Source organism: Fictibacillus nanhaiensis (assembly GCF_036213205.1).
In the GTDB taxonomy this organism is placed as follows: domain Bacteria; phylum Bacillota; class Bacilli; order Bacillales; family Fictibacillaceae; genus Fictibacillus; species Fictibacillus nanhaiensis_E.
In genome coordinates this window covers 1-57,671 of the sequence record NZ_JARMFC010000026.1, presented here as the reverse complement: position 1 = coordinate 57,671, position 57,671 = coordinate 1, and the positions used below count along the sequence as shown (strand labels likewise).

The 57,671-nt window shown below is 38.8% G+C and carries 55 protein-coding genes and 1 pseudogene (1 of these 56 running past the window's edge); 6 read left to right on the top strand and 50 right to left on the bottom strand.

The window, feature by feature from the left end:
- The 8 genes from mnmH to yneA all read right to left on the bottom strand — a co-directional run.
- Window positions 1-391 carry the start of a tRNA 2-selenouridine(34) synthase MnmH gene (gene mnmH / locus P4V41_RS19535; protein ID WP_328086803.1) on the bottom strand. It extends 656 nt beyond the left edge of the window, so the window shows 391 of its 1,047 coding nt (coding positions 1-391); it begins with the start codon at window positions 389-391; its stop codon lies off the left edge, out of view.
- Between the two features lie 89 nt (window positions 392-480).
- A complete protein-coding gene (locus P4V41_RS19530; RefSeq protein ID WP_066241071.1) occupies window positions 481-699 on the bottom strand; it encodes a YneF family protein in 219 nt (72 codons plus the stop codon).
- 77 nt (window positions 700-776) lie between these two features.
- Window positions 777-1,217, bottom strand: coding sequence for a sporulation inhibitor of replication protein SirA (gene sirA, locus P4V41_RS19525; protein ID WP_328086802.1), 441 nt, complete (start codon window positions 1,215-1,217; stop codon window positions 777-779).
- A gap of 149 nt (window positions 1,218-1,366) precedes the next feature.
- Complete coding sequence (tkt, locus tag P4V41_RS19520; RefSeq protein ID WP_419181336.1) at window positions 1,367-3,370, bottom strand: transketolase; 2,004 nt, start codon at window positions 3,368-3,370, stop codon at window positions 1,367-1,369.
- 173 nt (window positions 3,371-3,543) lie between these two features.
- Window positions 3,544-3,828 carry a HesB/YadR/YfhF family protein gene (locus P4V41_RS19515; protein WP_328086800.1) on the bottom strand — a complete coding sequence of 95 codons (285 nt, stop codon included), beginning with the start codon at window positions 3,826-3,828 and terminating at the stop codon, window positions 3,544-3,546.
- Between the two features lie 105 nt (window positions 3,829-3,933).
- Window positions 3,934-4,173 (bottom strand): DUF896 domain-containing protein, encoded by a 240-nt coding sequence (locus tag P4V41_RS19510; protein ID WP_328086799.1) that lies wholly within the window; start codon window positions 4,171-4,173, stop codon window positions 3,934-3,936.
- A 60-nt stretch (window positions 4,174-4,233) separates the two neighbouring features.
- Entirely contained in the window at window positions 4,234-4,878 is a 645-nt protein-coding gene (locus P4V41_RS19505; RefSeq protein WP_328086798.1) for a YneB family resolvase-like protein, read from the bottom strand.
- Between the two features lie 18 nt (window positions 4,879-4,896).
- Complete coding sequence (gene yneA, locus P4V41_RS19500) at window positions 4,897-5,163, bottom strand: cell division suppressor protein YneA (protein WP_066393884.1); 267 nt, start codon at window positions 5,161-5,163, stop codon at window positions 4,897-4,899.
- 160 nt (window positions 5,164-5,323) lie between these two features.
- On the opposite strand from yneA, the gene lexA reads away from it, so the two are divergent.
- Both lexA and P4V41_RS19490 read left to right on the top strand, forming a co-directional pair.
- Entirely contained in the window at window positions 5,324-5,938 is a 615-nt protein-coding gene (gene lexA, locus P4V41_RS19495) for a transcriptional repressor LexA (protein ID WP_066289770.1), read from the top strand.
- A 446-nt stretch (window positions 5,939-6,384) separates the two neighbouring features.
- Window positions 6,385-6,894: pseudogene (locus P4V41_RS19490) on the top strand (hypothetical protein); the annotation flags it as partial.
- Between the two features lie 50 nt (window positions 6,895-6,944).
- On the opposite strand, the gene P4V41_RS19485 reads toward P4V41_RS19490, so the two are convergent.
- The 3 genes from P4V41_RS19485 to P4V41_RS19475 all read right to left on the bottom strand — a co-directional run bounded on the left by P4V41_RS19485 (window position 6,945) and on the right by P4V41_RS19475 (window position 8,552).
- Window positions 6,945-7,244, bottom strand: coding sequence for a rhodanese-like domain-containing protein (locus tag P4V41_RS19485; RefSeq protein WP_328086797.1), 300 nt, complete (start codon window positions 7,242-7,244; stop codon window positions 6,945-6,947).
- Window positions 7,245-7,256: 12 nt separating this feature from the next.
- A complete protein-coding gene (locus tag P4V41_RS19480) occupies window positions 7,257-7,616 on the bottom strand; it encodes a rhodanese-like domain-containing protein (RefSeq protein ID WP_328086796.1) in 360 nt (119 codons plus the stop codon).
- A gap of 93 nt (window positions 7,617-7,709) precedes the next feature.
- Entirely contained in the window at window positions 7,710-8,552 is an 843-nt protein-coding gene (locus P4V41_RS19475) for a sulfite exporter TauE/SafE family protein (protein WP_328086795.1), read from the bottom strand.
- Window positions 8,553-8,655: 103 nt separating this feature from the next.
- On the opposite strand from P4V41_RS19475, the gene P4V41_RS19470 reads away from it, so the two are divergent.
- Together P4V41_RS19470 and P4V41_RS19465 are read left to right on the top strand one after the other, a co-directional pair.
- Entirely contained in the window at window positions 8,656-9,495 is an 840-nt protein-coding gene (locus P4V41_RS19470; protein WP_328086794.1) for a LysR family transcriptional regulator, read from the top strand.
- A gap of 245 nt (window positions 9,496-9,740) precedes the next feature.
- A complete protein-coding gene (locus P4V41_RS19465) occupies window positions 9,741-10,268 on the top strand; it encodes a hypothetical protein (protein WP_328086793.1) in 528 nt (175 codons plus the stop codon).
- A 51-nt stretch (window positions 10,269-10,319) separates the two neighbouring features.
- On the opposite strand, the gene glnA is transcribed toward P4V41_RS19465, so the two are convergent.
- From glnA to spoVK, 5 genes are all read right to left on the bottom strand, one after another.
- Complete coding sequence (gene glnA, locus P4V41_RS19460; RefSeq protein WP_328086792.1) at window positions 10,320-11,654, bottom strand: type I glutamate--ammonia ligase; 1,335 nt, start codon at window positions 11,652-11,654, stop codon at window positions 10,320-10,322.
- Window positions 11,655-11,726: 72 nt separating this feature from the next.
- Window positions 11,727-12,128, bottom strand: coding sequence for a MerR family transcriptional regulator (locus tag P4V41_RS19455; protein WP_328086791.1), 402 nt, complete (start codon window positions 12,126-12,128; stop codon window positions 11,727-11,729).
- Between the two features lie 141 nt (window positions 12,129-12,269).
- Window positions 12,270-13,538 carry a methionine gamma-lyase family protein gene (locus tag P4V41_RS19450; protein ID WP_328086857.1) on the bottom strand — a complete coding sequence of 423 codons (1,269 nt, stop codon included), beginning with the start codon at window positions 13,536-13,538 and terminating at the stop codon, window positions 12,270-12,272.
- Window position 13,539: 1 nt separating this feature from the next.
- Window positions 13,540-14,796 carry a GTPase HflX gene (hflX, locus tag P4V41_RS19445; protein WP_328086790.1) on the bottom strand — a complete coding sequence of 419 codons (1,257 nt, stop codon included), beginning with the start codon at window positions 14,794-14,796 and terminating at the stop codon, window positions 13,540-13,542.
- Window positions 14,797-14,835: 39 nt separating this feature from the next.
- Window positions 14,836-15,789 carry a stage V sporulation protein K gene (spoVK, locus tag P4V41_RS19440; protein ID WP_328086789.1) on the bottom strand — a complete coding sequence of 318 codons (954 nt, stop codon included), beginning with the start codon at window positions 15,787-15,789 and terminating at the stop codon, window positions 14,836-14,838.
- 274 nt (window positions 15,790-16,063) lie between these two features.
- Between spoVK and P4V41_RS19435 the strand changes: the two genes are divergently transcribed.
- Complete coding sequence (locus P4V41_RS19435) at window positions 16,064-16,684, top strand: YitT family protein (RefSeq protein WP_328086788.1); 621 nt, start codon at window positions 16,064-16,066, stop codon at window positions 16,682-16,684.
- A gap of 134 nt (window positions 16,685-16,818) precedes the next feature.
- On the opposite strand, the gene P4V41_RS19430 is transcribed toward P4V41_RS19435, so the two are convergent.
- Window positions 16,819-17,397, bottom strand: a complete 579-nt coding sequence (locus P4V41_RS19430; RefSeq protein WP_328086787.1) for a YhcN/YlaJ family sporulation lipoprotein — start codon at window positions 17,395-17,397, stop codon at window positions 16,819-16,821.
- A gap of 103 nt (window positions 17,398-17,500) precedes the next feature.
- On the opposite strand from P4V41_RS19430, the gene P4V41_RS19425 reads away from it, so the two are divergent.
- On the top strand, window positions 17,501-18,481 hold the full coding sequence (locus tag P4V41_RS19425; protein ID WP_328086786.1) for a site-specific integrase: 981 nt from the start codon (window positions 17,501-17,503) through the stop codon (window positions 18,479-18,481).
- Between the two features lie 77 nt (window positions 18,482-18,558).
- Here P4V41_RS19425 and hfq read toward each other — a convergent pair whose 3' ends face one another.
- The 33 genes from hfq to P4V41_RS19260 all read right to left on the bottom strand — a co-directional run.
- A complete protein-coding gene (hfq, locus tag P4V41_RS19420; protein ID WP_066393852.1) occupies window positions 18,559-18,795 on the bottom strand; it encodes an RNA chaperone Hfq in 237 nt (78 codons plus the stop codon).
- Between the two features lie 31 nt (window positions 18,796-18,826).
- Window positions 18,827-19,774 carry a tRNA (adenosine(37)-N6)-dimethylallyltransferase MiaA gene (miaA, locus tag P4V41_RS19415; protein ID WP_328086785.1) on the bottom strand — a complete coding sequence of 316 codons (948 nt, stop codon included), beginning with the start codon at window positions 19,772-19,774 and terminating at the stop codon, window positions 18,827-18,829.
- Between the two features lie 9 nt (window positions 19,775-19,783).
- Window positions 19,784-21,676, bottom strand: coding sequence for a DNA mismatch repair endonuclease MutL (mutL, locus tag P4V41_RS19410; protein WP_328086784.1), 1,893 nt, complete (start codon window positions 21,674-21,676; stop codon window positions 19,784-19,786).
- Window positions 21,677-21,690: 14 nt separating this feature from the next.
- Window positions 21,691-24,282: a DNA mismatch repair protein MutS gene (mutS, locus tag P4V41_RS19405; RefSeq protein ID WP_328086783.1), complete on the bottom strand. Its 2,592-nt coding sequence runs from the start codon at window positions 24,280-24,282 to the stop codon at window positions 21,691-21,693.
- A gap of 104 nt (window positions 24,283-24,386) precedes the next feature.
- Complete coding sequence (gene cotE / locus P4V41_RS19400; RefSeq protein WP_144700658.1) at window positions 24,387-24,959, bottom strand: outer spore coat protein CotE; 573 nt, start codon at window positions 24,957-24,959, stop codon at window positions 24,387-24,389.
- Window positions 24,960-25,427: 468 nt separating this feature from the next.
- A complete protein-coding gene (locus P4V41_RS19395; RefSeq protein ID WP_328086782.1) occupies window positions 25,428-25,862 on the bottom strand; it encodes a RicAFT regulatory complex protein RicA family protein in 435 nt (144 codons plus the stop codon).
- Window positions 25,862-27,355, bottom strand: coding sequence for a tRNA (N6-isopentenyl adenosine(37)-C2)-methylthiotransferase MiaB (gene miaB / locus P4V41_RS19390; protein ID WP_328086856.1), 1,494 nt, complete (start codon window positions 27,353-27,355; stop codon window positions 25,862-25,864). The genes P4V41_RS19395 and miaB overlap by 1 nt, the downstream gene beginning before the upstream one ends.
- 255 nt (window positions 27,356-27,610) lie before the next feature.
- Window positions 27,611-28,786, bottom strand: a complete 1,176-nt coding sequence (locus P4V41_RS19385) for a glycine C-acetyltransferase (RefSeq protein ID WP_328086855.1) — start codon at window positions 28,784-28,786, stop codon at window positions 27,611-27,613.
- A gap of 23 nt (window positions 28,787-28,809) precedes the next feature.
- Complete coding sequence (gene tdh, locus P4V41_RS19380) at window positions 28,810-29,850, bottom strand: L-threonine 3-dehydrogenase (protein ID WP_328086781.1); 1,041 nt, start codon at window positions 29,848-29,850, stop codon at window positions 28,810-28,812.
- A gap of 180 nt (window positions 29,851-30,030) precedes the next feature.
- The gene (locus P4V41_RS19375) at window positions 30,031-30,897 is read right to left on the bottom strand and encodes a 2-oxoacid:ferredoxin oxidoreductase subunit beta (RefSeq protein ID WP_328086780.1); all 867 of its coding nucleotides are present in this window, start codon (window positions 30,895-30,897) and stop codon (window positions 30,031-30,033) included.
- A gap of 1 nt (window position 30,898) precedes the next feature.
- Entirely contained in the window at window positions 30,899-32,641 is a 1,743-nt protein-coding gene (locus tag P4V41_RS19370) for a 2-oxoacid:acceptor oxidoreductase subunit alpha (RefSeq protein WP_328086779.1), read from the bottom strand.
- Between the two features lie 355 nt (window positions 32,642-32,996).
- Window positions 32,997-33,257, bottom strand: coding sequence for a stage V sporulation protein SpoVS (gene spoVS, locus P4V41_RS19365; RefSeq protein ID WP_010193268.1), 261 nt, complete (start codon window positions 33,255-33,257; stop codon window positions 32,997-32,999).
- A 284-nt stretch (window positions 33,258-33,541) separates the two neighbouring features.
- Window positions 33,542-35,107: a ribonuclease Y gene (gene rny / locus P4V41_RS19360; RefSeq protein WP_328086778.1), complete on the bottom strand. Its 1,566-nt coding sequence runs from the start codon at window positions 35,105-35,107 to the stop codon at window positions 33,542-33,544.
- A gap of 671 nt (window positions 35,108-35,778) precedes the next feature.
- Window positions 35,779-36,825 carry a recombinase RecA gene (recA, locus tag P4V41_RS19355; RefSeq protein ID WP_328086777.1) on the bottom strand — a complete coding sequence of 349 codons (1,047 nt, stop codon included), beginning with the start codon at window positions 36,823-36,825 and terminating at the stop codon, window positions 35,779-35,781.
- Between the two features lie 126 nt (window positions 36,826-36,951).
- A complete protein-coding gene (locus tag P4V41_RS19350; RefSeq protein WP_328086776.1) occupies window positions 36,952-38,193 on the bottom strand; it encodes a competence/damage-inducible protein A in 1,242 nt (413 codons plus the stop codon).
- Window positions 38,194-38,347: 154 nt separating this feature from the next.
- Window positions 38,348-38,926: a CDP-diacylglycerol--glycerol-3-phosphate 3-phosphatidyltransferase gene (gene pgsA / locus P4V41_RS19345; protein ID WP_328086775.1), complete on the bottom strand. Its 579-nt coding sequence runs from the start codon at window positions 38,924-38,926 to the stop codon at window positions 38,348-38,350.
- Window positions 38,927-38,968: 42 nt separating this feature from the next.
- Window positions 38,969-39,835: a helix-turn-helix domain-containing protein gene (locus P4V41_RS19340; RefSeq protein ID WP_328086774.1), complete on the bottom strand. Its 867-nt coding sequence runs from the start codon at window positions 39,833-39,835 to the stop codon at window positions 38,969-38,971.
- Between the two features lie 18 nt (window positions 39,836-39,853).
- Complete coding sequence (locus tag P4V41_RS19335) at window positions 39,854-40,630, bottom strand: DUF3388 domain-containing protein (protein ID WP_066393823.1); 777 nt, start codon at window positions 40,628-40,630, stop codon at window positions 39,854-39,856.
- Window positions 40,631-40,764: 134 nt separating this feature from the next.
- The gene (locus tag P4V41_RS19330; RefSeq protein ID WP_066393818.1) at window positions 40,765-41,022 is read right to left on the bottom strand and encodes a DUF3243 domain-containing protein; all 258 of its coding nucleotides are present in this window, start codon (window positions 41,020-41,022) and stop codon (window positions 40,765-40,767) included.
- A gap of 69 nt (window positions 41,023-41,091) precedes the next feature.
- Window positions 41,092-41,817, bottom strand: coding sequence for an elongation factor P 5-aminopentanone reductase (gene ymfI, locus P4V41_RS19325; protein ID WP_328086773.1), 726 nt, complete (start codon window positions 41,815-41,817; stop codon window positions 41,092-41,094).
- 60 nt (window positions 41,818-41,877) lie between these two features.
- Window positions 41,878-43,167 carry an EF-P 5-aminopentanol modification-associated protein YfmH gene (gene yfmH, locus P4V41_RS19320; protein WP_328086772.1) on the bottom strand — a complete coding sequence of 430 codons (1,290 nt, stop codon included), beginning with the start codon at window positions 43,165-43,167 and terminating at the stop codon, window positions 41,878-41,880.
- Window positions 43,148-44,452 (bottom strand): EF-P 5-aminopentanol modification-associated protein YfmF, encoded by a 1,305-nt coding sequence (yfmF, locus tag P4V41_RS19315; protein WP_328086771.1) that lies wholly within the window; start codon window positions 44,450-44,452, stop codon window positions 43,148-43,150. The genes yfmH and yfmF overlap by 20 nt, the downstream gene beginning before the upstream one ends.
- 295 nt (window positions 44,453-44,747) lie before the next feature.
- Window positions 44,748-45,710 carry an ABC transporter permease gene (locus tag P4V41_RS19310; protein ID WP_328086770.1) on the bottom strand — a complete coding sequence of 321 codons (963 nt, stop codon included), beginning with the start codon at window positions 45,708-45,710 and terminating at the stop codon, window positions 44,748-44,750.
- Window positions 45,710-46,762 (bottom strand): ABC transporter permease, encoded by a 1,053-nt coding sequence (locus P4V41_RS19305; protein ID WP_328086769.1) that lies wholly within the window; start codon window positions 46,760-46,762, stop codon window positions 45,710-45,712. The genes P4V41_RS19310 and P4V41_RS19305 overlap by 1 nt, the downstream gene beginning before the upstream one ends.
- Entirely contained in the window at window positions 46,752-48,278 is a 1,527-nt protein-coding gene (locus tag P4V41_RS19300; RefSeq protein ID WP_328086768.1) for an ABC transporter ATP-binding protein, read from the bottom strand. The genes P4V41_RS19305 and P4V41_RS19300 overlap by 11 nt, the downstream gene beginning before the upstream one ends.
- Window positions 48,279-48,360: 82 nt before the next feature.
- The gene (locus P4V41_RS19295) at window positions 48,361-49,428 is read right to left on the bottom strand and encodes a BMP family protein (RefSeq protein ID WP_328086767.1); all 1,068 of its coding nucleotides are present in this window, start codon (window positions 49,426-49,428) and stop codon (window positions 48,361-48,363) included.
- A gap of 90 nt (window positions 49,429-49,518) precedes the next feature.
- Entirely contained in the window at window positions 49,519-50,244 is a 726-nt protein-coding gene (locus P4V41_RS19290; RefSeq protein ID WP_066393804.1) for a GntR family transcriptional regulator, read from the bottom strand.
- Window positions 50,245-50,440: 196 nt separating this feature from the next.
- Entirely contained in the window at window positions 50,441-52,801 is a 2,361-nt protein-coding gene (locus tag P4V41_RS19285) for a DNA translocase FtsK (RefSeq protein ID WP_328086766.1), read from the bottom strand.
- Window positions 52,802-52,920: 119 nt separating this feature from the next.
- Window positions 52,921-53,130: a YlzJ-like family protein gene (locus tag P4V41_RS19280; protein WP_328086765.1), complete on the bottom strand. Its 210-nt coding sequence runs from the start codon at window positions 53,128-53,130 to the stop codon at window positions 52,921-52,923.
- A complete protein-coding gene (locus tag P4V41_RS19275; RefSeq protein WP_328086764.1) occupies window positions 53,127-53,870 on the bottom strand; it encodes a ClpP family protease in 744 nt (247 codons plus the stop codon). Before P4V41_RS19275 ends, P4V41_RS19280 begins: the two co-directional genes overlap by 4 nt.
- A 92-nt stretch (window positions 53,871-53,962) precedes the next feature.
- Complete coding sequence (locus P4V41_RS19270) at window positions 53,963-55,630, bottom strand: ribonuclease J (protein WP_328086763.1); 1,668 nt, start codon at window positions 55,628-55,630, stop codon at window positions 53,963-53,965.
- A gap of 661 nt (window positions 55,631-56,291) precedes the next feature.
- The gene (gene dapA, locus P4V41_RS19265) at window positions 56,292-57,161 is read right to left on the bottom strand and encodes a 4-hydroxy-tetrahydrodipicolinate synthase (RefSeq protein ID WP_328086762.1); all 870 of its coding nucleotides are present in this window, start codon (window positions 57,159-57,161) and stop codon (window positions 56,292-56,294) included.
- A gap of 12 nt (window positions 57,162-57,173) precedes the next feature.
- Window positions 57,174-57,671: ACT domain-containing protein (locus tag P4V41_RS19260; RefSeq protein WP_328086761.1), on the bottom strand; the 498-nt coding region annotated here is incomplete at its 5' end.

Sequence of the window (57,671 nt, the reverse complement as noted above, 5' to 3'; positions counted from 1 at the left end):
TCTTTCGATACGACCGTATCCCTCCTTCGAGCTGTATGGTCTCCATCCCCATCATGTTCATCGTTTGAGCAATACTCTTCGAACGAAAACCACCACGTGCGCAATAGATAATCACTTGTTTTTTGGGATGTTCTTTACTTAGTGAATGAATCTTTTTATAGATAGACGGAAGTTTCGGTGCCACAACTTGGAGGCCGCGCTCCATCGCGGCTTCTTTACTATTCTGTTTGTATAACGTACCTATTTCAGCTCTTTCCTCATTTGAAAAAATACTCACATTATTCGCACCAGGAATATGATATTCTTCAAATTCTTTAGGTGATCTTACATCAAAAAGCAAATAATGATTTGCATCTATCTCATCTATGGAAATCGTCTTAACATTGTTCACTGCTATCATCCCTTTGTTGAAGCATATCACTTTCTTAGAGTAGAACGAAAACAAGCACCCGATTATTCATCAGGGTGCTTGTCCAACACTTACTTCATCTGTTTGTTCATAGCCTGCATCATTTGATTGATCTTTTTCTGACTTGGTTTCTGACCCATCTGCATCATCATCACACGCAACATATTTTCATTAATCGGTGGATTTTTTTGTAAATAACTCATCATATACTTGCGGGCAATAAAAAATCCGATCGCAACACCTGCAATCAGTGAGAGTGCACACACAAGGATTATCATACCAGTACCCATTGTTAAAACTTCCTCCTTCATGTTGTCTAGAACTAGTTTACTACAAGTTTGCCTTCACATACAAGATTGAAAGAGAATTAAGTGGCATAGACCATGTTCAATTTAAAGGGTGAGAGCCACCCAAATTTTCTTTCACCGTAATCCATCGCAAGAAAATAAGGTTCATATTGGCGTAACACCTCGAATATGATCGTTTCTGCTTCAAAGTTACCAATACTGTAAAGGTGGATATATTGATCAGTGAGTTCTATTCTCACGATGCTATCTTTGCAGGATAAAGAGTATGTTTCTCCTTCTGAACGCCATTCTTGTGTACCATTTAAATGGTCCCAAAAGTGTTTTTCTAGTTGAGAAACAGATAATAGAGAGGTTATGTAGCTAATTTGCTTTTGAAGGATGGTTTTTGATAAACCATTTGAGCGCTGTTCTTCAAAGAATAACTGAAACAGCTTATTTTCCTTGCCATAATAGGAATGAGCAACTTCTTTAGTTATTAGATAGATATAAAATTCTCTCATAAACAAGCTCCTCTCCAATCATTTTCTATGAGTATATACAATATACGGAAAGAAGCTTGTCTAAAAAGGTGTGCAAAATACAACTATTTTTGTCGAAACAGTAAGAAAAGGAGGTTTCTTCTCGGAAACCTCCTTTTTCTTGTAATTTTTTATTTATTTAACATATCATTTACGCGTTTTACGATGTTCTCTGGTGTGAAACCAAACTCTTTTTGGATAACTTCTCCAGGAGCAGATGCACCAAACGTGTCGATTGTTATCGTGTCTCCCTCAAGGCCGACATATTTATGCCAACCAAGTGAAGCTCCCATTTCAATCGCTAGACGCTTCGTAATATGCTTAGGAAGTACAGATTCTTTGTAGTCATTATCTTGTTTGTCAAAACTTTCCCAAGATGGCATTGAAACGACTGAAGCTGAAATTCCTTCTTTTTGAAGTAGTTCTTGTGCAGCAACTGCAATACTAACTTCGGACCCTGCAGAAAGAAGCAATACATCTGCATCCGTTTCAGCTGGTGAAACAACATAAGCTCCACGTTTAACACCTTCATAAGCCTTCTCTTTTGTATTCTTTAAGATCGGCAGGTCATGACGGCTTAATACCAATGCAGTCGGCTGGTTCTTACTTTCAAGCGCTAACTTCCAAGCTGCGTTTGACTCATATCCATCTGCTGGTCGAATCAAGTTTAGATTTGGCATCGCGCGAAGTGAAGCAAGTTGCTCAACTGGTTCATGAGTTGGACCATCTTCTCCTACCATTACACTGTCATGAGTTAATACATAAGTAACAGGAAGCCCCATTAAAGCAGATAGACGAATAGCAGGTCTTACATAATCAGAGAACACAAAAAATGTACCTCCAAACACATTCAGACCACCATGAAGAGCCATTCCGTTCAGAGCAGCTCCCATTGCAAACTCACGAACACCAAACCAGATGTTGCGTCCACTGTAATCATTGCGGCTGAAATTATTTTCGCCTTCAATGAGAGTTTTATTTGATCCTGCTAAGTCAGCAGATCCACCAAATAATGACGGCACATTCTTAGCTAGCGAATTGATTGCCTTACCTGAAGAAGAACGAGTAGCTATCGCTTTATCGTAGTCTGGAAGATCTTTATCCCAATTCTCTGGAAGATTTCCTTTGATCGCTTCTTGAAGTTCCTGAGCTAATTCTGGATAAGCCTCTGCATATGCTTTGAATTCTTTATTCCACTCTTCCTCTTTTGCTTGTCCTTCGCTTTTTAGTTGTTCAAAGTGTGAGTGTACTTCTTCAGGAACATGGAAATCTTCTTCAAATGTCCATTTGTAAGCTTCTTTTGTTAGTAAGATCTCTTCTTTACCTAATGGCGCGCCGTGAGAAGCAGACTTTCCTGATTTATTCGGTGAACCATGTCCGATCACAGTCTTCACTTCAATAAGAGTAGGCTTGTTAAGCTCTTCACGCGCTTCTGCTAGTGCTTTTTCGATCTCATCCAGATCTGTTCCATCTTCAACATAAAGCACTTGCCAGCCATATGCTTCAAATCTTTGCTTTACACTTTCAGAGAATGAGTGATGAAGATCGCCATCCAAAGAAATATCATTTGAATCGTAAAGAACGATCATTCTACCTAATGCAAGATGACCTGCAAGTGAAGCAGCTTCAGCAGAAACACCCTCCATAAGGTCCCCATCACCACAGATAGAATAAGTAAAGTGATCAATCACTTCATGCCCATCACGGTTATATTTTGCAGCTAAATGACGCTCAGCCATAGCCATACCTACTGCCATTGCAATCCCTTGACCTAGCGGGCCAGTTGTTGCTTCAACACCAACCGTATGACCGAATTCAGGGTGACCTGGAGTCTTACTTCCCCACTGTCTGAAATTCTTCAGATCATCAATTGTTAAGCCATATCCACTTAAATGAAGCAAGCTATATAACAACATCGATCCATGACCTGCTGATAATACAAAACGGTCACGGTTGAACCATTCAGGATTTGCAGGATTATGGTTCATAAATTTTGACCATAAGCTATATGCCATAGGCGCAGCACCCATTGGCATACCTGGATGCCCTGAGTTCGCTTTTTCTATGCTGTCGATAGAAAGTGTTCTTATTGTATTAATTGCTAATTCATCAATAGTTCGTGACAAAAAAATCATCCCTTCATATGTACTAAACAGTTTTGACTTTCATAATAAACGTTCAAGTGAAATTAGACAAGACAAACACATTATTAGCTATCGTTATTTTACCATCTACTCGTGAAATCATACAAAAACCGTCTGTTTTCCTACAACAATTTCGTTGTATTAGAACAGACGGTTGAAATGTATTATGCAAGCCCTGGTAAATGACATGAAAAATAGTCCGTACTTTCATCATAATCAAGTTTCATATTCTCAACCAACCACTTTTCTTCGTTTCGTACAAAAAACCGAAGACCATCTACCTCTTGAACGTAATCGTCCTCTTCAGGCACTGCAGGCGTCACACCGAGTGAAAAACCTCCCGAGTCACCACTTCCTGCATATTTAACGAATAGCCTTAAAGCCTCAGATGCTTCTAAAGTGATGTCTTTATAAAGATTAGCAGCTGCACTTGTAATTGAAAAAGTCAAAATATTCTCCCCTTTCAAAGTTGTTATATAACAGTATATACTTATATGTATAGAATGCAACAGAAAAAAATACCTATCTACTATAGAGTAAATAGGTATTGTATATTAATGTTTAAGGTTTTTTTTATTGTCTTTACTTCTTTTTAATTTTTCCGGTGTTACATCATCACCGTTAGGATCAACGAAAGTCATACCATGCAGATCTTGAACAAAAGATTTACGGAAAACCTGTAAATATTCCTCACGAAGTTTTTTTTGTTCAGCTTTTTCTGCTGATGTTAGATCGGATTGTTTGGATTTTCTAGACAGTTCATTTATACGTTTCATCTTTTCTTTAGATAACATAGTAAAAACTCCTTTTTAAAGCATTCTTCACTCTATCCTACAGCAGATTGAAAGGAATTTCTAGTTATCTGTATTTTCCACATACTCTTTGTATCTTCTATGTACGGTCGCTTTAGATACATTAAAGCCCAACCCTCTAAGCGTTAATGCGATGTCATGAAATGTAAGCTTCATATTCTTTAACCTAACGATCTCAGAGATTGGCACTTCTTTTTTGTCTCTGCCACCACCAGTTTGATTCTTCAAATTCTTTTGAGGTTTATATCCATCTTTAACCGCTTTTCTCATTCCACGCTTGATCTTCATATTATGGAGCTTTCGTTGGTATTCTTCTACAGTTGACACAATATCAAGCACCATTTCGTCTGCTTCTGTTAACGTGTATTCTCCGTTATTAGAAAGCGTATATACTTTGATGTTGTATTTAATCAACTGATGAAGAATTGCCATCTTAGCTTTTCCTCTGCCTAAACGAGTATCATCTTGTACAAGAAGGCACTGGAACTCTCCATCCCTTGCAAGATCTAATATATTTAACAATTCTTCTCTATCTAAAGAGAATCCACTTGCCTTTTCACGGTAACAATTCACAACTTCAAATTGAAATTGTATCGCTAGCCTCATTAGTTCAGCTTCTTGCCTTTCTAATGAAGATAATTGTTCATCTTTATCTGTACTAACTCTGGAGTAAATGATTGCTTTCATTGTATAAAACCCGCTTTTTTATTTATTGACTGGTATGATTACTTTCTGTCCTGGAAAAACAGCTGCCGCATTTACACTGTTTTTCTTTTCGACCCATTTTATAAATTCCCAATTAGAATAATGATGCTTTGCGTTATACTCTTCAGAAAGACTCCACAGAGAGTCTCCCTCCTGAATCGTTACTTCAATATATTGAGCTTCTTGTGAGGCAAGATTTGATAACGTAAAAAATATACCACCTAACAACCCTAAAAATACAATAACATGCATTGTCCCTTGTTTCATTGTGATATCCCCTCTCAACAAACGTTTGTTCGCATCTCTTACACCTATAATAACTGGAACGTTTGTTCGGTGTCAACTATTTTTTCGAACTTATGTTTGTATCTCTTAATTCCCCATGATATACTTTTTGTAGATAAAAAATTCGGTGAGGTGCTAAAAAATGACTAAATTATCCAGACGACAATTGGATATATTGGCTTTCATAAAAGAAGAAGTTTCACAAAAAGGGTATCCTCCTTCAGTTCGTGAAATCGGTGAGGCAGTTGGACTTGCTTCAAGCTCAACGGTACATGGGCATTTAGCAAGACTTGAAAAAAAGGGTCTTATCAGACGAGATCCAACAAAACCAAGAGCAATTGAAGTATTAGGTTTAGAAGACAACATTCCTTCTGTTCGTTCTGTTTCAATCCCTGTTATCGGTAAAGTTACGGCAGGTCTTCCAATCAGTGCGGTTGAGAACGTAGAAGAATACTTCCCACTACCTGAGCACGTTGTCGGGGACGAGAACGTATTCATGTTATCTGTTGTTGGTGATAGTATGATTGAAGCAGGAATCTTCAATAAGGACTTAGTTGTTGTAAAGCAGCAGCCTACAGCAAATAATGGAGATATCATCGTAGCGATGACCGATGAAGATGAAGCGACTGTAAAAAGATTCTTCAAAGAAAAAAATCATATTCGCTTGCAACCTGAAAATTCATCGATGGAGCCAATTATCTTACAGAGTTGTACGATATTAGGTAAAGTGATTGGCGTATACCGAAGTATTCATTAATTATTGAAGTATTTCACTTAAGAGAAGTATCTAATAACTTGATACTTCTTTTTTGTTTATCCAATTACTTATCTAATTCAAAGACTATTGAAGATTTTTAAATACTACCATAGGCACTCCGTTACTCGCCTAATGTAGGAGTCAAACTATAAATTAACCGAATATTAAGTCTTTTTATTCATTTACAAATTATACCTGGATAGTATAAATTTGCAGTGTAACAAAATTAGCTATCAGAAATAAGCTCCTATACACTTTGTTTAACTTTAATCGTAAGAGTGACAACTGTATTAGTTGATAGGAGATACTCGAAAGGAGGATAAGTGTCATTATTTTAGAATAAATAACTATGAGTAATAGGAGTGAGAATAATGCGCAAAAAACTATCTCTTTACATGATTTGTTTTGCTCTTGTAGCAGTAGTATTTTCACCTAAGACATATGCAGAAAAAGAGTATACGATTAAGTCATTTGACTACGTGAATGTGGATGGCAAAGCTGTCAATTCTAATGCTTTTAATCTCCTAAATGATCAGATCAAAGTAACTATGGTACTTCCAAAACAGAATAACAGCGGCGATTGGTTGGCCTATGGATTCACAAGCATGAAAGAATTGAATGCCTATATCGAAAAGGACAAGCTTAAAAAGCAAAAGAAAGTTGAAACGATGGGAACTGGTGCTTGTTGTACAGACTTCTATGAGAACAAAAACAAAGGTGGCGCTTACATTTATTGGAGAGATGGTTTTAAGAACCTCCCTTCAAGCTGGAATGACAGAATCTCATCTCTAAGTACTGCATCGCCTTCATCAAGCTACTCAACAACGCTTTGGCAGCACACTTCATCGCAAGGTTATGGAAAAGGAGTATTGTTTAAACACTCTGATTGGTATGGTAAGACTGCGAACATGGCATCTGACTGGAACAATATTGCATCCGCTATTGAAATTAAATAAATGAAAACCCCTGACAGCTATTTTGTCAGGGGTTTTGCTTATAAGAAGTATTACTCGGTCTTTCCTTCCCATGCTTCCATACCGCCTACCATATTGATTACGTTAAAACCATGACTTTCTAGAAATTTATATGCTTGGCTACTTCTACCTCCAGATCGACAAACCAAAACATACTCTTCCGCTTTGTCTAATTCATGCATACGAAACTCTAACAAACCTAATGGAATATTAATGGTGGTCTTAGGTATTTTCCCTTCTTTTACTTCAGAAGTTTCACGAACATCAATCGTATGAAGAGAGTGTCCTTCATTTAATTTCTTCTCAAGTTCTTTAGCCGTTATCTGCTTCATTCTCTATTCCTCCTATCTCCAACTGCTAACTCCACCTTTAACGTTCACCACATGAGTGAAACCGTTTTTAACAAGAATCTTACTGGCTTTTTGACTCCTCATTCCACTTTGGCAAATTACAAAGATTTCTTTATCTTTTGATAACCCTTTAATATTTTGGGACAACGAATGCAGAGGGATGTTTGTAAATCCAGGTATGTGATAACTCTTAAATTCTCCAACAGTTCGGACATCAATAAACTGTTTTTTCTTATCTTTCAACTCGTTCTTTAATTGAAGTGTTGAAATATTTCTTACACCTTTTACAGGAATAAACCGTTGAACGATAAATAAAGCTATTAAACTAAATAATATAATGTTTACGTATTCCACTTAGCCACCGCCTATTTTTTATCTACCCTCACTATATACCCTATGGGGTATATAGTCAAGAGTGTTCATCCCTACCAAAAATTATTATTCTAATTAAACTTTTAATAATCGAGATACTCGGTTATAAAATAGCACGATAATGAATAGTCCTACCCCTGTGAGTATGAGCCCAAGAGATAATTTCGTTAAAGATAACAGTTTTAAAACCACACTGAATGCGACCACAATATAAAAGACAGCTAGCATTTCTTTTACCTTATCTACTGAAAACACCTTCAAATTGATAATACCAAATGGGGTGCCGATAAGCGCTCCGCCTATCAGTAGCAAACCGTGGCGATAATCCATTTCAGCCCCACCATACACATAAGATCCGATTCCGGAGATTACAATAATTGAAGCAGCTGCAATACTTGTACCGACCGCTTTTTTAAGTTCAATACCAACTTTTTTTGTAAGTAAAGGTGTCATCACGAAACCACCACTTACGCCCATTAGGGACGACATGATTCCTGTAAACAAACCAATTAAAAGGATCCAGAACTTCCCTCTCTCATTTTTGACAGATTGATTATGGGTTAAATATTGGAAAGCAAACCAGCTCAAGATAATAATATACACAGCCGAAATAACAGTTGATGCTCCATTTATTTTTTCGAGCCCTTGTACGAGTGGAACAGTCGAAACAGCTCCTATTACTCCGAATAATCCGAGTAAACACGCTAAACGAATGTTTACATTCTTCATCTTCAAGTGAGATAGTGTGCCAGTAACTGTCGAGCCCAATGTCAACATTAAAGAGAGTATGATGGCTTGGCTAGGTTCATAACCAAGTACTAAAAGGACAGGAGTCAGTATAATTCCCCCACCAATCCCAAAAAAACCGGAGATCATACCAATTACAGCTCCACCGATAACAAACAAAAGCCATTCCATTTTCCAACACTTCCTTCCTCCTTTCATTGTATCTCTCGCTCTATTATAATAAAAATGAATAATCATCATTATTATCATTACGAATATTAATGGAGGTTCACTTATGCAATTAGATTGGATTAGAAGTTTTGTGACTCTTGCTCACCTTAAACATTTTACAAAAACAAGTGAATTTTTAAATCTTTCTCAACCAACTATTAGCGTTCACATAAAAAAATTAGAGGATTATTTAGGATTGAAACTTATTCGAAGGTCTGGTACGAATCAAGATTTTGAATTAACAAACCCTGGATTACAAGTTTTTGAACAAGGAAAAAAGATGTTGGAGATCTCAAGGAACATAGAATCTATAAAAGAAAGAAACGAAGAGGTACTCTTACGAATTGGAGCCACACATACAGTAAGCGATGTATTGTTACCAGACTTCGTAAAGAAGATTAAGTTACTATATCCATTTATTCAATTAAAGTTGATGATTCATAATCACGAACAAATTGTAGAAGAGCTTAGGAAGAACGAAATTGATATCGCTTTAGTTGAAGGAACAAGCGGATTAGATCCTTTTCAAGTTGAAGTAGTCAGCAGAGATGAGCTACGCTTTTACGCTCAACATCGAATGGCTATTGAAACCTCCCCACTTCTTTTAAGAGAGAAAGGTTCGGGCACTAGGGAATATGCTGATCAATTTCTCCGTTTAGAAAGAATTGAACCGGTGGAGATTATTGAAGTAAGCAGTCATTACTTAATCAAACAGTTAGCCGTTAGAGGACTCGGCATCGGATTTTTATCCTATTTGATGGTTAAAGAGGAAGTGTTAGAAGGAAAGCTTGTCCCCCTCGATCCACATGTTGTCTTTCGTCCCTTTTATGCGGTATACGCAGAAGAATATTCTGCAGGAACTATTCATTCAGAGATATTGAAGCTTCTACGAAATTTTTCATAAGTACAACAAAAAAAACCGTATATACCTCACCAAAAACAAAGCGACTTTGTGAGGATATCCACTACTTGCAAGAGCAACAAAGAGTATAAAACTGTGTTTAACAAACCATAGTATTCACCCTATCTATAAAAGCCTATTCCCTGATGATCTTGTGAGTATTTGGACCATTCCCCTCATTCACAAACCCATACAAAGAAGCATCTATGTTCATACATTATTAAAAACAAGGTAAAAGGTGGTAAACTATGGGTTGTAAAAATAATAAAAAAAAGCACCCCTCTCTTTTTGAAAACTGGCATGGAAACTGGTGTAACCACTCAATAGAGGATAGCTGCTGTAACAGAATGCTTAAAGACTGTGAGGAGAGTTCATTTTTTTGCTACAGAGAACATGATGAAGTTTTAGGGTATGTTTCTTTTAGTGCACCAACAACTAGCGGTACACAGTTTGCTGCTGGTGCAACAATACCATTAAACAATACTGTTTTTGCGCAAAATATCGGCGTTTCTCCAATTGGCGGTCTTGTAGTAAATAAATCTGGAAATTATGGCATAACCTTTAATGCTAATCTAGCTAATTTAAATATACCTTCACCGACTTTTGAGATCTATGCTAGTTCACGACTAATTGCAACAGCTACCATATTTCCTGATACTACTTTGGCAAAAGTGGCTAACATCACTCAATTAGAAAAAAACGAAGTGCTTCAAGTTAGAACTCCTACTGGTGCTTTTTTGTATGACGCCAACTTAACCGCTGCAAAACTGAACTAAACATTTTATCAAAAAACCCCTGACACAAAATGTGTCAGGGGTTACTTCATTTTAATACATGCTCATATATTGTTCGCGTTCCCAAGGGTGAACTTGTGTGCGGAACATATCCCACTCGATCTCTTTCGCTTCAATGAAGTGCTCTGTAGCATGTGCTCCAAGAGCTGTTGTAAGAACTTCGTTTTTGCTGAATAGAGTTAGGGCTTCTTTTAATGTTGCTGGAAGATCTTTGATTCCTTCTGCTTCGCGCTCTTCTTTATCCATCACATAGATGTTTCTATCGATTGGTTTTGGAGCGTTAAGCTTGTTCTTAATTCCATCAAGACCAGCTGCAAGTAATACTGCCATAGCAAGATAAGGGTTAGCTGTTGGGTCAACGCTTCTTACCTCGATACGCGTACTGATGCCGCGAGAAGCTGGAATACGAATAAGCGGGCTTCTGTTTTGCATAGACCATGCAACATAACAAGGCGCTTCGTAACCAGGTACAAGTCGCTTATAAGAGTTTACAGTTGGGTTCGTGATCGCTGTAAAATCTTGTGCATGCTTTAAGATACCTGCTAGGAAATGCATTGCTGTTTCGCTTAAACCTGTTTCGGATTTAGCATCATAGAACACGTTTTCTCCATCTTTGAATAGAGACATGTTCGCGTGCATACCAGATCCGTTCACACCGAACAATGGTTTTGCCATAAATGTTGCATGAAGACCATGTTTACGTGCGATCGTTTTAACTGCTAACTTAAACGTTTGAATGTTATCACAAGTGCTTACTGCATCGGCATATTTAAAATCGATCTCATGCTGACCAGGCGCTACTTCATGGTGAGAAGCTTCGATCTCAAAGCCCATGTCTTCAAGTTCTAAAACGATGTCTCTACGGCAGTTTTCACCAAGATCCGTTGGAGCTAGGTCAAAATATCCACCTTTATCGTTTAGTTCTAGAGTCGGCTCACCCTTCTCATCATTCTTAAATAAGAAGAATTCTGGTTCAGGTCCAATGTTGAAATCAGAGAATCCTAAGTCTTCCATCTCTTTTAGAACGCGCTTTAGGATTCCACGAGGATCTCCATCAAATGGGGTACCATCAGGCATAAAGATATCACAGATCAAACGTGCAACTTTGCCTTTTTCAGAAGTCCATGGGAAGATCATGAATGTATCTAGATCAGGATAAAGATTCATATCTGATTCTTCTATTCTAACGAATCCTTCAATTGAAGATCCGTCAAACATCATCTTGTTCTCTAAAGCTTTTTCAAGTTGACCGATTGGGATCTCAACATTCTTGATAACACCTAATAAATCAGTAAATTGCAGACGGATAAATCGTACGTTTTCTTCTTTTACCATTCTTAAGATATCTTCTTTAGTGTACTTAGACAAATCTTTCTCCTCCTTTAATATAAAGCGCCTGAATTGGCGATTGTTCACATAGTAAGTATTATTTAATAATCTTTAATGAAAAAACCTGGAAAGTTCTCCTTGAATTAATGAGGTTTTCCCATGTCTACCAGCATGAATCAATTCCCTTTTTAACCTACGATGAAGCGCAGATTCGGAAATTTGTTGCACACCTTGCACATTCGGCTGGTTCTTTATTAATTCTGCTGCCTGTTCATTCAGTTCAAAGACTCGTTTGATACCGGCTAGATTCACACCTTGTTCAAGAAGTGCTTTGATCTCAAGAAGTTTATCAACATCATTAAATGAGAATAAACGACGATTCCCTTCAGTACGTGCAGGATGAATGAGATCGTTCTCTTCGTAATAACGAATCTGACGAGCTGATAATTCAGTTAGCTGCATAACGATGCTGATGGGGAACAAAGGTAAGTTCCTACGATTCATATCGTTCATATTGCCTACCTCCTTTCAACTTCTTTTTATATCTTATGTCACAAAAGCTCACATGTCAATCCTAATGTTAGAAAAATTAACATCAAAACAAAAAAGAGGCTGTGCACCTCTTTTTCTTATCGCTATTTAATGAATGATGATTTATTTGTTAATAAGCCCATGTGTTAAAAGTTCATCCACAGCAGTTAATACGGCAATCTTAACATGTTCATACGTCAGACCACCCTGAACGAACGCAATATACGGCGGGCGGATTGGGCCATCCGCTGTTAACTCGATGCTTGCACCTTGAACAAAAGTACCTGCTGCCATGATCACATCGTCTTCATAGCCTGGCATATAATCAGGATATGGAATCGCGTAAGAGTTGATCGGAGATGCTTTTTGTATAGCTTGACAGAACTTAACCATTCGCTCGCGGTCATTAAAGATTACAGATTGGATAAGATCTGTTCTCTTCGCATCATAAGAAGGACGCGTTTCCATTCCTAATTCTTCTAAGAAAGCAGCAGTAAATACTGCTCCTTTCAATGCTTGTGCCGTTACGTGCGGTGCAAGGAAGAACCCTTGATACATCTCTTGAAGGCTGTATAGTGACGCCCCTGCTTCTCGGCCGATTCCAGGGGAAGTTAATCGGTATGAGATCCTGTTGATCAAGTTCTCTTTTCCAGCGATATAACCACCTGTTTTAGCAAGACCCCCGCCAGGATTTTTGATCAATGAACCTGCAATAACATCGGCTCCTGCTTCGATTGGTTCTCTTTCTTCGACAAATTCTCCATAACAATTGTCAACAAACACGATCACATCCGATTTGATTTCTTTAACGTAAGAAATCATCTCTTCAATTTCACTCACTGTAAAAGATGGACGATCTGCATAACCTTTTGAGCGTTGAATTCCGATCACTTTCGTTTTTTCGGAAATCGCACGTTTGACTTCCGTGAAGTTAATAGCTCCTTGAGGTGTCAGATCTACATGTTGATAGGATATGTTGTAATCTTTTAATGACCCCTCACCTGTTCCTCTGATCCCTACGATTTCTTCGAGCGTATCATAAGGTTTGCCAGTGATATAAAGTAATTCATCTCCTGGACGAAGCATACCAAATAAAGATAGAGTGATCGCATGAGTACCAGAGATGATTTGCGGCCTAACAATTGCAGCCTCTCCTCCAAAAACATCTGCATATACCTTTTCTAGAGTATCTCGACCAGAATCATCGTATCCATATCCTGTTGAAGGATGAAAATGGTGATCTCCTACTTGATTGTTTTGAAATGCTCTCAACACTTTTAACTGATTAAATTCACTAATCTCATCAATCAACTTATGTTGTTTGGCAATACGTTCTGTTACTATTTCTGTAGTATGTTTCAGTATCTCTTCATTTTGAAACTGTGAATACATGTTATTCTCCTTTGTTGCTGATGGACGGAATGGAAGAGGAAGATAATGCGTATCCCCTGCATTCATAGACCAATTCTTCTTTATTGAATTCTTGCTTGATAAGTATCGTTTCTCCACGTAGTTGTGATAGAAGCTTACCGTCATGTGCCGGTACTTTTACCTCATAAAACGTCATCTGCTTCATCACTTCTTTTTCGATCGTTTCAAGTAACAGGGAAATATCCTTATTCTCTAATGCAGAAATCGATATGGACGGATTCTCTGGGATAAAATCTTCACTGAACTGGTCTTTTTTATTATAAACCGTGAGCATCGGAATATGGGATGCCTTTAGATCACTTAAAATACGTTTGACCGTTTGTTCATGTTGGTTACGGTCCTCACTAGACCCGTCGATCACATGGATAAGAAGATTTGCTTCTGCCGCTTCTTCTAAAGTTGACCTGAACGCCGCGATCAATGAGGTTGGTAGATCTTGAATAAAGCCTACTGTATCTGTTAACAGCATCTGAAACCCGCTTTTCAGTTTTACTTTTCGAGTCAAAGGATCTAACGTTGCAAATAATTGATCTTCTTCATAACTATCAGCCTCTGTTAATTTGTTAAAGATCGTCGATTTCCCTGCATTCGTATAACCAACAAGCGCTGCTTGAAAAGCACCTTGATGTTTGCGGCGTTCTCTGTATCGTTCTCTATGACTTACAACAGAATTAATCTGTGTTTTAAGCTCGTGTATACGAAACCGAATATGCCTTCGATCTTTTTCAAGTTTGGTCTCACCAGGACCACGAGTTCCGATCCCTCCACCTAACCTCGAAAGACTGGCGCCTATACCTGATAAACGGGGCAGTAAGTATTCAAGCTGCGCGAGCTCTACTTGAAGCTTTCCTTCTCTTGTTTTCGCTCGTTGCGCAAAGATATCCAATATTAGTTGTGTTCGATCAATTACTCTTGCGTTGAAATGAGAGGATAAGTTGCGAACTTGAGAAGGAGATAATTCACTGTTAAAAATAATAATATCTGCTTCAAGCTCTTCTTCAAGTGTGATAATTTCTTCTACTTTACCCTTTCCAATAAATGTAGCTGAATCATATCGGTCTCTTTTTTGTGTAATAACCGCACACACAGTTCCTTGAGCGGTTTTTGTTAAAGATTTTAATTCTTCCATTGAATAAAAAAAACGCTCGTCGTTCTGCCGTGGAAGCTGACATCCGACGAGTATCGCTTTTTCATGAACTGAATCATTGTTTTTGTTCAAATTTGCGATCCCTGCTTTCCATAGTCTCCTCTCATCATATCAAATCGAATCCCGTTCTTCTAGCACAAGGTCATCACTTTGAATCGTCATCAGTGTTCTTCTGTCTTGATTTGTTTCGTTTAAGAGCCTTACTGATTGCCTTCTAACCGCTTTTTCAACCATATTACGGATGTATCTTCCATTTGAAAACGAACCTGGATTGCTGTTCTTTATCCGCTCAATGTGACTTTTTAGTTTCCATTCACAATCTCTTGTTAGCATGTATTCCCTTTCTGTGATCATTCTTTTTGCGATTTCCATTAATTCATCAACAGAATAATCCGGAAAAGAAATAACAATAGGAAATCTAGAAGGTAAACCCGGATTGAGTTTTAAAAAACGATCCATTTCTTTAGGATAACCAGCCAAGATGAGTATGAAATCGTGCTGCTGGTCTTCCATAGCTTTTACGAGTGTATCGATCGCCTCTTTGCCAAAGTCTTTTTCACCACCGCGGCCTAATGAATATGCTTCATCTATGAACAATATTCCACCGCTCGCCTTCTTTAAGAGCTCTCGTGTTTTTTGAGCCGTATGCCCAATATATTCACCGACAAGATCAGCTCTCTCTGCTTCGATCAGATGGCCTTTTGAGAGTACTTTCATCTCATGAAACAGTGTGCCTAATTTTCTAGCTACGGTCGTTTTTCCAGTACCTGGGTTTCCTTTAAACAACATATGAAGAGCTTGTTTCTCAGCTTTTAATCCTAATTCTTGACGGCATTTATTAATATGAAGCCAAGCATAGATCTCTTTCACATGAAATTTCAATTCATCCATTCCGACTAAACGGTTCAAGTCTTTTTCCATCTTGATTAGAGGTTGGTGCTTTTCAATAGTTTTCTCTTTTTTTCCAGCTAGTGCTGCTCCATCATCAATCTTTGATTTTTCGTTCGCTTGATTCAAAACGATATTGATCTGCCTTTGCTTTTTTATCGCAATAGGTTCATTCAAAAGGAACCACCTCACTTTGCCAGTCAAATCATTATACGCAACAATATCTGTTTCCGTGACAAATGCCTATATTATTTCATGATCCACTATTATCAATTTATGTTGTAGTCTTATGATCTACCACAAAGACAAGCCTTGTTTTTAAGATGAATAAATATCAATAATTTTGTAAGCGTTTTCTATTTTCAGATGAATAAAAATACTCAAGTATGCAGTATTTCCGTGTTATGTTAAATAATGTGAAAAAAGTACGAATCGAATGGAAGAAGAAATCATGCACATTAAACTTCAGAAAAGCTTTTACATATTGATCGGATTGTTTTTAACGGCGATTGGTATAAAATTATTAAACATCCACACTTTAACGTTTGGTGGAACCGCGGGCATCGCTACATTAGTATCATTTATGACGAATTGGACATGGGGTATATTATTTCTTATCGTGAACCTACCCTTCTTTATTCTATCGATCAAAAAAATGGGTTGGAATTTCTCACTATTGACGTTCCTTTGTATCATATTGATATCCGCCATATCAGATCTGATGGATTATCTTGCCCTTCCACTAATTTCCCCGATCGCAGCTGCGATCATTGCAGGAAGTCTGATAGGAATAGGCGTTAGTTTTGTATTAAATTCTGGAGCATCATTAGGCGGCATACACATTCTAGCTCTATATTTAGAGCAAAAGTCTAATATTAATCGAGGGCTATCCTTGTTTGTTACAGATTTTATTATCGTGTCTTCTGCTGTAGTGATGTTTGGTTTTAGAAATGCGCTTATTTCCATCATTGCAATAACTGTCGCTTCCTTCTTAACTGGAAGATTAAAAAGCACGGTTAAACCATCAGAAGTTCTGTATGAAACGTCTGATTTTAGAATCCCGTCAAAATAGCTAAAAGCATTCTCCACAAATCGGAGAATGCTTTTTTCATTACTTTTAAACGCTATTTGTTAACATATTATTAATTATGTTAATAATTTGTCTTTCCTTGTCATTTTCTGCGCTTGCTTAGGAAATAAAAGTTTTTATTCGTAGAGATCATCCCGCATGTGATTCTTCTCTTCATGCATTTCTTGCCTTTCAGTCGATTTCGACTGCCCTTTTAATGGCTTAATTTTACCTATTAAAATCCCTAGCTCATTGTATACTCCACTTTTTGAATGATGTTTACTATGTGACGCCGTGTTTCCAAGTTTCTTAATTTGCACGATCTTGTCTGGGTCCGTTGTAATCGCTGCATTCCTTCCATGTGCGTTCCCTTTTATTCCGTTATAAACTTCTTTCCGTAGTTGATCGTTTTCATTCCCTGATGAAACAGGCTCGTAAGGAACGATACCTACTAGTGTATAAATACCGCTTACAATAACATACGCCTTATCTACTCCGTTTACTTTTTCCGCAAGCTGAACGAGGTCCTTTGATTGATGAACTTCATCGGACTTTTCGACAACTAAAGGTGAATCTATTTGTGTATTTGGCTTTCTTTCTGATGTATCGTATTTAACTTGCTCTGTATCAAGAGTTTCATCTCCAGATCCGGTTTTACCTGAACAAGCACTGAAGATGAAAACTGAAGATAGAACGAGAACTCCTAATTTCCGCATTTTTTAACCATCCTTTTTTCCATAGTTTCCATTGGACTTTGTTGAAATATGCAAAAAAAAGACCCTTTGTTATAATGGGAAAAAGAGGTTATAGGAGGCAATAATGGAAGAATATCCACACTTACCCGAATATGCCGATTCATTTATTGTTCACTTACAGAAAAAAGATAGAACTAACAGCACGATTAAGCGTTATTATTATGATCTTTTAGATTTTTTTGCTTGGGTTCGAGTTATTAAAAAAACAGATGACTTACAAGTGATACAGAGCCTAGATTCATTAACGTTAAATGAATATTTTCTTTTTCTTTCTGAGCAAAGAGAATATAGAACCGCCACAAGTAGACGAGTTTTTACAGTTATAAAAAGTCTCTTTTTCTTTCTGCATACAACTAGAAAGATCTCTTCCAATCCATTTAATGATTTGGAGCAAACCCTTAGAGATGTCACTCAATTTACAGATGATGACTTTATTTCAGATGAAGAGTTCAAAACCCTTTTCCAAACCCTTTCTTCTTATGATGGACTAACAGAGAAACAACAAAAATACAGACACCTATTGATCAAAAGAAATGAAGCGATTCTCTCACTTCTTTATCGTTATGGCATTACATTGCAGGAAATCACTAATATAGAAATGAAACATGTTCATCTCACACAGCAGGAATTAACTGTGATCAACAAAAAAGAAACAAGGTTGATCGTACTTGACGATGAGACACACCGACTATTGTTTCAATACAAAGAAGATATCCCAGAAAGCATCCGACCTAGTAATTATTCCTCAGATCGTTTTTTTATTGCGTTTGATTACCAAAGAGGAACGTATCGCTTTGATTATGGAAACTATGAGCCAAAACCATTAACCGTTATCGCTATACAGAAGATGCTTAGACAGGAAATCCGACGCTCTGGTCTAAGAGAAGGGATCAGTTCTCAACATTTAAGAAGAACCGCCATTCTAAATCTTTTAAAAGAAGGAAAAGGTGAAGAAGATGTTCAATTGTGGTTTGGATTAAAATCAAACCTTACTTTGAACAGGTATGAAGCTTATTTAGAAACAGCTAAAATGAAGAAGATATAATAGGAGGAAAACTAAATAAAGGTAGAAATTTAAAAACTCCCTATCGACCTCTTTAAAGGTCAAAAGGGAGTATTTTATTATTCATTTGTATTTGCAGAAGACAAATCTACATTTCGATGTGGGGTAAACGTTGAAATGGCATGCTTGTAAATGAGGTGCTGTTTTCCTTCTGCCTCTAGTACAACCGTAAAGTTGTCAAACCCCTTTACTAAACCTTTAAGCTGAAAACCATTCAGCAAATATACGGTCACATAAATGTTTTCGCGACGTAACTGGTTTAAGTAATGATCTTGTAAATTGATTGATTGCTTCATGTGAACAGATCCTCCTCTTTGGGCATTACCCTTATACATTCTCGGAAATTTCTAATTTCCCTTCAACAAAGTGCTGAATTTCTTGAAATTTTTTGTGAAAGGGATCTTCGTCCATTCTAAACCATTCAACATCCATCTGGTTATGAAACCATGTAAATTGTCTTTTTGCGTAACGCCTAGAGTCTCTTTTTAACAAAGTGATCGCTTCCTCCAAAGTACTTTCCCCCGAAAAGTACGGAAAAAACTCTTTGTAACCTATCGCTTTCGCCGCAAGACTATTCGTAATGTTTTGTTCAAAAAGCATCTTCGCTTCGTTAAGTACCCCTTGTTGAACCATGAGATCCACTCGGTCGTTTATTCGTTTATACAATCGCTCTCGATCCATCGTCAATCCAACTAAGGCTAATTGATATAAAGATTCTTCTTCGCTCTTCTTTCCTTGTTCAGCAGAAGGGGCATTGCCTGTTGTATAGTAGATTTCAAGGGCTCTGATAACTCGCTGTACATTATTCGGATGAATTTCTTTAGCACGCTTTGGGTCGACTTTGAGTAGTTCAGCATGCAATACCTCTGATCCTTCGATCTCTGCCTTTTTTTGAAGTTCATCTCTCATCTCGTTATTTCGGTTTGCTTCTGAGAATTCATAGTGATGAGTGACAGCTCTTACGTATAACCCCGTTCCACCTACAATAATTGGAACCTTACCTCTTTGATTAATTTCAGATATTCGTTCCCTCGCCAGCTTTTGAAACTCAGCAACTGAGAACGCTTCTTTAGGATCTTTAATATCTATAAGATAATGAGGAATTCCTTCTTTTTCTTCCTCAGTAATCTTCGCTGTACCGATGTCTAGACCTCTATAGATCTGCATAGAATCCCCACTAATAATTTCACCGTCTAATCGCTTAGCAAGTTCGATACTGGTTTTTGTTTTCCCAACTGCTGTTGGGCCGATGATCACAACTAATTTTTCTTTCATCATTAACTCCTACATCACTCTTTTGAACATCTTCTCAAGTTCATACGTTGATAAATGGATCGTTATCGGTCTGCCGTGTGGACAAGTATAAGGATCTCTTGAAGTTCGAAGAGATTCTAACAAAGCAAAAATTTCATCGTTCCTTAAATGATGGTTAGCTTTAATTGATCCTTTACATGACATCATGATCGCTGCATCTTCTCTTAGTTTTTCGATATCAATTTTTTTATAATCGACTACCTGCTGGATGATATCCAGTATAATTTCTTTTTCATATCCGTTCGGAAACCATTGCGGATGCTCTCTTACGATAAAAGTATTTTGTCCAAAGGTTTCTAAAAACAGACCCACTTCACTAAGAGTCTCTATGTGACTCTCTAAAAAGGCAGATTCACTCGCTGTAAATTCAAAGGTATAAGGGACTGCTAACAGTTGAGTTTCCCGATCCACTTGCCCCACCTTTTTTCTGAAATACTCATATTTAATACGTTCTTGGGCAGCATGCTGATCGATTAAATATAATCCGTTCTCATTTTGAGCAAGTATATACGTTCCGTGCATCTGTCCGATCGGATACATAACAGGAATTTTATCAACAACCGCATCCGTAAGAGGATCATCATGCTCTTTCGTGACTGTTGTTTCATTCCATTCGGGGTACGGTAGTAAATCCACCGCAGACTCATCCATTTCATCAACTTTCCTTGGATCGTGTGAGGTCTCCCTTATTAGAGTAGGATCAGCATCATCTGAATTCATAATGAAACGGTTGTCACTTTGTGCGGTTTTCAAATCTGGTCCTACGACAGTTTGAACTTCTTGCTTTTTCCGTTGATAATCAAAAGAAAATGAAGGCTGTTCTTCTCTATCAGGCTGCTTTGGTTCTTTTTTCTTAAACTGAACATCCGGAATTAATTGCTGATTTCTGATTACTTTTCTGAGTTCGTTTTCAATAAGCTGAACTAATTCCGCTTCTTTACTCAACCTTGCTTCATGTTTTGATGGATGAACGTTAACATCAATAATTGTCGGATCCATTTTAACCGATAAGATAGCAATCGGAAAACGACCGATCGGCAGGAACGTATGATAAGCATTCTGTACAGCTTTTGATAGAGCATAGTTCTTGATATATCTTCCGTTCATAAAGAAGGACATATACTGACGTGACGCTCGATTCATTTCTGGTTTAGCTATAAAACCCGTTACTTCATAATCTAACGAAGAAAAAGAGACAGAGATCATGTTTTTAGCTGTTTGTATTCCATAAACAGATGCGATGATTTGAAGCAGGTTTCCGTTACCAGAAGTGTGCAGAAGCTCTTTTCCGTTATGCTTCAAACGAAAAGAAACATCTGGATTTGCAAGGGCAAGTCTGTTCACTAGATCACTGATTGTTCCTAATTCCGTCTGAATGGTCTTAACATGCTTCAATCTCGCTGGTGTGTTATAGAATAAGTTACGAACAGTAAGGTCTGTACCTTTTCTGCTATTCGTCTGCTGCTGTTTTATGATTCTACCATTCTCAATAAACAGGTAAGCACCTGGCCCATCACCCGTTGATGATTTGAGTTCGACTTGAGAAACAGAGGAGATACTCGGTAATGCTTCTCCTCTAAAACCCATGGTACGAATTTGGATTAAATCTTGCTCACTTTTAATCTTACTCGTCGCATGTCGGTTAAAAGCGAGTACACAATCTTCCGGCTCGATTCCGTCCCCGTCATCAAGAACACGAATGAGTGATAACCCACCTTCTTCAACCTCAATCTCTATTCTCTTAGCGTTCGCATCGATGGAATTTTCAACAAGTTCTTTCACAACAGAGGCTGGGCGTTCAACAACTTCACCAGCAGCGATCTTATTGGAAAGATGTTCATCTAATTGTACAATTTTGCCCATTCATCACGCCTCCTTTATCTTACTTTTTTTTGCAGTTTGTATAACGCGTTCATCGCATCAAGAGGAGTCATCTCTAATACATTTAAACCTCTTAACTCTTTGATCAGCTCTTGCTCTTTAGAATCTCTTTTGTTCGTCGTTTCCTCTTTTTCAACAAAAAGACTCAGCTGACTTTCTTGAAGATCCTCTTCCTTAGTAACCGACACCTCCTGAATGGGAAGTGCTTCTCGTTTTTCTTGATTTTCATAGGTTTGTAAGATTGTCTTTGCTCTAGAGATCACCGGTTCAGGAAGTTCAGCAAGTTCTGCCACTTGTATACCAAAACTTTTATCTGCTTGCCCATCAATCACTTTATGCAAAAATACGAGACTTCCATTCTCTTCAACTGCACTTACAAACACATTTTTTAGAGAGTGAAGAGACTCTTCTAAAACGGTTAGTTCGTGGTAATGAGTAGAGAATAATGTTTTTGCAGCTATTTCTTCATGAATGAATTCAATAATTGATTGTGCTAATGCCATCCCATCATAAGTAGAGGTTCCTCGTCCGATCTCATCTAAAAGAATTAAACTGTTTTCTGTTGCACTTGTTAAGGCAAAGTTCGTCTCAAGCATCTCGACCATGAACGTACTTTGTCCACCGACAAGATCATCAGCAGCTCCAATTCGAGTAAAGATCTGATCAAACATTGGAAGCTCAGCACTCTCTGCTGGAACAAAGCACCCGATCTGCATCATGACCGCTGTAAGAGCTAACTGGCGCATATACGTACTCTTACCAGCCATGTTTGGACCCGTAATAAGGAGCATGTTTCTATCGTTATTTAAAACAATGTCGTTTGGCACATATTCTTGGGCATCCATAACCTTTTCTACAACAGGATGTCTTCCGTTCACAATATTAACGATTCCACCCTCTGAAACTTTCGGCCTTACATATCGATATTGCTCACTGATCGCAGCAAAAGATTGCATGACATCGAGTTCAGAGATAGCTGATGCAAGTTCTTGCAGTCCTGGTATATATTGCTTTACATACTCTCTTACTTCCAAGAAGAGTGTATATTCTAATCCTGAAATCTTCTCTTCCGCTTCTAAGATGATTCTTTCTTTTTCTTTCAGTTCTGGCGTAACATATCTCTCAGCGTTTGCGAGCGTCTGTTTTCGTTCATAACGATCTGGTACTTGTGAAAGGTTAGATTTTGTAACCTCGAAATAATAACCAAAGATCTTGTTAAAGCCAATCTTTAAAGACTTAATTCCTGAAGCTGCTTTTTCTTGTTGTTCAAGAGAGGCAATCCATGCTTTACCGTTGCTGCTCGCATCTTTATATTGATCAAGTTGCTCATTGTAACCTGCTTTGATGAGTCCACCTTCTTTAATATGGATAGGTGCATCATCATGAATAGCAGAATCTAAAAAGTCTCTGAGTGTTCTATGTTCATTCATCTTCTTATGAAGCTCAAGCGCATATTTCCCTTCAATACTCTTGATCTTTTCTTTTAAGACCGGAACACTGAACAAAGATCTTTTCAATTGTACAAGATCCCTCGGACTAGCGTTTCCATAGGATATTTTAGCTATCAACCGTTCCATATCATAAACAGACTTCAATTGTTCTTTAATCTCTTCACGAGTAAAGAATTCCCCGATCAAGTTTTCGACGAGCTGAAGCCGCTTCTCGATCGTTTCTTTCACAAACAAAGGCTCTTCAACCCATTGTTTAAGCTTTCTAGCACCCATTGCTGTCATCGTGGCATCTAATAGCCATAATAACGAACCTTTTTTTCCTTTAGCACGGATTGATTCTGTTAATTCTAAATTCCGTTTTGAAAAGGCATCAAGCTTCATTCTTTTATCGTTCTGCTGAAATTCCACAGCTTTTATATGGTGAAAAGATCGCTTTTGTGTATGAGTTAGATAGTTGAACAACCGTCCTGAAGCACGTAATAAGATGGGGTCAGAGATTGTCTGAACAAGTTGATTAAACTCACTATCTATAGAACTCTCTTCCTGGATAGAAACGGAAGCTTGTCCTGTCTGTGTAACTGTGTTCGTCCAAGCATCATACAATTCTTTGTTTCCAACAATCTCTTTAACTCCGTGACTTAAAAGTAATTGAATGAACGATAACTGATTTCCGTCATATGTATATCCCTTCAACTCACCTGTTGAAAGATCACAAAGAACGTATCCATAAGAATCATTATCCTTTTCTATCGATACAAGAAAATTGTTCTCTCTATCTTGAAGAAGATGGTCATCAATAACCGTTCCTGGCGTAATAATCTGGATGACTTCACGTTTCACTACCCCAACAGATAGTTTAGGATCTTCTACTTGTTCACAGATTGCTACTCTATGTCCATTCTCAACTAATGTTTTGATATAACCTGCTGACGAATGATAAGGTATCCCACACATCGGAATTCGATCTTGAGAACCTCCATCTCTGCTTGTTAGTGTAATTTCAAGGATTTGAGATGCTCGAACAGCATCTTCAAAGAACATTTCATAAAAATCTCCTAGACGGAAAAATAAAAAGGCATCCTGATGAGCTGCCTTGATTGATAAATATTGTTGTATCATTGGAGTATATTGAGCCATAATTTCACCTTTTTCATAACATTTCAATGTCGCTATTATAACATAATTCACAACATCTATCGTTTTCTCTGCATGAAAAAAACGGGAAGCTCTCTCCCCGTTTTCTATTCTTCTAAATCACCTATTAAAAAGTTCGGATCAAGGTCTTCAAAATTCTCATCTTCCACATCATATTCCCAATCTCTTGTCTCTACATCATCAAAACCATCCGGGTTCACATACACACAGACTTTTGTTTCACCGATAATTTCACAAACAAACTCTCTTTCTACTTGAACGATAACTTTATTTCCGTTAGGTGAGATCGTCGCTTCTAACGTATTAGGCTCTTGAAGTGCACGGCAAGTAACTTCATATTGATTACCTAACGCATTCTTATCCCTCACGCTAAGATCCACTTTGTCTACAAAATGAATGGTTTCTGTCACGACTTCTGTGCGAGTATTATCATTGTATGAATACCACACGTTGATGTCATAACTTCCTTCCACATCAACTGCTTCACCATTCCGCTTTGGTTTATATGCATGGTTGATGATCCAGCATCCTAGAATGCTGCTAGGACGATGACTCGGCGCAATCGTATGCGTAGCCTGAGAAAATTTTCTGCCTTTTCCACAGACCGCTTTTGTGATGATTTCTCTGTAAGTCAACTCTTGTTCTACCCGTCTTGACATACATGAATCCCTCCTCTACCAATCTCCATACAGTATATGCTGGGCGGATGCCTATTGTGTCTTCATTTATTTGAAACACAATTAGTCTAAGTATATGGGCGCTTGTTGTCCAATGTTCTCAAAATATTATATATGATGGACGGTACGTGAAATTATTTAGGGATGATTGGACTTATAAAAGTAGTGGTTCTTTACTTAAGGATACACGCTTTAAGAGGTATGTGAGCCTATAGGACGTCGCGGAATTTGTCGAGGTTTGTAGACTCGTGGATAAACGGAGAAAACTTTTGGATTGAGAGCCGAATCTCGTGGATAAACAGCATAAACTTTTGGATTCCACACCAAAACTTCTGGATAGCGATGACTTAATACCTCTATGGGTATGTGCGAAACGTCGGATATACGAGGTAATCACACTAAAAAACACGATGCCTGCAAGAGACATCGTGTTTTTTAGTATATATACGTTTAGTGACAACCGCAGCCGCCAGGAGAACAACCTTCTTGAGAACCAGTAGTCCCTTTTAAAAGGTCTCCGCCAGTTGATTCGATGATCTCATCTGTAACTTTGTTAGAGATCGTATGTGAAACCATTTGTAAGATATCATTCACATCACTTTGAGATTGTTTGAACTCTTGTACAACTGGAATGCTATCAAGCTCAGCCATCAAAGCATCGATCTTTTCTTCAACTTCTCTTGATGCTTCATGCTTTTGATAATGTTGAAGATTAACAGCTTGTTTTTGAAGATTCTTAATCTGTCCCATCAATCTTGCTACATTTGAATTCGTATTGATCATAGCTTCTGCTTTTTTAAAAAATTCAACTTCATCAGTCGTTGCGATCATTTTTGCTAGTTCTTTTGCTTTACCCAAGATTTCTTCTTTAGTATATGTGCTCATTAGCCTACCACCTCTGATTTTTCTTCTACCCAATCGCCGCCAAGGTTCCATGTTTTAGCATCTGTAATCTGAACTTTGACAATTTCACCTATTAAGTGCTTAGGAGCTTTAAAGTTTACTACTTTGTTTGAACCGGTGTGACCCGTTAGTACATCAGGATTCTTTTTACTTTCTCCCTCAACTAACACTTCCACTACTTTACCGACATATGCTTTGTTCTTCTCTAAAGAGATATCATTGAGCAAGGCGTTCAGCCTCTGCAGACGCTCACGTTTCACTTCCATCGGAACATTGTCTTGCATCTTTGCAGCTGGCGTGCCTTCACGCGGTGAATAGATAAACGTGTATGCAGCATCATACTGCACTTCTTTAACAAGCGATAATGTCTCTTCGAACTGTTCTTCTGTCTCGTTCGGAAACCCAACAATAATATCCGTAGTCAAGGCTACATTCGGCATCGCAGCTTTTATCTTGTTTACAAGCTCTAAATAATGCTCACGTGTGTATTTACGAGCCATTAATTTGAGTATGTCGCTGTTTCCGTGCTGAACTGGCAGATGAACATGATCGACGATGTTTCCACCTTTAGCAAGAACTTCAATCAATCGATCATCAAAGTCACGAGGATGACTTGTAGTAAAACGAAGTCTAGGAATATCAATCTTACGGATCTCATCCATGAGATCTCCTAGACCATACTCTAGGTCTTCAAAATCTTTTCCGTATGCATTCACATTTTGACCTAGAAGCGTTACTTCCTTATAGCCTTCTCTTGCAAGCTGCCTTACTTCTTCGATGATATCTTGAGGATAACGACTTCTTTCTTTTCCTCGCGTGTATGGAACAATGCAATATGTACAGAATTTGTCGCAGCCATACATAATGTTGACCCAGCCTTTAACGTTTCCTTTACGCTTTCTAGGAAGGTTCTCGACGATATCCCCTTCCTTAGACCAAACTTCAACTACCATCTCTTTAGAGAATAATGCGTTCTCAATAATTTGAGGCAGACGATGAATATTATGAGTACCAAAGATCATGTCAACTTGAGGGTACGTGGTAAGAATACGGTTAACAACAGATTCTTCTTGTGACATACATCCACAAACACCTAGAAGAAGATTAGGGTTGTTCGCTTTTGTATGTTTTAAATGTCCCAGTTCACCAAACACCTTGTTCTCTGCATTTTCACGAATAGCACACGTATTAAGAAGGATTACGTCAGCATCTTCAGTAGAATAAGTGGTTTCATACCCCATCTCATTCAATATTCCTGCCATAACCTCTGTATCATGCTCGTTCATCTGACATCCGTAAGTACGAATATAAAACTTTTTGCCAACACCAATATTTTTTAAATTTTCCGGAATCGAAAAATCTTTTAATATTTGTACTTGTTCTTTTCCACGCTTTTTCGCGTCTTTTAAAGAAGGCGGTGCATACGTAGATTGAAAGTATTGTGAGTAGTCTCTCTCTTTTTTATTCGTCTTCATTTCTTGATTGTCTTTCGTAATATCCAAGACATCATCACTCCTTATTGCCCTTACTGCTAGGTAATCCGTTCAAAGTTAATCTAGTATTTCATCCAACTGTAACATTATATCAAAAATTGGATTATAGTTAAACTTGTAATCGTTTTAGTTTACATAATATAATTATGGTTTATATGTGTAACGGGTTTTTTCTGTTCAAAAAAAGTTGACCTTAAAAGCTTACTAATGCGCCTTTAAAGTCAACTTTACAAGTAACTATATAATATTTAATTCTTTCCCTGCTTTTTCAAATGCATCTAATGCAGCTTGAAGCTCCTCTTTCGTATGCTGTGCCGTTACAATCGTACGTACGCGAGCTTTTCCTTTAGCCACTGTTGGGAAAGCGATACCTTGAGCGAATACGCCATACTTCAATAAAGTATCTGAAAGTTTGTGTGCAAGCGCATCATCACCTACTAAAACCGGTGTGATAGGTGTCTCACTAACTCCTGTATTAAACCCTAGTTCTTTTAATCCTGCCTTAAAGAACTTCGTGTTCTCCCACAGTCTTTCCATATGTTCTGGTTCTTCTTCTAAAACGTCAATCGCGGCTGAACTCGCTGCGATTACTGCTGGCGGATGTGATGTGCTAAACAAGAACGGACGTCCTTTATGGATAAGATAGTCTCTTAACGTTTGGGTACTCGCAATATAGCCACCTAGCACACCAATTGCTTTACTTAATGTTCCCACTTGAATGTGAACACGACCGTTCAAGTTAAAATGATCGATCGTACCGCGGCCATTTGTTCCTAATACACCACTCGCATGTGCGTCGTCTACCATTACGAGGGCATCGTACTTTTCAGCGAGCTCAAGGATTCCAGGAAGAGGTGCAATATTACCGTCCATTGAGAAAACACCGTCTGTTACGACGATTCTTTTTCTAAATTCTTGTGTCTCTTTTAATGCTGCTTCTAAATCGTCTAGATCCACGTGTTTGTAGATTCTTCTTTTTGCTTTCGTCAAACGGATACCGTCAATGATTGATGCATGGTTCAATTCATCTGAAATGACGACGTCTTGATCAGTAAGAATAGCGGATAGGATTCCTTGGTTCGTTGAAAAACCAGATTGGAAGACAAGACATGCTTCTGTATGTTTAAATTCCGCAAGCTTTTTTTCGAATTCTTCATGCATGGATAGAGTTCCAGCAATCGTACGTACAGAGCCCGTACCAACGCCAAATTCTTCTACTGCTTGTAGGGCTGCTTCTTTCATTTTAGGGTGACTTGTAAGTCCTAAGTAGTTGTTGGAAGAGAGCTGGATCACTTCTTTTCCGTTGATCACAACTTTAGAACCTTGCTCTGATTCTAGTGGTACAAGCTTTCTAAACGTACCTTCTTCTTTCATATGGTCCAATTCTTCTTGCAGGTATTCAAAACCTTTCATCATGTATGAAGCCCCTTTCGATTTTAAGGAATAAGAACTACTTTTCCACAATTTCCTTTTATCATTAGATCAAAGCCTTCTTCAAACTTTTCAAGTGGAAGTGTATGAGTGATGATCATTTCTGGATGCATACTGCCTGACTGTAAAAGTCCTGAAACCTGTTGCCATGTTTCATACATTTTTCTTCCCGTTATTCCTTGAACAGTAACACCTTTAAATACTACATCGTTCGTTAGGTCGATCTCAACAGGTTTAACAGGCAGACTTAGGATAGAAACACGACCGCCGTTTGTGATCATTTTAAATCCTTGATCGATCGCAACTGGATGACCGCTCATCTCACAAACAACATCTACACCATTACCATCCGTTAAATCCATTACTTTTTCAACAGGATCGATCGTTTTAGGGTTGATTACTTCTGTCGCACCTATCCTTTTAGCAAGGTCTAAACGATAATCATTCAGATCGATAGCGATTACCTGACTTGCACCAGCTGCTTTAGCAACGTTAACCGCCATGACCCCGATCGGGCCGCATCCGATGACAGCTACTGCTTTACCAGCAACATCACCTGCTAAAACCGTATGAACAGCATTTCCCATCGGCTCTTGAATCGACCCATGTTCAAACGGCATCTTAGGATCATTTTTCCAGATGTTCTCTGATGGCATTGCTACATACTCTGCGAAACACCCGTGAGTATCAACACCGATGATCTTTGTGTTCTTACAGATGTGGAACTGTCCTTTTAAACATTGTGGACAAGAATGACAGACTATATGAGTTTCAGCTGAAACATGATCTCCAACAGAAACATTTGTAACAGCACTTCCTACTTTTTCAACAACACCTGAAAACTCGTGTCCGAATACATAAGGAGTTTTAACACGACTCTGTGACCATTCATCCCATGTATAAATATGGACATCTGTTCCACAGATTGAAGTCGCTTTAACTTTAATCAATACTTCACTTTCATTAATTTCAGGAATATCTACTGTTTCTAATCTAGCTCCATAACCCGCATGATGCTTAACTATTGCTTTCATTTTTCCTTGCACAGAAACACCCCTCACTAAAACCTTAAATATCTTATCTATCGATAATTGTACATGGATTAAACAGCAAGGTAAAGAGCCGTGTCCATTCCACGTGGACATTCGCGGATACCAAAAAAAATTTGCAGAATTTTTTTATTAAGAAGAAAGCCCCTCTCCTAATTTTAGGAGAAGGGCTCGGTCTTACATGAATTCTGACATCAATTGATTGAACTTTTCTTCTGGCAAATTCAAGTCTACTTTTGCAAGTGCTTCTTTGCTGTATCCGTGTGCTAGATCTTGATAAGAAGGTTTTACCTTGTCTTGATAGATAATCCCTTTTACAAGCCCTTTGTTTTCCATTAGCGTCTGCATAGCCATCATACGGTTTGAAGAATCATAGTTCTCAATCGTGCTTAAGGAAACGAGATGTTCTTTAAACCAATCATATGTGTTCACTTTGTTATATGTAACACATGGAGAGAATACATTGATCAGCGAGAAGCCTTTATGATTGATCCCAGCTTCTATAATCGATGTTAACTCTTTTAAATCTGTTGAAAAACTTTGAGCAACAAACGTAGCTCCAGCCGTTAAAGCAAGTTCCATGACGCCGATCGCTGACTCTACAGATCCTTCTGGTGTACTCTTCGTTTTAAAACCAACATCCGATCGAGGCGATGTTTGTCCTTTAGTTAAACCATAGATTTGGTTATCCATTACAATATAAGTGATATCTATGTTTCGTCTGATCGCATGTACAGTGTGACCCATTCCGATCGCGAACCCATCTCCATCTCCACCTGAAGCGATAACAGTCAGATCACGGTTTGCCATCTTAACTCCTTGTGCAATCGGCAACGAACGGCCATGAATACCATGGAAACCATAAGATTTGATATACCCTGAAATACGTCCTGAACAGCCAATTCCTGATACTACTGCAAGATTATCTGGTTCTAAACCTACATTTGCAGCTGCCCTTTGAATTGCCGCCTGTACAGAAAAATCTCCACACCCTGGACACCAGTTCGGTTTGATGCTGTTACGAAAATCTTTAAATGTAGCCATATTAAACCAGCTCCTTGCATTTCATGACAACTTCTGATGGCAAGAAAGGATTCCCATCATATTTTAACAAGTTTTTAATCTTTTCATGCTGAGGAACATTCATTCTTAAAATGTTAGCCAGCTGTCCTGTCGCATTGTTCTCCACTACGATTACGTTCTTCGCTTTGTCGATCATTGATTTCATCTCATCGGCAGGGAACGGATGGATCAAACGAATATGAGCATGATTAACTTTTAATCCATCAGCTTCTAAACGAGGGATCGCTTCTTCAATTACTCCTCTTGTTGAATTAAATCCGACTAAAAGGATATCTGCTTCTTCATGAGGAGCTTGTTTAACAACCGGTACGTTAAAACGCAGGTTCTGAAGTTTGCGTAAGCGTTTATCCATCTGCTTTTGACGGTTTGCAGCTACTTCTGACGGCTTTCCAGTCTCATCATGCTCAACACCCGTTACATGGTGAATACCGTTTTTCATACCTGGTATTACGCGAGGAGAAATACCATCTTCAGTTACTTCATAGCGCTTAAAGTATCCATCTTTATCATCAGTATCTGGAAGCTCTTCTTTTGGATTAAGCTTACCGCGTCGGATCTCTACGCGACTATAGTCTAGTGGTTCTACCGATTGTTTCCCTAGAGAAAGTTGAAGATCTGTAAGTAAAATAACCGGAATCTGATATTCTTCTGCGATATTCAACGCCTCAACAGCGTCATAGAATGCTTCTTCAACCGTACTTGGTGCCATAACCACTTTTGGAATCTCACCATGAGTTCCATAGATCATCGCCATCAGATCAGATTGTTCTTGTTTTGTAGGCAGTCCTGTTGATGGGCCCCCACGTTGTGTGTCTACGACAACTAAAGGAACCTCTGTCATTCCAGATAGACCTAACGCTTCCATCATTAATGATAGACCTGGTCCTGCAGACGATGTAATCGTACGCACACCTGCATAGTTTGCTCCGATTGCCATCGTACAAGCAGCAATCTCATCTTCTGTTTGAATGACAGTCCCACCAAACTCTGGCAGTTTTTTAATCAGGTATTCCATAATCTCAGATGCCGGTGTGATCGGATAAGCGGACATGAAGCGCACGCCTCCTGCCACAAATCCTAGAGCGATCGCATCGTTTCCAATCATGAACATTCTCTTTTTGCCATCTGCTTTATTTAATTGAAAACCATCAATCTGGCCACCAGATAAATCATTAAAATGGTCTGCGCCTTTTTGAATGGCTTCCATATTCTTTTCTACGACTTTTGCACCTTTACGAGCAAAGATCTCTTCTACAACTTCTAGATAGCTCTCTACTGGAAGCCCTAATACAGCGCTCGTCGCTCCGATCGCTACCATGTTTTTCATTAGAGATGTGCCCAGTTCACTTGCAATCTCTGTAAATGGTACTGCATATAATCTAACATTCAAATCCTCAGGAACAGTAGGATTGAATTTTGAATCTCCAATCACAACTCCTCCATCACGAAGCTCATGTACATTCACATCAATTGTTTCTTGATCGAATGCTATTAAAATATCAAGATCATCAGAGATCGAACGGGTTTCACTCGTGCTTACACGAATTTTATTGTTGGTATGACCGCCTTTAATTCTGGAAGAAAAGTGTCGATAGCTATACAGATAGTAGCCTTGGCGGTTGAGTGCCATCGCAAAAATTTCACCTGTACTATCAATTCCTTCACCTTGCTGTCCGCCAACTTTCCAAGAAAGTTGATCAATCATGTACTCCACCCTTTCAGTAACCCAAACGTTAATTTTTTCAATCAATTGTTTGATTTAGTATGGTTTCATGTTGTGTTGAACGCGCATTATCACGTTTACTTAAATTATGTACTAAACGTCTACAATTCTAGACTTAACTTTATAAAAATGCAAGTATTCGCCTAGCATAATTCAAACTATTACAAAAAATGTAAATAAATGAAAGCGCTTTAAAATACTTGGTACTCTCTTAGAATTCTAGATGTGTTTAATCATTTCCTTCTCTTATTCTTAGCATCTCTTCTAAAAAGAAAATAAGTCTACAAAACTAAAAACCTGCTTGCTCTATTGAATGAGCAAGCAGGTTTCACATTAATTAGCGCGGTTCAACAATTAATTTAATAGCCGTTCTTTCTTCCCCATCAATTAAGATATCTGTAAATGCTGGAATACAAATGAGGTCAACTCCGCTCGGTGCTACGAAACCTCGTGCGATAGCTACTGCTTTAACAGCTTGATTTAATGCACCTGCTCCGATTGCCTGAATTTCAGCGCCTCCGCGTTCCCGGAGAACACCAGCAAGTGCACCAGCTACAGAGTTGGGGTTGGATTTTGCTGAAACTTTTAATATTTCCATTGTTTTGAACCTCCTTCAGGATAGATACCTGTTCTACTATATTCATTGATTTAGGCTTGTATTCCTGCCACAACAAAATTGTACTTTCTCTCTTCTTTTCTTGCTGTTTTGTTATAGCAGCTGCCGTATGAATAAACCCCGGTATTCTAGTACCCTTAACAGAGTTCTTTCAAACCATAATGTGTTTTTTCGAAAAAAACGATAACTTTTTTTATCCGAACTTCCTGTTATCAATAATACCCATATAAAAAAGCGATGGAATAATTTCCCACCGCTTTGTTTGTTTATTTTGCGTATTCAACTGCTCGGGTCTCACGAATGACTGTAACTTTGATGTGTCCTGGATAATCCAGTTCACTTTCAATCTTTTTCGTAATATCGCGTGCTAGTCGGTATGATGCTACATCATCAATCATATCCGGTTTAACCATGATACGTATCTCACGGCCTGCTTGTATCGCAAAAGATTTTTCAACACCATCAAATGATTCTGAAATCTCTTCTAACTTTTCAAGTCTTCGGATATACGTTTCAAGCGTTTCACGGCGTGCTCCTGGTCTTGCTGCAGAAAGTGCATCTGCTGCTGCAACTAGAGTAGCTATGATCGAAGTTGCTTCAGTGTCTCCGTGGTGAGACGCAATGCTGTTGATTACTACTGGGTGTTCCTTGTACTTCGTAGCCAGTTCAACACCAATGTCCACGTGACTTCCTTCTACTTCATGATCAATTGCCTTACCAATGTCATGAAGCAAACCAGCTCGTCTTGCTAGATGAACATCTTCACCTACTTCTGCTGCCATTAATCCAGCTAAGTAAGCTACTTCAGTTGAATGTTTCAGTACGTTTTGACCGTAACTTGTACGATACTTCAAACGTCCAAGAATTTTAATCAAATCAGGATGTAGTCCATGAACACCAACTTCAAAAGTCGTCTGTTCCCCTACTTCGCGGATATACTCATCCACTTCTCGACGTGATTTTTCAACCATCTCTTCAATTCGTGCAGGGTGAATTCTTCCATCCTGTACAAGCTTGTCCAATGCCATACGTGCAATTTCACGGCGGATCGGATCGAAACCAGATAGAATAACGGCTTCTGGAGTATCATCAATGATTAAGTCAATTCCAGTTAACGTTTCTAATGTCCTAATGTTTCGTCCTTCACGTCCAATAATTCTTCCTTTCATTTCATCGTTAGGAAGGTTTACTACAGAAACTGTAGTTTCTGCAACGTGATCGGCTGCACAGCGTTGGATAGCTAGGGAAAGAATCTCTTTTGCTTTCTTGTCCGCTTCTTCTTTAGCACGGTTTTCCATCTCTTTTACCATCATCGCCAACTCATGTGTCATCTCGTTCTCAGTTTCAGTCATGATAATTTGGCGGGCTTCATCCCTGGTAATGCTGGAAATGCGCTCAAGCTCTCGCTGTTGTTCTTTCAGCAATTCCTCCACTTTGCTTTCAATCTCTTCAATTTGTCGCTGTTTTTTGGTGAGAGACTCCTCACGTCGCTCTAAAGATTCCTCTTTTTTGTCAAGAGTTTCACTTTTTCTGTCTAGGATCTCTTCTTTTTGAACCAATCGATGTTCTTGTTTTTGAAGCTCGTTTCGACGTTCGCGAATTTCGCGTTCAGCTTCGGTACGTAGCTTATGGATTTCATCTTTTGCTTCTAACAGCGCTTCTTTCTTGCTGGCATCAGCATCGCGCTTTGCATCTTCAACAATTTGCGCAGCTGCTCGTTCTGCGCTTGAAATCTTCGCTTCAGCAATTGATTTCCTAACAAGATATCCGACAATAGCACCGACACCTAGTGAGACAAGCAAACTGGAGATGAATACTGCTAAACTTGGCATATTCCCACCTCCTCTTGCTTTCTGCTTTTCATACTGCATTTTTGGCGTCAATCGTCTTACATGTGCTGTGCACCATTCATGTCGTACAAATTCTATACATATCTTTTAATTTCATAAGAAATCAAAATATATCTTCATTTTATAGGTGTGCCAAAGGCTTGTCAAGAGAGTCAATCTTCTATATTAATTGGTTGACTTCAAAAAAGCAAGGAGCATATTTTGCCTGGTATATACGCTATTTTAGGAAGCTGTTTGCATATGCATCGCTGTTTTTGGAAGTAGTTTATTTTCAATTCAGATTGCTCGTTTTGAAAAAAAGGCTGTTTTAGACTTTGTTGCTCTTGAAAGTGTTGATTTCCGCTCCAGGTTGCTCGCTTTCCACAGGGCGTGCGGTGAGCCTCCTGCCGCTTTGCGCCATTAGGAGTCTTCACCAGTCTAGATGCAGTGGCTAGCCCCTCGAGGTCAAAAGTTGAATAGTCAAGAAGTCAAAGTACGTTTCATAGCCAATTCACCTTTTACTTGTCGGGGCTGAACGAGCCACTTCCACATTTCGGACTGACCGCTCGTCCCGTAGGAGTCGGCAACCTTACGCTACAATCAACTTGCAGATGGTGAGAATAGAAAAAAGCCAAAAAAAGACCGGTCGCATTGACCAGTCTTTAACTTAATTACTATTCTGTTAGCTCAAACTCTTCCTCTAATGAAGGAGCTTCTGCTTCAACCGTTGCTTTACCCTCTAACTGATAATAGTTGCGGATCTCTGCAACGATCGCGGATGCAATCTCAGGGTTTTCTTTTAGGAATTGCTTCGAGTTCTCACGACCTTGACCTAAACGTTCACCTTCGTAAGAATACCACGCACCACTCTTCTGAACGATGTCAATGTCAGAACCGATATCAAGAATTTCACCTTGATGTGAAATTCCTTCACCGTACATGATATCAACCTCAGCCGTTCTAAACGGAGGAGCGACTTTGTTTTTTACAACTTTAATCTTTGTTTTGTTACCAACTACATCCTGTCCTTGTTTCAGCTGTTCAGCACGACGAACTTCTAAACGAACGGATGAATAGAATTTCAATGCTCTTCCCCCTGGTGTTGTTTCAGGGTTTCCGAACATAACGCCAACTTTTTCACGAATTTGGTTGATGAATACTGCGATGGTTTTCGATTTATTGATAGCACCTGAAAGTTTACGAAGTGCTTGAGACATCAGACGTGCTTGAAGACCAACGTGAGAGTCACCCATTTCCCCCTCAATCTCAGCTTTAGGAACAAGTGCAGCAACGGAGTCAATGATTAAAATATCTACTGCTCCACTTCTTACAAGAGCTTCAGCGATCTCTAACGCTTGTTCACCTGTATCGGGCTGAGACAATAAGAGTTCATCAATATTAACGCCTAGCTTTTGGGCATAAACAGGATCAAGCGCATGCTCTGCATCAATAAATGCAGCTTGTCCACCGTTACGTTGTACTTCTGCAATGGCATGAAGAGCAACAGTCGTTTTACCTGATGATTCAGGACCGTATACTTCAATAATTCTTCCGCGAGGATAACCACCGATTCCAAGTGCGATGTCCAAGGTGATTGATCCACTGGAAACTGTTGAGATTCGCTGTTCCGTTTGTTCACCCAATTTCATGATGGAACCTTTACCGAACTGCTTTTCAATTTGGCGTAGAGCCATATCTAGAGCTGCTTTTCTATCGCTCATTCAATTCACTCCTCAAATTCATTCTACATGTATTTTTGTTTCATTAATTCTGTTACTTTCTACTTCTCTATCATATCTCTTTTTTGTTCATTTGCCAATCATTTTGCGAACATTTATTCGATTTTTTTATTGTCCTTCTTTGACCAATTGATTTAAATACCTAAATCCATGCTTGACTGCTCTTTCACGAATCCCTTTTCTTGATCCTGCAAGTTTTATGGAGTAGGAATGCGTTTGATCGTGCATCGATATGCCGATGAAAACTGTACCAGCCGGCTTATCTTCCTGTGTATCTGGTCCTGCAACACCTGTAAAACTGATTCCGATATCAGCCTTTGTCTGCTTTTTAATTTCCTCTGCCATCCACTCTGCACATTCTGAGCTAACAACACCATGATCTGTTATCAAAGTTTGAGGTACATTAAGCATCGATTGTTTACATTCGTTCGAGTAAACGACGGCTCCTCCTTGATACACAGAAGATGCACCAGGGAAATCAGTGATGATCTTGCTGAATAACCCACCAGTCAAGCTCTCTGCCGAAGCGATCGTCAGCTGATTATCTCGAAGAAGATCGAAAGTCTGATTCTCTAGCGTTTCTTCATCATATCCATAAAAATAGGACCCTGTACGACTTAATACTTCTTGTTCTACTTCATCTAACAGTCTTTTTGCCTCAGTTTCTGAAGGATGCGATGCAGTAAGCCGAATCGTAACTTCATGTTCAGATGCTAATGGCGCAATCGTAGGATTGCTTTGTTTCTCGATCAAATCCTGAAGCTTTGTTTCTAAGACAGATTCTCCAATACCAAAAAATTTTAATACTCGCGAATGAAACTTCGTCTGTACATCCATCTTAGAATAAAGAAAAGGAATAACATAATTGTTAAACATCGGTCTCATCTCACTAGGTGGTCCAGGTAGGAGTATACACGTGTTGTCACCATGAGTAAACGCCATCCCAGGTGCCATCCCGTTATCATTTGGCAAAACGGTAGATCCTTCTATAATGAGAGCTTGCTTTTTGTTGTTCGGTGTCATCTCTCGATTGGTTTGATCAAAATAATTTCTTATATACTGTAGTGCTGCTTCATCATGAACCAATTCTTTTTGAAACAGTTTTGCGATTGTTTCTTTAGTTAGATCATCTTTTGTTGGTCCAAGACCTCCAGTAAAGATGATCAGTTCGGATCGTGACCTAGCTGTTTGAATGACAGATGATAGACGCTTTGAATTATCACCCGCGACAGAGTGATAAAAAACGTTCACTCCGATATCAGCCAGTCCTTTTGAAATAAATTGAGCGTTCGTGTTTGCGATCTGTCCCAATAAAAGTTCACTGCCAACTGCTATGATTTCTGCGTTCAACTCATACACGCTCCCTGATTGTATTCTCTGTATTGATATAATTCAAACTTATAAATTCTAAAAATCTCCATAGATGCTTCGTATTTTCTGCATTTTCACCTATGGCTAATAAAAAAACAGGAGTTGTCTGCTCCTGTTTTTTCTAGTTACTCAATTACTTTGATTTTAATAGAATATGTTTGCTGTTCACGAAATACTCCCAGCCGGAATATAAGGTAATAAGAGTTGCTGCCCATAAACTAATCGTTGCAAAAGGCAATCCAATCCAAGCAAATGGCAGATTATGAAGCAATAGAGCAGAAATCGCAATAATTTGAATCCACATCTTCAGCTTACCCATCTGTCCAGCTGCAATGACCTCGCCTTCTGCTGAAGCAACAGCACGGATGCCTGTAACAGCAAATTCTCGGCTAAGGATAACGATAACCATCCATGCAGGTGCAAATCCTAATTCAACTAATCCTACAAGTGCAGCTGAAACGAGCAGCTTGTCTGCTAGAGGGTCCAAGAATTTCCCCAAATTCGTAACTAGATTATATTTACGTGCATAATAGCCGTCTACCCAATCGGTGCTGGATGCAAAGATAAAGATCAGTGCAGCAACAAAATGAGTAACAGGCAATTCTTCACCAGCTATTTTCCAAACACCCCAATCAAAATCGCCCAAAAGAACAATCATAAAGAGTGGAATTAAAAAAATCCTAGAAATGGTAATCTTATTAGGTAAGTTCAATGCAATTCCTCCAAAATACGGTCAAAATCAATATTGTTTAAACTATTGTTGCGTCTTACGAATCACGATTTTTTGATGGATCAGATCTGTAGCTGGTACTGGATAAGTGAATGCTTCCCCATTAATCTTAATAGATGTTACATGTGACGCGCCAATATTTAGTGTTACCTCTTTTGCAGAAGATAGGTCAAAGGTTTCAGTTTGGCCTTCTTTCATCTGATTATCAAAATAGCTTTTCTTTGTCTCATCTTGGATACCCACGTAACTAGGACCTTTTGCGCTAAGCTCCACAACGAGTTTATCCGTATCTTTCAGATCATAAGTCGTTACTTTTCCGACCGTTTCAAGTTTCGTTAATGTTTGCTGTTTCACTTCTTCTTTTGGAGCATCCGATTCTTTTTCTTCAGCAGAATCTTCTTTGTCTTTTTTGACTTCTTCTTTTTTCTGCGGTTTGTTTTCATCTGCATCTAATAAAACACCTGGAGCATCATTCCCGCTTTTAGCTTGATCATTTCCATCAGGAAGAAGCTTCCACACGACGAAGAGAACAATTACGATTAATATCCCAATAATTATGATCGGTATCAATCTCTTTAGAAGAGAATGATCTTCTGCTACTCCTGATCGCTCTCTTTTTGATCGGGGTTCGAACTCTGTTGTTGGTTCTTTAGCCGATTTTGGTATCTCATGAGAATATTCATCAAAGATGGTCTCATAATGCAACCCTACAGCTTCGCAATAATTCTTAATGAATGCTCGAGCATAAAACGATCCAGGAAGCACCTCATACTTTCCTTCTTCTATCGCTACTAGATATCGTTTTTGTATCTTTGTCGCTGTTTGAAGTTCTTCTAGTGACATTCCTTTTTCTTCACGTTTTTCTTTTAATAACTTACCGAGTTCTGTCAACCTTCCCACCTACTTACGTCATTCTAAATTTCCAAATCCTGTTTGATCTTGTTTCAGAGCTTCATATGTAATTTCTTCATCACGATGACTTTTCAGCTCGATAATATAGTCAAAATCATCAAGTGTATATTCCGTTTGCTGAACAAAAAGATCAGGATGTTCCACAACTTTCGCTGCAGGAAGCCTCATGATCTCTCGTATGAGCTGCCAATGCTTATCATTCATATTACGTGCTGAAACTGCACCATCGATAATAAAAACGTGGTCAGAATCGTATTCATCATCCGCTAACATACTCCTAACGGTCTGACGCAACAGTGTCGATGAGATAAAGACCCACCGTTTGTTCGCACAAACACTCGATGCAACGATACTCTCAGTTTTCCCAACACGCGGCATGCCTCTAACGCCGATTAATTTATGTCCTTCAACTTTATATAATTCAGCCAAAAAGTCAACTAATATACCAAGTTCATCTCTTATAAAACGAAACGTTTTCTTATCGTCAGCATCACGTTCAATATATCTGCCGTGCCTTACAGCAAGACGATCGCGAAGCTTCGGTTTTCGAAACTTGGTTACTGTAATGTTATCCATTGAATCTAAGATCGATTGAAGCCGGTTGATCTTTTCTTCGTTATCAATGATAAGAAGCATTCCTCGTCGCTCGTTATCAACACCGTTAATCGTGACGATGTTAATTCCAAGCATACCTAATAAGGAAGAAATATCCCCAAGGAGACCCGGCCGGTTTTTATGTATCTCATACTCTAAATACCATTCTTGCTCTCCCATAGTTCATCTCCTTATTCTTTCAAAATGAAACAAAATTCTACATCTATTCTTGTTTCTAATAATAAATGATTTCAATTTATTATGAAAGCAAAATAAAAGGATGTTAAGAAAAAATTCTTAACATCCTTTACCATTTAGCGGCTACCGTCGTTTTGAACTAGCTTGACCATCATGTTAGCGATGGCGTGTCTTTCGTTTTCATCGGCCACTTTCCAAAGATCGGCAAGAACTTTTTCTTCCTCGTTTTTTGGTTCAACGTGGTTCGCTAAGTATCCACCGATCTCAGTTGCTAAGTTAGAAATCGTATCGTGGTTCATACCTTCGTGTTCCGCGTGATTTAAACGCTCTGCCAAGAAATCTTTCCATTGACCAAAGTTGTCTAATACAGACATGCTGTCTCCTCCTTCAAGGTTGATACAGCATTAATATCTCTTAGTTCGACCCTTTTTATACATGTTTTTTTAAGTAAACCACGAACCGTTTATAGAAAGGATGTGTCCGGAAATATAATCAGCTTTTTCGCTCATTAAAAATTCCACAGCATGAGCAATCTCACGAGGTTCACCAAAACGACCAGCAGGTATTTCCTCAGCAATCAAACGCTTCTCATCATCTGAAAACTGGTCCATCATTGGTGTTCTGATGACTCCTGGTGAAACACCATTCACTTGGATATGGCTTGGAGCTAGTTCTTTTGAGAGTGCTTTTACAAACGTATTTAACCCGCCTTTTGCAGCCGAATATACGGTTTCACATGCGGCACCAACTTCTCCCCAAACTGAGGAGATCATGATGATCTTACCCGATTTTTTTTGAATCATTTTAGGAACAATGGCTTTTGTTAATGAAATCGCACTTAAAAGATGCAACTGCATCGTCTCTGTGATGGACTTTTCTGTAAAATCAGTGAGCAGACCAAATTGAGAAGAACCACAGTTATAAATGAACACATCGATTGGCTCTTGAATTTGTGTCCATAGAGCTTTTGGTCCTTCTGCTGTAGACAGATCAGCAGACACAATAAAGACAGGTACTCCGTATTTATCCTTTAATTCGCTCTCTAGTTTTTCTGCTGCACTTATATTGGTATTGTAGTGAAGGTATAAGCTAAAACCATGTGATGCTAACATATGGCTGATCTCACTACCAATCGCTCCTGATGCTCCTGTTACTAGCGCGTTTTTCACTTTGTATCCCTCATTACTTAAAAAAACACCCTACCTCAGCAGGATGTTTTTTTACATTTATTATGACTTCTTTTTTTGTACTTGGCAAACGGTCATCGCTTCTTTTTTAAAGTGGTTTTGTAAAACATCTTCAACATCATGAACGGTTAGGGATTCAAAGACTGGGATAACATCAAATAGATCCATTTCATTGAACGCATAACGAGTGAACTGATTCGCAATAAACTCCGGTGAGTTCAATGAACGTAAAAAAGCACCAATCTTCTTTTTTCGGGCACGATCAAATGAGTCTTCAACAATTGGCTGCTGTTTAAAGGACTCTACCATACTAGAGATCCTTTCAACAAATTCATCTGGAGACCCAGTATCCCCACCAAGCATGCTAAATCCAAACCCATTCTCTTCTGTATAATCAAATGAGAAAGTCTGATCGATCAATCCTTCTTCATACAATGCTTCATAATTTGGGGAGCTTTTTCCAAACATCATTTCTAGGAGAAGGTTAACACTTAGTTCATGTTTCATTAACTCTTTACCTTGGCGATTAGGAGTAGCTTCTTTATAGCCCATATAGCATTTAGGAGTCTGAACGGTCATCTCGATTACTTTCTTTGATTTTGCGACCGTTTGAGGCTCATCATCAAAGAATCTTTCGATGTGTTCTTTTTCTTTAAACGTTTTTTGTGATTGATTGTCTTTAACGAAATTTAAAATATCTTTAGCATCTACTGGCCCCACGATAAAAAGAATCATGTTGCTTGGATGATAAAACGTCTCATAACATTCATAAAGATCATCTTTTGTGATCTTAGCGATGGATTTTTCTGTTCCAGCGATATCAATCTTTACCGGATGATGATGATACATATTTTCAATCAGGCCAAAATAAACACGCCAATCTGGATTATCATCGTACATTCTAATCTCTTGACCGATGATACCCTTTTCTTTTTCAACTGTTTTTTCAGTAAAATACGGTTCTTGAACAAAGTCGATTAAGGTCGTTAAGTTCTTCTTCACATCACCTGTTGTAGAAAACAGATATGCGGTTCTGTTAAAGGTAGTAAATGCGTTAGCTGACGCACCTTGTTTACTAAAATCTTGAAAGACATCTCCGTGTTCTTTTTCAAAAAGTTTGTGTTCAAGAAAATGGGCGATCCCATCAGGTACTTTTACATTTTCATCCTTGCCTAGTGGCTTAAAGTGATTATCCACCGATCCATAATGAGTCGTAAACGTAGCATATGTTTTATTAAAGCCTTTCTTTTCCAGAACATATACCTTTAAACCATTTGGTAGTTCTTCAAAATGCAGAGTTTCGTCTAATTGATCAAACGTTTTCATTCCCATTCGTGCCTGCTCCCTTCAAGAAGAAAATAGTATCTAGGGTTACTTTTTTAGCTACTGCAACAACATCGTCTTTAGTTACTTTTTTTATTCCTTCCATCCATTCTTCAATGGATCGATTCGTACCGGCAACAACATTGTGATACAGCACTTCTGATAGACCGATAGGGTGGTCGATCGTCTCTAACACTTGGTTGTTGATCATTGCCTTCGTCTGTTCAAATTCAGAGTCTGTTATATTACCCTTTTTCATTTCTTCATGCTGTTCTTTAATAATTTTTACAGCCTTTTCATAGTTGGCCGTTTCAATTCCGCTCATAACAAAAACAGCTCCCTTATGGCTCTCGAACCGAGAAGCTGCATAATAAGCCAAACTTTCTTTTTCCCGAACGTTCATGAACAACTTAGAATGAGAAAATCCACCGAAGATACCGTTAAACACTTGCAAAGCAAAATAATCTTCGTCCGCATAAGTGGTATACGTGCGGTAACCCATGTGTAGCTTTCCTTGTTGAACATCCTGTTCTTCAAAGATTTCCTTAACTTCAGTGATCCTTTTTTCATCTGCAGCATTCACTGCTTTAGTGTCATCTTCTTTTCTATCCTTTGAAAATCGAAAATGCTTACTAACCTTGTCAACCATCTCATCTGTTGAAATATCACCGACGACATACAGATCAATCTTATCAGTTCTTATCACTTCCTGATAATATTCGTATAGCTCTTTTGATGTAATTGAATCCACTTCATCACCGTTACCGTACACATTTAAGCGATACGGCTCTGTGTCATACATCTCTTCTAACAGACGTTTATTTGCATAACGCATCTTGTCATCATAGATCGATTCGATCTGCTGTTTTAAACTACGCTTTTCTTTTTTTACGATCCCTTCTTTAAAAACACCGCCTTCTACAGCTGGTGCTAAGAGTACCTGTGATAATAGGTGGAAGGCTTTATCGAGAACAGGTTCTGAATTGGATAGAAATTTCTCGTTCGCTACTTCCATCCGAATACTGATCACCTGATTCTCACCTTTTTTAGAAAGATCTGCATTTAATGTGGCTCCATAAAGATCATCCAAAGCACTTCTAAGCTCTTTTGAAGAAGGAAAATCCTTTGTGCCGCTCTGCAATACATAAGCAAGCAAAGCACGCTTTGTTACGTTCTTTTCGTTGATCGGTTCTTTTACCTGAAGTATGAACGATGTCGTCTTATACTTTTTTGTTTCAATCGTATGTACAGTCATGCCGTGGAGATTGGTTTGTTTATGATTAACAATTCCCATTGAATATGTACCCCTTTCATTATGTCTACATCCTAGTTTACCCATTTTCGATACCTGACATGACATTCCTTCTTCTAAAACAAAAAAAGTCCACCGAATGGCGGACTTTTTTATTCTATGTTACTCAAAGATGTTTTTTAAAAGCAGTTGATTTCCGTTTCAGGATGCTCACTTTCCGCGGGGCAGTCGGTGAGCCACATTCGTACGTTCACTCTTAAGCGTCTCACCTGCTCGCATAAAAAGAATCAAAATAATATTGCCATCTTAAAAGATATCACCAGAAGTAATCAGTTTTTTATCTTTTTCCTTTTTCATAAGGAGTTCCAAGTGCTTTTGGAGCGTCAGCACGTCCTACTAGACCAGCCAAAGCTAATATCGTAAGAACGTAAGGCGCGATAAGCAGGAATACTTTCGGAATGTCTTGCAGACCTGGAATCTGTGCCCCAGAGATACTGATCGCTTGCGCAAGACCGAAGAATAAAGCAGCTCCTAAAGCACCAAGTGGATGCCATTTACCGAAGATCATAGCAGCTAGAGCCATGAAACCTTGTCCTGTAATCGTGGAGTGCGTGAAGTTACCAGAAATGGAAGCCACATAAACAGCTCCACCGAGTCCAGCAAGTGCTCCACTTAATAAAACCCCAACATAACGCATCTTTTTAACGTTGATCCCCATCGTATCTGCAGCCATCGGATGTTCACCTACAGAACGAAGACGAAGACCAAATGGTGTTTTGTATAGAACATACCAAACGATTAAAGCTACAAATACTGCTAGATAAGAAGTCAGATACGCATTTGAGAAAAATAGTTTTCCGATTAACGGAATATCTGACAGAAACGGAATATCACTTTTAGAGATACGCTGTGAAATAACAGGTGTTTGTCCTGCATTAAATATTTTCTTCGTTAAGAAGATCGCGAGTCCCGCAGCCAAAAAGTTGATCGCTACACCACTGACAACTTGGTCTGCTTTGAGCGAGATACTCGCAACTGCATGAATGGACGCAAATAACGCTCCAACAATCATAGCAACAACAAAACTGACCCACGGAGCTGCACCAGCTAATCCAAACTGTTCTCCATAATAGATCGTTACAGCTCCTGTAAAAGCACCAAAAAGCATAAGACCTTCAAGTCCAATATTTACAACACCAGAACGCTCACTAAAAACTCCGCCTAAAGCGGTAAAGATTAATGGTGCAGCTGACACGATTGCAGCAGGTATGATTAGTGCTAGAATATCCATAAAACTCATCAGATCTTACCTCCTCTGTTCACACGGTTCATCAACCAATGAACAAGATAGCTGCACGCAACAAAGAAGATGATTAGAGCAATTACAACACCTACAAGTTCAGTTGGAACACCTGCTATTGCTTGCATGTTTAGGGCACCAATCTTTAGTCCGCCGAACAATGCAGCACCTAAAATTACTCCGATCGCACTGTTCGCACCAAGAAGTGCAACGGCGATCCCATCAAATCCTACTCCGGTAAAACCGGCATTAATCGTCATGTATTGATACGTACCTAGACCTTCCATACTTCCTGCAATCCCCGCAAATGCTCCTGAGATAGCCATGGAAAGGACGATATTTTTTGAAACGTTGATTCCCGCGTATTGAGATGCATGCTGGTTGAAACCTACAGCACGAAGCTCATAACCTAATGTTGTTCTCCATAATAAGAACCACATGATTACTGCAGCAACGATTGCTACAATGATGCCAAAATGTAATGTCGAATATTCAGTAATACGTTGTAAGAACGGTGAAGCTAGAGAAGCAGATTCTTTTACGTTCTCGGTTCGCTCACCTGGAGCAAGCATGAAATTACGAATAATTTCATTCGTACTATAAAGTGCAATATAGTTCATCATAATTGTTGTAATAACTTCATGAACTTTAAATCGCGCTTTTAAGATACCAGGAACAGATCCCCATAGTGCACCAGCAACACCTGCAGCAAGAACAGCGAGAGGAATATGAATGATTGCCGGAGCATCAACAAAGATACCCACATAAACAGCAGCTAACCAACCGACTAAAAGCTGTCCTTCTACGCCGATGTTAAATAAGCCGGTTCTAAAAGCAAACGCAACAGCAAGTCCTGACAAGATAAGAGGTGACATCTGTCTGATGGTTTCACCTATATAGTATGATCCACCAAATATCCCTTGAAAAAGGGCTAAATAAGCTTCGATCGGTTTATAACCGCTTATCAGCATGATAATGCCACCAATAAGAAGACCTAAAAATACGGAGATGAGAGGCACTAAAAATTTCATTTTGTTCGAATTATTCTGCATGAACGGTACCTCTCTTTCCTCCGGCCATCAATAGACCAAGTTCTTGTTCTGTAGTTTCTTTCGGGTTTACGATTGCAACGATCTTTCCTTCATACATGACTGCGATTCGGTCACTCACGTTAATAATCTCATCTAATTCAAAAGAAACGAGCAGTACTGCCTTCCCATTATCCCTTTGTTCAATCAGTTTAGAATGGATGAACTCGATCGCTCCAACATCAAGACCTCGAGTTGGCTGAGCCGCAATTAAAAAGTCCGGATCGCGGTCAACTTCTCTTGCGATGATCGCTTTTTGCTGATTTCCACCGGATAAAGCACGCGCTGGTGTATAAGCATCAGGTGTACGAACATCGTATTCCTCGATTAACTTTTTCGCTTTATCAAAGATCGGTTTGAAGTTAAGTATTCCTGATTTTGAATATGGCTTTTGGTAGTATGTTTGAAGAACCATGTTCTCACCTACTGAAAAGTCCAATACAAGTCCGTGTTTGTGTCTATCTTGCGGAATATGACTCAGTCCGTTCTCTGTAACGCTTCTTGGAGATTTATTTGTAATCTCTTTATCACGAAGATGTATAGATCCTTCATGTACTTTATGAAGACCCGTGATTGCTTCTAATAGTTCAGATTGTCCGTTTCCGTCAACACCTGCGATACCTACGATTTCTCCAGCATGTACAGTCAAGTTTAAACCGTTTACCGCAGGAACCTTTCTGCTATCATGAACGACTAGATCTTTTATCTTCAAGACAGCTTCTTTAGGCTCAGCATCTATTTTTTCAACTTTAAAGTTTACCTCACGCCCTACCATCATCGCAGCTAAAGAATCCGGATTAGAATCGCTCACATCTACTGTACCAACGCCTCTTCCTCTTCTGATAACTGTACAGCGATCACATACCTCCATAATCTCCTTGAGTTTATGAGTGATTAAGATGATAGATTTGCCTTCGCTAACTAACTTTTTCATGATTTGAATAAGTTCTACAATCTCTTGAGGTGTTAACACGGCTGTCGGCTCATCAAAAATAAGAATGTCCGCTCCTCTATAAAGCGTTTTCAAAATTTCAACACGTTGCTGCATACCAACTGAGATATCTTCAATCTTTGCGTTAGGATCTACACGAAGTCCATATTGATCTGAAAGAGCTTGTACTTCTTTTGCAGCCTTCAATAAATCTACTTTTCCGCCTTTAGTAGGTTCTTTTCCTAGTATGATATTTTCGGTAACAGTAAACTTATCAACGAGCATAAAGTGCTGATGAACCATCCCAATACCAAGCGAGTTGGCAATATTCGGATCATTGTTCACCACTTTATTTCCTTTTACGAAGATCTCTCCTTGTTCAGGCTCATAAAGACCGAACAAAACGTTCATTAACGTTGATTTTCCTGCTCCGTTCTCTCCTAGTAAAGCATGAATCTCCCCTTTTTTTACTTGAAGCGTGATGTTATCATTCGCGACGATTCCAGGGAATTCTTTTCGGATATTGCGCATATCGATTACATATTCCATATTCTTGCTCCCCCCTTATTGCATAAGGAAGGACTTGGCTCATGCCAAGTCCTGGCCAATTATTTAACTCGTTTCACTTGAATTATTTTAAGTTCTTTTTGAACTCTTCAAATTCAGCGTCTGTCTTAGGAACTTTCACTTCACCAGCGATGATTTTCTTTTTGAAATCCTCTACAGCTGTTAGTGACTTCTCTTCCACGTTCTCTTGAGTTGGAGCGATACCTACTCCATCTTCTTTAAGACCGAACTCTACAATTTTTCCACCTGGGAACTTACCGTTCATCGCTTGCTCAGAAACTTCGTATACCGCTTGGTCTACACGCTTTACCATTGAAGTAAGTGTTACGTTCTCAGGCATACCTTCTTCGTGTTGGTCACGGTCAACTCCGATTACCCAAACATCTTCACCGTTCTTCTTACGGTTCTTCGCTTCAGTGAACACACCCATACCTGTTCCACCAGCTGCGTGATAGATCACGTCAGCACCTTGTTGATAGAACGTGTTAGCGATCTGTTGTCCTTTTTCAGCTTTGTTGAAGTCTTCTGCATATTGAACAAGTACTTCAGCTTTAGGGTTCGCTGTTAATACTCCAGCTTTAAATCCATTTTCAAACTTCTTGATCAGCTCACTGTTAACACCACCAACGAATCCTACTTTGTTGGATTTTGATTGCATACCAGCTACTAGACCTACTAAGAATGAACCTTCATGCTCAGAGAACGTAATATTTGCTACGTTGTCGCCTTTAACAACCATATCAACGATTGCAAGCTTTGCATCAGGCTGTTGTTTCGCTACTGTTTCTACATCAGTTCCCATTAAGAACCCGATTCCGAATACTACATCGTATTTTTGACGGATCAGTGAGTTTAGGTTCGGCTTGTAATCACTTTGTGCAGTTGATTGTAAGTATTTGTAACCTTTGCTTTCTTCTAAACTATTATCTTTACCAAACTTTGTTAGACCTTCCCAAGCTGACTGGTTAAAAGACTTATCGTCTACACCGCCAGTGTCTGTTACCATCGCTACTTTAAAGTCTTTTTTCTCTCCTCCGCCAGAAGACTTCCCGTCATCAGAAGATCCACATCCGGCAAGAATCGTACCGGCCGTTAACATTGCAGTTACCATTAATCCTAATTTCTTTTTCAAGTCATTTTCCCCCTGTAAGTGTTTTCATTTTAATGACTAAAACCAATGCTGCAAAATAAAGTACCGATCACCCCCTAAAAAAGACTTTAACTATAAGCGCTTTCTTAAAACAGAGAACATAAACTTATCAGATCTAAAATAGTTGCAAGAATAAAGTACAGGTTCATCAAATTGATCGTAGTGCATTTGTTTTAAGATGAGGAGTGGAACGCGTTCATCGCTTTCCAATATTTCAGAAACTCTGTCGTGATATCCGATCGGTTCAATGTTTGTTACCGCATACATAACACGTCTACCCGTTTCTTTTTCCAACATCTCTAAGAATGATTCATAATCGTGCAATCCTTTTGCAGGGAAAAGGTGTGCTGGCATGTGGTCTTTACAAAATACGACTGGTTCACCATCTGCAGTACGGACACGTTCCATCATCATGAGTCCTTCAGGCAATGAATCATTAAACTTACTAAGTAGTTCTTCTGTCACATCCGTCATCTGCGATGTTAAGAAAATAGTCCCAGCTCGTTTGCCGCCTCTTTCTATCATATCGGTCACACTGTAGAGTTCTTCAATACCGGATGAGAACAAAGCACGAGTTCTAACAAAGGTGCCAACACCATGTTTTCGAATGAGTACGTTTTCATCTTCTAATATACGAAGCGCTTCACGCAATGTAGCTCTTGAGATACCGAGCTGTTTTGATAGCTCAAATTCAGAAGGAAGTTTTTCTCCCTCTTTATAAATACCTTCTTCAATATCTTTTTTTAACTTTTCAATCACTTTTATATATAACAAGCGATGGTCAGCCTTTATTGACATTACAAAACCACCTTAACTAAGTTGTTCGACGTATGACAAATTATTAGTAGAATCGACATTACTATACCATTTTTAATTCTATAAATAAATACTATTTTTACAAATTTTTAATAGGTATTCTTTGGATTTTACATAAATTGAATTATATTCCAAACAAAAATGAAAACGAGCCCGTATGAGCTCGTTTTCCTACGACCTATGAACTAGAGGCTTCTTTTTCGTCCGGCATAGCAGATATCAGCACTTCTCGAGGCTTCGATCCTTCATATGGCCCAACAATTCCTTTCGATTCCATCGAGTCGATTAATCTTGCTGCTCTCGAATAACCGATGCGAAATCTTCTTTGAAGCATAGAAACTGAAGCTGTCTGCATATCAACAACTAGCCTTACCGCATCGCTAAACAAGTCATCTTCGGACTCCATGACCGCTGGTTCTGCTTCTTCAGTAGGAATCATCTCTGCTTGATATTGAGCTCTTTGCTGCGTCACACAGTGATCTACTATTCCTTCTACTTCTTCATCTGATAGAAACGCCCCTTGAACACGAACAGGTTTTGATGCTCCTGAAGGGAAGAACAACATATCTCCTCTTCCTAATAGCTTCTCTGCACCACCCATATCAAGTATGGTTCTAGAGTCTGTTTGTGAAGAAACACTAAACGCGATTCTTGATGGGATGTTCGCTTTAATAACACCAGTTATTACATCAACAGATGGCCGCTGAGTCGCAATAATCAAATGAATTCCTGCTGCTCGAGCCATCTGAGCAAGACGAGTGATCGCATCCTCTACGTCACCTGAAGCAACCATCATCAAATCAGCCAGCTCATCGACAATAACTACGATATAAGGTAAAAAAGGCTGTTTAGCATCACCTTTAGCATTTTGCTTTCGGATAGATTCATTATACCCTTCGATATTTCGTGTACCGCTAAGGGAAAATAGCTCATACCTGCGTTCCATCTCAGAGACTACTCGTTTTAATGCTTGCGCAGCCTTCTTTGGTTCAGTTACAACTGGAGCCAAGAGATGAGGTATTCCGTTATACATATTTAATTCTACCATCTTTGGATCAATCATCATCATTTTCACTTCGTGAGGTTTAGCTCTCATTAGAATACTCGTAATAATACCGTTTACACACACACTTTTACCACTTCCGGTTGCTCCAGCAACAAGCAAGTGAGGCATCTTAGAAAGATCTGCGATGATTGGTTCACCAGAGATATCTCTTCCTAGACCGATGGCGAGTGGTGATTGTTGACCAGAAAATTGAGGCGCCTCAAGTACTTCTCTTAATGTAACCATCGAGATCTCCTGATTAGGTACCTCAATACCAACAGCTGATTTTCCTGGTATCGGTGCTTCGATCCGAATATCTTTTGCTGCTAAAGCGAGAGCCAAGTCATCTGATAAATTTACAATCTTACTTACTTTAACACCTACATCTGGGTACACTTCATACTTAGTAACTGCTGGACCGAGGTGAACTTTAAGAACTTTTGCTTTTACACCAAAACTCTCAAACGTTTTTTCAAGTTTCTTCGCATTGCTCTTGCTTGCAGCATATTGCTTGTCTTTATGCTGACCGCTGTTTTGTGGCGTTCTGAGATGTTTCATTGTAGGAAGCTGATAATGTTCATTCTGAATTACTTCATCACCAAAATTAACAGGTAATGGTGAAGGTGCCGACTCAGGTTCAGCACGATTAACATCCTTTACATCTTCTTTTTCTGCATCATTACCGTACATCTGAGGGGCAAATTTCAACTGAACGCCGCTCTCAGTCTGTTGCACCCTTTTTGTAAAATCTTCTATCACAGGATCTTCAGAGATAATGATCTCTTCTGTATCTTCCTCTTCATCTACAGTTGCCGGCTTTAAATTTTTCTTTTCTTTTACTTTTTTGGTTCTTTCTTCAGAAAGTGACGATTTCTTTTCTTGTATGTATTCTTTTATTTTAGAAGCAGCTGAACTGGATGTATCAACTAGTTTCTGAAGAAGAACAGATAGCGATTTACCTGAAATCAACAGAAGGCTTCCTATTATTAAGAAGAAGATAACAAGTTTTGTTCCTCCAGCACCAAACAAAAAATAAAAAAGAGCAAAACCTATAGCTCCGACTAGTCCCCCACCAATATCATTGGTTGAAGTTTCTCCTTGAAGCTGCATCCAATATAGGTCCCAAGTGTTTCTAATCACCGAAGCATCTTTCCATTCCCCACCGTTAGTTAAATGTTCAAACAAGGTAAGGTGACTCAATACTAGAAATGAAAAGAACAAGATATATACACCTGTTAATTTTTTCGATACCAAAATCGGCCAACTTCTCTTCCATATCAAATAGAAAGATAATAAGATACAAGCAAGCAGAAGTATACCATACCATTCTCCACTAAAAAATCGCAGAAGGTGAACAAAAGCCATTCCCACGTTCCCCATTTTTGCAAGTGCAAGAGATGATAAAGCCAGGAGAGTAAGCCCTGCTATCTCAAACGTCAGTTGCTCCTTCCATCTGCCTTTATTCTTTGCTTTCTTTTTTTTGTTTTTTGCCATTTTTTTCACCTCACTAGCATGCAATAATATGTGTTTATGTACAAAAATAGAAAGAAAAGCAGCCCTGCAAATTAGAAGGCTGCTTTAAAATAGTATAGCATAATTCTCAGATGACTTTTTTAAAAATTTCGCAGCACCATTCCAGGTTGACAGTCTTCTAGCAAGAAATGAGAAGGGTCTGTGCTCATGATCTGAACGATCTTTGTTTCATCGCCGTTTCGTTCTACAAGGACAGGGACGTTATTATAAAGTATTACATTCTGCGCCGACTGTTCGTTTCCTTCTTCCGGAAACATCAATTCAAAAGGCTGCATCGTATACCAGATCATTGTGTTAACCCATTATCATCTTCTTTTTTGTTCGCTTCGATCAACTCATTCAACTTCTTTATTGCTTGACCCACTCCACCTACTTCATTAATAAGTCCATCACTTACGGCATCGGTTCCAATAACATTCGTTCCGATATCTCGTGTCAAGTTCCCTTTAGAAAACATTAGTTCTTTAAAACGCTCTTCCGTGATCTCCGAATGGCTCGTTACGAATGAGATCACTCGGTCCTGCATCTTGTCTAAATACTCAAACGTTTGCGGCACCCCGATAACAAGACCTGTTAATCGAACCGGATGAATCGTCATAGTAGCAGTAGGTGCAATAAACGAATAGTCTGCGCTTACCGCAATTGGAACTCCAATAGAATGCCCGCCTCCTAATACGAGAGATACACTAGGCTTTGAAAGGGAAGCAATCATCTCAGAAATAGCAAGACCAGCTTCTACATCCCCACCTACTGTATTCAGAATCACAAGAAGTCCTTCAATCTTATGATTTTGTTCAATGGCTACTAATTGCGGAATCAAATGTTCGTATTTGGTCGCTTTGTTGTTAGGAGGAAGCTGCATGTGCCCTTCGATCTGACCTACGATCGTCAAACAATGTATGCTTGATCCTTCCATTGTTGGAACGTTCGTCTGTCCTAGCGACTGTATCTTTTGAATAAGTCCTGAGCTTTCGTCCTTCTTTTGTGGTGCATCTGTGTGCGGTGCTTCTGTTTCTGGTGTCTGATCCATAATTCATACCCCTTCTAAGTTAGGTTCTTCTTAGTATGGGCGTAATTTCCATTCATATGAGAAAAAAAATAAAAACCCGCTTTATCAGCGGGTTAAATTTCCATAATGATCGGCATGATCATTGGTCTTCTCTTTGTTTTTTCAAATAGATACTGACTTAATGTATCTCTTACGTTTGATTTTAGACTTGACCATTCTTTCATATTTTCGTTCATGCACTTTTCAAGTACGTCACGAACTTTTGTATTTGCTTCCTGAAGGAGAGCTTCACTTTCACGAACATACACAAAGCCTCTTGAGATGATCTCAGGTCCTGAGATCAGCTTATGTGAATCTTTGCTAATCGTAACAACAACCACTAAGATACCATCTTGAGATAAAAGTTTTCGATCACGAAGTACGATGTTTCCGATATCGCCTACACCAAGTCCATCTACTAATACGTTTCCAGAAGGAACTTTCCCCGTTTTTTGCGCGAATCCGTTAGCGAACTCTACCACTTCACCTTTATCTACAATAAAGATATTGTCTTTTTCAACTCCAACTTCGATCGCCAACTTTTGATGCGCTTTTTGCATCTTATATTCACCATGAACTGGCATAAAGTATTTAGGTTTCATCATACTGAGCATGAACTTAAGTTCTTCAGCACTACCATGACCTGATACATGGACCTTCTTTTGGCCAAAGATAACATCTGCTCCTGTACGCATCAGTTTATCAACCATCTTCGCGACAGAAGTTTCATTGCCAGGTATCGGGGTAGCGGCAATAACGACTGTATCTGAAGGGCGAAGAGCGATCTGTTTATGTGATTTTTGAGCCATTCTAGACAATGCCGCCATCGATTCACCTTGGCTACCTGTTGTTAAGATGACTACTTTTTCATCACTGTAATCGTTTGCTTGATCGATTGTTACTAAAAGATCTTTTTCGATCGTCAAATACCCAAGCTGTGATGCAATATCAACAACTTTTACCATACTTCTTCCATTAACAGCTACTTTTCTGTTTGTTTTGGCAGCAGCGTTCATGACTTGCTGAACACGGTGTACATTTGAAGCGAAGGAAGCGATGATGATTCTTCCCTTTGCCGCTTGAAATACATCAAGGATTTCTTGTCCAACTTGTGCTTCTGGACCTGTAGATCCTGGGCGTTCTGCATTCGTACTGTCTGAAAGCAGACACAGTACGCCTTCTTCAGCTAGGCTTGAGATCTTACCAAATTCGGTATGCTGTCCATCGATCGGTGTATGATCGATCTTAAAATCACCAGTATTTGCAATAATTCCCTGTGACGTGTGAATTGCAATACCTACTGCATCTGGAATACTGTGATTTACGTGGAAGAAGCTTACCTTCGCACTGTTGAATGAAAGCTTTTGATTCGTTTCAATCATATTTAATTCTGTGGAACGCAAAAGTCCCGCTTCTTTTAATTTTGCTTCTACTAGTCCTAATGTCAAACGTGTTCCATAAACAGGTACAGGTACTTGTCTTAAGACATAAGGAAGCCCGCCGATATGGTCTTCATGGGCATGAGTTAAAAAGATTCCCGTTACACGATCCAGGTTTTCCTTCAAGTAGGTCACATCTGGTATGACGATATCTATTCCAAGCATTTCCTCTTGAGGAAACATTAGACCTGAGTCCATGACAAAAATTTCCTCACCTGTGTCCACTACATACATGTTTTTGCCGATCTCACCGACTCCGCCCAAGGCAAAAACTTTAATTTTATCTCTATTTTGTTTTGACAATGTGTATATTCCTCCTATGTTGTATGTAAAAAAATGAATCCCGATCACGTCACTTAAAATCATTATACTCTATGAGAGGAATACAAAACAAGACTGAGCAAAAGACAAATAAAAATAAGGTTATAGTTGTACGTAATAGTAATTGAACTTTGGTCTTTGTTTTTACACACCACTGATTATGAATAAACTTGGAAAATCAGCCGGCAGAACTATCATTAAAGAGAAGAATTAAGTCTCTGATTCAATGTTTCTCGATTAAATCAGGGCATTTCTGTTTTAAAAGGGAGTTGGTAAGACTGTGTACTCTAATTTGAACTGTAAATTTAATAGTAGAAGTCGCAAAGTATAATAATTTCACGGTAATCCATTTTATTTTCACGGTAAATCAAAATACATCCACATATAGAGCTAATAATTTCACGGATAAAATTATTTAAACAATTTTCGACAAAGCGTAGCAATACCAACGCGCGCACCTATAAAAACATGCCTGCATCTACCCAAACCCAAAATGAGAGCTTATTTTTATCGGTAGGAGGATGGAGATAGATCATTGCTGTCTACGAATACATACCTTTAATACTTTTTAAAAAAGGGCTTCGCATATAAATCCCATGCGAAGCCCTTTTTAACTGACTAAAGAAAACTCAATTTTACTTTTTTATAGGCTGTTTAATCTGCTTGAGAGCGCTTCTCTTTCAGATTGGTTTAAAGGTAATAAAGGTAATCTGACACCGCCTACATCAAGCCCTCTTAATTGTAATGCTGTTTTTACAGGAGCTGGGCTCGGTGCTTTAAAAAGTTCTTGCATAACCGGAAGAAGTTTGCGGTGAATACCTGCAGCTTCTTTATTTTCGCCGTTCCTAAACGCACTGATCATCGTTTGCATCTCGTTACCGATCACATGTGAAGCCACGGAAACGATACCAGCACTTCCAATTGCTAATGATGGAAGCGTCAGACCGTCATCACCACTGTAAACAAGGAAGTCATCCGGGGTATTCTCAATAACTTCACTCATCGTATCCAAATTACCTCCTGCATCTTTTAAGGCAACAATATTTGGAACTTCAGCTAAACGGAGCACTGTATCTACAGAAAATGTGATGACTGATCTTCCCGGAATGTTATACGCCATTATTGGAAGGCTTACTGCACTTGCAATAGCTTTATAATGAGCGATGATTCCTTCTTGACTTGGTTTATTATAATACGGTGCTACGATCATGATTGCATCTACACCGATTTCTTCAGCTTTTTTTGAAAGATCAATGGATGCTTTCGTATTGTTGCTTCCTGTTCCTGCAACTACCGGCACTCTACCATCAACCACTTTTACAATGTGTTTGAAAAGAGCTATTTTTTCTTCTGTAGTCAAAGTGGCTGATTCTCCAGTAGTCCCGGCTACAACAAGACTATCCGTACCATTCTTAAGCAGATGATTAACCAGTTTCGTCGTTCTGCCAAAATCGATGTTCCCTTTGCTGTCAAAAGGCGTTACCATAGCAGTGCTAATACTACCAAAATTCATTTACTTCACTCCTCAATACTCATTAAACTGCTGCTGTACAATTTCTTGTAAGTTCGCAGATATTCCTTCCTCATTCAAACGAAAAGCGGAATGAAGAGCATTTACTGATTCAATAAGATCTGCTTTCTTAACGAGCACCCAGATTGTAGTATGTGAATCAGCAGATTGTAAGATTTGAATGTTTCTGCTAGATAATGATTCTACGATAGCTGCTGTAACCCCTGGAGTCCCTGCGATCCCAGCTCCAACTGCAGATACTTTGGCACAATCTCGGTTCACTTCTGGTTCGTATCCAAGCTCTTTTAATTTTGCTATAGCCATATCTGTCTTGTCATCCATAATCGTATATACGACACCTTTAGGACTGATATTGATAAAATCTACTGAAATTTGTTCCTGTGCCATGGCTTTAAACACTTTTGTATGAAGATCATACTGACCATCGTTTGCATACACTTTAATTTGAGTAATGTTTGAAACATGTGCAATTCCCGTTATGATTGATTCTTG

Bases quoted from the DNA above. Each gene is read 5' to 3' on its own strand.
- P4V41_RS19530 (WP_066241071.1), bottom strand. From the start codon at position 699: ATGGGTACTGGTATGATAATCCTTGTGTGTGCACTCTCACTGATTGCA.
- sirA (WP_328086802.1), bottom strand. From the start codon at position 1,217: ATGAGAGAATTTTATATCTATCTAATAACTAAAGAAGTTGCTCATTCC.
- tkt (WP_419181336.1), bottom strand. From the start codon at position 3,370: ATGATTTTTTTGTCACGAACTATTGATGAATTAGCAATTAATACAATA.
- P4V41_RS19510 (WP_328086799.1), bottom strand. From the start codon at position 4,173: ATGTTATCTAAAGAAAAGATGAAACGTATAAATGAACTGTCTAGAAAA.
- P4V41_RS19505 (WP_328086798.1), bottom strand. From the start codon at position 4,878: ATGAAAGCAATCATTTACTCCAGAGTTAGTACAGATAAAGATGAACAA.
- yneA (WP_066393884.1), bottom strand. From the start codon at position 5,163: ATGAAACAAGGGACAATGCATGTTATTGTATTTTTAGGGTTGTTAGGT.
- lexA (WP_066289770.1), top strand. From the start codon at position 5,324: ATGACTAAATTATCCAGACGACAATTGGATATATTGGCTTTCATAAAA.
- P4V41_RS19485 (WP_328086797.1), bottom strand. From the start codon at position 7,244: ATGAAGCAGATAACGGCTAAAGAACTTGAGAAGAAATTAAATGAAGGA.
- P4V41_RS19475 (WP_328086795.1), bottom strand. From the start codon at position 8,552: ATGGAATGGCTTTTGTTTGTTATCGGTGGAGCTGTAATTGGTATGATC.
- P4V41_RS19470 (WP_328086794.1), top strand. From the start codon at position 8,656: ATGCAATTAGATTGGATTAGAAGTTTTGTGACTCTTGCTCACCTTAAA.
- P4V41_RS19465 (WP_328086793.1), top strand. From the start codon at position 9,741: ATGGGTTGTAAAAATAATAAAAAAAAGCACCCCTCTCTTTTTGAAAAC.
- P4V41_RS19455 (WP_328086791.1), bottom strand. From the start codon at position 12,128: ATGAACGATATGAATCGTAGGAACTTACCTTTGTTCCCCATCAGCATC.
- P4V41_RS19450 (WP_328086857.1), bottom strand. From the start codon at position 13,538: ATGTATTCACAGTTTCAAAATGAAGAGATACTGAAACATACTACAGAA.
- P4V41_RS19435 (WP_328086788.1), top strand. From the start codon at position 16,064: ATGCACATTAAACTTCAGAAAAGCTTTTACATATTGATCGGATTGTTT.
- P4V41_RS19430 (WP_328086787.1), bottom strand. From the start codon at position 17,397: ATGCGGAAATTAGGAGTTCTCGTTCTATCTTCAGTTTTCATCTTCAGT.
- P4V41_RS19425 (WP_328086786.1), top strand. From the start codon at position 17,501: ATGGAAGAATATCCACACTTACCCGAATATGCCGATTCATTTATTGTT.
- hfq (WP_066393852.1), bottom strand. From the start codon at position 18,795: ATGAAGCAATCAATCAATTTACAAGATCATTACTTAAACCAGTTACGT.
- miaA (WP_328086785.1), bottom strand. From the start codon at position 19,774: ATGAAAGAAAAATTAGTTGTGATCATCGGCCCAACAGCAGTTGGGAAA.
- mutL (WP_328086784.1), bottom strand. From the start codon at position 21,676: ATGGGCAAAATTGTACAATTAGATGAACATCTTTCCAATAAGATCGCT.
- mutS (WP_328086783.1), bottom strand. From the start codon at position 24,282: ATGGCTCAATATACTCCAATGATACAACAATATTTATCAATCAAGGCA.
- cotE (WP_144700658.1), bottom strand. From the start codon at position 24,959: ATGTCAAGACGGGTAGAACAAGAGTTGACTTACAGAGAAATCATCACA.
- P4V41_RS19395 (WP_328086782.1), bottom strand. From the start codon at position 25,862: ATGAGCACATATACTAAAGAAGAAATCTTGGGTAAAGCAAAAGAACTA.
- miaB (WP_328086856.1), bottom strand. From the start codon at position 27,355: ATGAAGACGAATAAAAAAGAGAGAGACTACTCACAATACTTTCAATCT.
- P4V41_RS19385 (WP_328086855.1), bottom strand. From the start codon at position 28,786: ATGAAAGGTTTTGAATACCTGCAAGAAGAATTGGACCATATGAAAGAA.
- P4V41_RS19375 (WP_328086780.1), bottom strand. From the start codon at position 30,897: ATGGCTACATTTAAAGATTTTCGTAACAGCATCAAACCGAACTGGTGT.
- P4V41_RS19370 (WP_328086779.1), bottom strand. From the start codon at position 32,641: ATGATTGATCAACTTTCTTGGAAAGTTGGCGGACAGCAAGGTGAAGGA.
- spoVS (WP_010193268.1), bottom strand. From the start codon at position 33,257: ATGGAAATATTAAAAGTTTCAGCAAAATCCAACCCCAACTCTGTAGCT.
- rny (WP_328086778.1), bottom strand. From the start codon at position 35,107: ATGCCAAGTTTAGCAGTATTCATCTCCAGTTTGCTTGTCTCACTAGGT.
- recA (WP_328086777.1), bottom strand. From the start codon at position 36,825: ATGAGCGATAGAAAAGCAGCTCTAGATATGGCTCTACGCCAAATTGAA.
- P4V41_RS19335 (WP_066393823.1), bottom strand. From the start codon at position 40,630: ATGGGAGAGCAAGAATGGTATTTAGAGTATGAGATACATAAAAACCGG.
- P4V41_RS19330 (WP_066393818.1), bottom strand. From the start codon at position 41,022: ATGTCTGTATTAGACAACTTTGGTCAATGGAAAGATTTCTTGGCAGAG.
- yfmH (WP_328086772.1), bottom strand. From the start codon at position 43,167: ATGGGAATGAAAACGTTTGATCAATTAGACGAAACTCTGCATTTTGAA.
- yfmF (WP_328086771.1), bottom strand. From the start codon at position 44,452: ATGGGAATTGTTAATCATAAACAAACCAATCTCCACGGCATGACTGTA.
- P4V41_RS19310 (WP_328086770.1), bottom strand. From the start codon at position 45,710: ATGAGTTTTATGGATATTCTAGCACTAATCATACCTGCTGCAATCGTG.
- P4V41_RS19305 (WP_328086769.1), bottom strand. From the start codon at position 46,762: ATGCAGAATAATTCGAACAAAATGAAATTTTTAGTGCCTCTCATCTCC.
- P4V41_RS19300 (WP_328086768.1), bottom strand. From the start codon at position 48,278: ATGGAATATGTAATCGATATGCGCAATATCCGAAAAGAATTCCCTGGA.
- P4V41_RS19290 (WP_066393804.1), bottom strand. From the start codon at position 50,244: ATGTCAATAAAGGCTGACCATCGCTTGTTATATATAAAAGTGATTGAA.
- P4V41_RS19285 (WP_328086766.1), bottom strand. From the start codon at position 52,801: ATGGCAAAAAACAAAAAAAAGAAAGCAAAGAATAAAGGCAGATGGAAG.
- P4V41_RS19280 (WP_328086765.1), bottom strand. From the start codon at position 53,130: ATGATCTGGTATACGATGCAGCCTTTTGAATTGATGTTTCCGGAAGAA.
- P4V41_RS19275 (WP_328086764.1), bottom strand. From the start codon at position 53,870: ATGGATCAGACACCAGAAACAGAAGCACCGCACACAGATGCACCACAA.
- dapA (WP_328086762.1), bottom strand. From the start codon at position 57,161: ATGAATTTTGGTAGTATTAGCACTGCTATGGTAACGCCTTTTGACAGC.